This is a genomic window from Phenylobacterium sp. (assembly GCF_019636135.1).
In the GTDB taxonomy this organism is placed as follows: Bacteria; Pseudomonadota; Alphaproteobacteria; order Caulobacterales; family Caulobacteraceae; genus Phenylobacterium.
Window position 1 is genome coordinate 1 of sequence record NZ_JAHBYD010000019.1, and the last position, 55,578, is coordinate 55,578.

Below are 55,578 nucleotides of genomic sequence, written 5' to 3' on the forward strand. Positions count from 1 at the left end.
GCCCGGGCCGCGTCGTCGCTCAGCATCGCCTCGGCCTCGGCATAGGCCCGGTCGACGGGATCGTGCGGATCGTCGCGTTCAGACATGGGCCGACCTTTCCCCGGCGAGCGCCTGGCGCAGCTTGGCCCGGGCATAGCGCAGCCGGCTCTTGGCGGTCTCCATCGCCACCCCGGTCACCGCCGCGATCTCCTCCAGCGACAGGCCCCCGTCGGCGAACATCACGAACGTCCCGCGCTGTTCCAGCGGCAGCGCCTCCACGGCCTCGACGATCTCCTGCGCCAGTTCCCGCGACTGCACCGCCTCCAGCGGCGACGGCCCGGGATCGGCCACCCGCATCGCCGCCGCCTCCGCCCAGCCCCCGGCGCCGCCGGCCAGCACCGCCACCTTCTGCCGGCGGAAGTGGTCGAACGTCTTGTTGCGGGCGATGGTGAAGAGCCATGTGGCGAAGCTGGAGCGGGCCGCGTCGAAGCCGGCGGCGTTGCGCGAGACCGCGATCCAGGCCTCCTGGTGCAGGTCCTCGGCCGCCTCGCGTTGCGCCGGGCCCAGCAGCCTGCGGATGAAGTTGAACGAGACGGCGTCGTAGCGGTCGTAGAGCCGCGCGAACGCCTGCGCGTCGCCGGCCGCGTAGGCGCGCAGAAGGGCGTCGTCGTCCGGGGCGTCCGGCTCCATCGTCGCCAAGCCTAGTCGCGCCACGGCCGTTCGCGCAAAGCCTAGGCGCCCTCCGGCGGGCGGCGGGTCGCGGCCCGGTTCGTCATCGTCATGCGTGCGCCTCCCAAGGGGCCTGTCATGACGGGATACGCAGGCGACCCGCGGACGGGGTCGGACCCGCACGCTTTTTTTCAGGCGGCCCCCAGGGCGGTCACGTCCGCGGCCGCAGGCGGTGGATGAGCAGATAGGCCAGGGCGGCGACGACGGGCGACACGATCCCCAGCAGGGTGTTGACCGGATCCTCACCGAGCAGCGCGGCCAGGATCGCCAGGTTGATGGCGATGCCGAGCAGCGGGGGCAGCGGGAAGAGCGGCATGCGGTACGGCCGCGGCAGGTCGGGCTCGCTGCGCCGCAGGGCCAGCGCGGCGAGGTCCACGGCGATGTTGATCATGATGGCCAGCGTGGCGCCGATCGCCATCAGCGGGATGTAGGCCCCGGTCGAGGCGAGCGCCGCGCCGATCGCGACGCTGACCAGCAGCGCCGCGCGCGGCGTCCCGGACGGCGCCACGCGCGCCAGGACCCTCGGCAGGATGCCGCTGCGGGCCATGCCGAAGGCGATCCGCGCGACCGACATCACCACGAGGTTGGCGATCGCGGCGACCGAGATCATGGCGAAGGCCGTGGTGAGCAGCCCGCCCCGCGGGCCCAGCAGGGTGGCGACCGCGTCGGCGGCGGGCAGGTTGCTGGCGGCGATCTGGTCGACCGTCAGCGCGTGCAGCAGGCCCGCGTTCACCAGCAGATAGAGGCCGGTCACTACGGCGATGCCGGTGAAGGTGGCCCGGGCCAGGTTCTTCTCCGGCGCATGCACCTCTTCGCAGAAATAGGCGCAGGTGTTCCACCCGGAATAGGTGTTCAGGATCGCGCGCGCGGCGATGGCGACGCCGGCGATGGTCAGCGCGGGATGGCCGGCCGCCGCCGGCGCGACGGCGGCCGGGCCGGGCGCGGCGAAACACAGCGCCACGATCGCCAGCAGCGCCAGGGCCTTGAGCGCGCTGCCGATGTTCTGCGACAGGCCGCTGGCGCTGGTGCCGACCCGGTTGAGCAGCCAGCAGGCCGCGAGCACGGCGACCGCCAGGAGGCCGGTGGGCGCGGCCGGCAGCACGCCGAACCGCTGGCTGAACTCGGCGAACGCCACGGCGATGAAGGCCATGGCGAACAGGTTGTTGAGCCAGTCGCTCCAGCCGATGACCGCGCCGGGGACCCGGCCGAACGCCCGCTCGACGAAGACATAGGGTCCGCCGGCGCGCGGGATCGCGGACCCGAGCTCGACCAGGGCCAGCGCGTCGATCAGGGTGAAGAGGCCGACCGCGCCCCAGGCGACGAGAATCCAGACCGGATCGTGCAGGGCGCCCGCGACGATGCCGGGCGTGCGCAGGATGCCCTGGCCGACGACGCCGCCGACCACGACGGCGATGCCGAACCCGAGGCCCAGCACCCGCAGCAGCTCTCCCCGCGGCGCGTGCTCGCCGGCCTCCGACGCCACCGTCATCGCGCCCGCCCCCCCGAAAGCCGTCGCGTCCGCGACGCGTCAGGGCTTGTTTACGCCCCACGCCGCCGCGGCCGACATGGCCCGGGGCCGATGGTTTGCCGATGGATCGCCGATGATCGGCGCGCCTCCACGCCATCGACCGCGGCGGAGACTCCGGCCGGTGGTCCCGGCGCGAAGCGCCCTTGAGATTCGAGAAACCGCGGAAGACGCGGAAGGACCCTGTGCGGCGCGGCCGTCCGGGATCCCTTTCCGCGTCCTTCCGCGTATTCCGCGGTTCCGGGATGACGGCGCCTGCGGCCCGCTCAGAAGCGTGCGACGCCCGTTCGCCGCTGTCGTCTGGACAAAGCCCCACCCAACCCCTTTCCTGCGCAGCGTCAGGTCTGGGAGCGCTTTGATGCGGTTGGCTGTTCTGGTGGGCGCGGCGGTTCTGGCCGTGGCGGGTGGCGCGTATTCGCAGGTGGCCGAGGCGCCGTCGCGCACGTTCGGGCCACGCGACCTGTTCGGCCTGCAACAGGCCAGCGACCCGCAGGTCCGGCCCGACGGCCAGGCCATCGCCTACGTCCGCCTCGCCAACGACATCATGACCGACCGCACCGGCCGCTCGATCTGGCTGGTCGACGCGGCGAGCGGCCAGCAGACGCCGCTGGTCGTCGACGGGAACGCGAACTTCTCGCCGCGCTGGTCGCCCGACGGCTCGCGGCTGGCCTATGTCGCGGCCGGCCCCGACGGCGCGCAGCTCTACGTGCGCTGGGTGGCCTCGGGCCGCTCGGCCAGGGTCGCGACCCTGGAGCAGGCGCCGAACGACGTCGCCTGGTCGGCCGACGGCAGGACGCTGGCCTTCACCATGCTGACGCTGGACGAGGGCCGGCCGCTGGGCGCCCCGATCCGGAAGCCCGACGGCGCCAGGTGGGCCGAGCCCCTGCGGGTCATCGACCGGATGATCTACCGCGCCGACGGCGAAGGCCTGCTGAAGCCCGGCTACCGGCAATTGTTCGCGGTCTCGGCCGACGGCGGCCAGCCACGGCAGCTCACGTTCGGCAAGTTCGACGCCGGCGGCCCGATCGCCTTCAGCCGCGACGGCCGGCAGGTCTACTTCTCCACCAACCGCGCCGAGGCCTGGGAACGCGACCCGCAGGAGTCCGAGATCTATGCGGTGGGCGTCGCCGACGGCGCGCTCAGCCGCCTGACCAACCGCGTCGGCCCCGACGGCTCGCCCGCCGTCTCGCCCGACGGCTCGAAGATCGCCTACGTGGGCTACGACGACGCCCGCAAGCGCGGCTACGAGAACCAGCGCCTCTACGTCATGGACCGTGACGGCCGGAACAGCCGCGTGCTCACCGGCGGCCTCGACCGCAGCGTGGGCTCGCCCGAGTGGGCCGCCGACGGCAGGAGCGTCTATGTCCTGGTGGAAGACCAGGGCGCGACCCACGTGGCGCGCGTGGGCCTGGACGGCAAGGTCGAGACGGTGGTGGGCGGCCTGGGCGGCGGCGGCCTCGACCGCCCCTATACGGCCGGCGAGTTCTCGGTGGGGCGCGGCGGCGTCGTGGCCTTCACGCAAGGGGCGAGCGACCATCCGGCCGAGCTCGCGGTCTGGCGCGGCGGCAAGGCCACCCGGCTCACCGACCTCAACGCCGACCTGCTGGCCGGCCGCACGCTGGGCAAGGTCGAGCCCCTGGCGGTGACCTCCAGCTACGACAAGAAGCCGATCGGAGCCTGGATCGTCACGCCGCCCGACTTCGACCCGTCGAAGAAATATCCGCTGATCCTGGAGATCCACGGCGGCCCGTTCAGCGCCTACGGCCCGACCTTCGCCACCGACATGCAGCTCTATGCGGCCGCCGGCTACGTGGTGGTCTACGCCAACCCGCGCGGCTCCACGTCGTACGGCGACGAATTCGCCAACACCATCGACCGCAACTACCCCAGCCACGACTACGACGACCTGATGAGCGCGGTGGACGCCGCCGTCGCCAAGGGCTTCGTCGACCCGGACCGCCTCTACGTGACCGGCGGCTCGGGCGGCGGGGCGCTCACCGCCTGGATCGTCGGCAAGACCGACCGGTTCCGGGCGGCGGCCACTCAGAAGCCGGTGATCAACTGGACGAGCCAGGTGCTGACCACCGACGGCTACACCTTCATGGCCGACTACTGGTTCGGGAAGATGCCGTGGGAGGACCCGCAAGGGTACTGGGCGCGCTCGCCGCTCAGCCTCGTGGGCAATGTGAAGACCCCGACGCTGGTCGTGGTCGGCACGGACGACAACCGCACCCCGCCGTCCGAGGCCGAGCAGTATTTCACGGCGTTGAAGCTGCGCGGCGTGCCGACCTCGCTGGTGCGGGTGCCCGACGCCAGCCACGGCGGCATCGCGGCCCGGCCCTCGCAATCGGCGGCCAAGGCGCAGGCGATCGTCGCCTGGTTCGAGCGCTACAGATAGCGGCGGCGCAAAGGTGCCAACGCCGGGCGAACATGCTTAAGGTTCCGCGAAACGCTCTGTTGCTGGGACAGACCGCATGGTCCGGGGACCCACGCCCCACAGTTCGATCCGCGTGGCGGCGCGCCTCGCGAACGGCTTCGCGCTCGACCTCGTGAAGCTGGGCGGGTTCGGCCGCGACGTGATCGACGGGCTGCTGCTCTGCGCCATCGCCCAGACCAACGTCTCCCAGATTTCCCGCAACTCTGAGCTGCAACTCCGCTACGCCGCCCTGGACCAGCCGCCGCCGGACGACCTGCGCCGGCCCGTCAGCATCAGCGCGCTCGCCAATTCGCTGCGCGTCCCCTTCGAGACGGTGCGCCGGCGCGTCGCCGCCCTCGTCGAGGTGGGCGTCGTGAACAGCGTGCCGAAGGGCGTGATCGTGCCGACCGCGCCGCTCACCTCGCCGTTCTACCGGATGGCCGCCGAGGCCCAGTACAACCTGGTCCGCAACCTCTACTTCCGGCTGCGCGGCATCGGCCTGCTGGACGACCTGCCCGAACCCGACACACCGGGCTTCGATCCCGAGAAGCCGCCGGTGCGGCTGGTGATGCGGCTGTCGTCGGACTACCTGCTGCGGCTCGCCGATCCGATCACGCTCTACATCGGCGACCTGGTCACGGGCCTGGTGCTCATGGACATGATCCACGCCAATACCGAGCATCTGCCCGACACCGAGGGCGGCGAGGCCGACGCCGGCTGGTCGGTCGAGGGGTTCGTCCCCGACGAGGTCCGCAAGCCCGTGCGGCCCACCGCCCTCTCGGAGCGTCTCGGCATCCCGCCCGAGACCGTACGGCGTCACATCCAGCACCTGCTGGACGACGACCAATGCGAACGCTGGGAGAACGGATATCTGGTCCCGAGCCGCGTCCTGACCCGCGATCCCTTCGTCCGGTACATGGTGGACAATCAGTCGCACGTGCATCGGATGTACGCCGGACTGGCAGATTTCGGTGTTCTCGCCGCGTGGAACCGCGAAATCTTGTCCCTCAAGGGCGCAGCCTGACCGAAACGAGAACGCGGCAGACCCCCAAAATGGGTAGTCCCCGGTTTTCAATCGGCTTCCGCATGCCTCAACCTATCGGCGTACCTCGGGGGAGGTACAGGCGCGGGGGCCGCCCATCGGGGGGTGGCGCGGTCCCCGCATCACCAGGTCGGGGCAAATGACAAGACCTCTGGAACGCGAGATTCATGGCGCGCCCATGCTCGGGGCCGCCGATCGCGGGCGCGGGGACGGGCCGCACCCTGTCGATCGTCACGTCGGCCTGCGCATCCGCATGCGCCGCAAGGAAATGGGCGTCAGCCAGGAGCGCCTGGCCGAGTCGCTCGGCATCACCTTCCAGCAGGTGCAGAAGTACGAGCGCGGCGCCAACCGCGTGTCGGCCTCCAAGCTCTGGGAGATCGCCGCGGCCCTGAAGACGCCGGTCGCCTACTTCTACGACGGCCTGGGCGACCGGGCGGCCGCCGCCGCCCAGCGAGACGCCGCCCAGGAGTTCATGTGCTCCAGCGACGGCATCGAGCTGATGGCCGCCTTCCCGCGCATCGCCGAGCCGGCCATCCGCCGCAAGATCGTCGAACTGGTCCGCGTCGTCGCCGACGAGATCTGATCCTTCGGGGGAGCCGGCGACGCGCGTTTTCGGGTACACCGCGTCATCCCGGCCGGAGGGCCGTATTCGGCCCGTAGAGCCGAGACCCAGGGGCTTCAAGCTCCGAGGCTGGTGTTCCTGGGTCCCGGCCGCTGCGCCACGACCGGGATGACGATCTATATGATTGAATATATGTTGCTTTTACACCTCCGCAACTGAGGACGGACCCTAGCGGGCGGCGGTCTTGGCCACCACCGCCTCGTAGGCGGCCTGCAGTTCGGCGAGGACCGAGCGGCCGTCGCCAGGCGCGCCCAGGTGCAGGCGGCGGAGCTCGTCCATGAAGGCGTCCCACATGGCCGGGCCGCCCGCTTCCAGCAGCTCGGCGCGGATCGACAGCTCCTCGGTGACCGGCAGGTGCCTGCGGCCCCAGCCGCCGACCAGGGCCATGATCGGCACGAGCTGGATGGCCCGCTCGGTCAGGCTGTAGATGGCCTTCTGCTTGTGGGTCGGGTCGTCGGCGCGGGTGATCATCCCCTGCGCCATCAGCTTCTTGAGCCGGTCGGCCAGGATGTTGGAGGCGATCCCCTCCTCCGACCTGCCCAGCAGTTCGCGGAAGTGGCGGCGGTTGCCGAACATCAGGTCGCGCAGGACCAGCAGGCTCCAGCGGTCGCCGAGGATCTCGAGCGTGAGGTTGATCGGGCAACCGGAGCGGCGCGCGTGGGACTCGGCCATGACCGCTTGCATATTCGCACTGGTTGCTCGCGACGCAACGGTTCGTCGCGCCGGGCGACGGCGTCAGGAGAGCTTGCCCGTCGACGACGCGGGCTCGCCCTCGGCGACGAGGTCGGCGGCGGCGGCCAGCTTGCGCAGCGTCTCGGCGTGGCTGGCGCGGCTGATGCCGTAGCCCAGCAGGAGCGCCGTCGCCGTGCCGTAGAGCACGATCTGGGTGGGCACGTAGACGTGGCCCAGCGCCGAGATGACGGACGCATCGACCGTCCCCGGCTTCGCCCCCGTCGGGAAGCGGATCGCCGAGATGATCAGGCCCGAGGCGAAGATGCCGAAGCCGGTGGTCGACTTCGACGCGAACGCGATGGCGGCGAAGAACACGCCCTCCTGCCGCCGCCCGGTCTTGAGCTCGGAGTCCTCGACGACGTCGGCGATCATCGAGGAGAAGAGGATGTTGGCCACGATGCCCAGGCCCACGGCGAAGATGTTGGTGACGAAGATCGTCACGAACAGCGTCTGGGTCCCGTTCCCGGGCCACATGCCGATGAGGCGTAGGACGATCGGGCCGATGGCGAAGGCGAGGCCCAGGGGCAGCAGCACCATCGCCACCGTCCGCTTCTCGAAGCGGGCGGCCAGGCGCGGCGCCACCAGGAACGCGAGGATCGCGGCGGTCAGGCTGGAGAAGGTGAAGAGGCCGATCTGCTGGGCGCTGAACTCCCAGAAGTAGGTCGAGAAGTAGAGGTTGATCGCGAAGCCCAGGCCGATCCCCGCATAGAGGAAGAAGGCCGAGAGCAGGATGAAGGCGAAGTTCTTGTTGGCCAGCGTGCCCACGAACTCGCTGGCCAGCCGGCCCAGCGTCACCCGGTGCTGCGGCGGGTCGCGCAGATAGGGGATCTGACGGTGCGTCCCGATGGACGTGACCAGGATCGCGAAGAACATCAGCCCGCCCGCGAAGAGGCCGTAGTTGGCGTAGCCCTGCGGGTTGAGCTGGCCCACCGCATACTCGGGCGTCGGCTTCAGGAAGACGAAGAGCGCGAGGCCGTACATGGCCAGCCCGCCCACCCAGCCGAACAGGTAGCGGTAGGCCAGGATACGCGTGCGCTCGTCGTACTCGGTGGTGAGCTCCGCGGCGAGCGCGGCCGACGGGATCTCGTAGCAGCTTATGAAGCTGCGGATCAGCACCGCGGCGGCGAACAGGAAGATCAGGAGCTGGGCGTGCTCCATGCCGGCCGGCGGGTTCCAGAGCAGCGCGTAGGAGACCGCCACCGGGATCGCCGCGCCGTACATCCACGGGTGCCGGCGGCCCCACTTCGAGCGGGTGTTGTCCGAGAGCTGGCCCACGATCGGGTCGACGAAGGCGTCGAGGATCAGCGCCAGCATGATGGCGAAGCCCACCTCCCGGGCGGGCAGCCCCAGCACCTGGGCGAAGAAGAAGGCGAGGAAGTAGGAGAAGCCGTTGTCCTTGACCCCGAAGGCCACGCTGCCGAAGCCGTAGAAGATGCGGGTGGGCAGGCTGAGCCGGCGCGCGTGAGCGGGCGCCGCGGTGTCGGTCGGCAAGTGGCGGTCCTCCGGAGTTCGCGGCTTTCCACCGTCTGGTTGCTGGCGCACCGTGGACGGGGCTCCGGGCGGCGTCAATCGGCTTTGAATGTCCGGTACGACATGTGATTCATAGCTGGCTGCGATATCGGTTTGAGTATCTGGTATCGTCAATGAAACAACGAAGCGGGAGGCGAACGATGGCGCGTTTCAGCAAGTGGGCGACTCTGGGCGCGATCGCCGGCCTCGCCCTCGCATCGGCGGCCGCGGCGCAGCAGCCGACGGTCCCGGCGCGCAACCCCGCCGATCCGGCCACCTGGCCCACCGGCCGCGCGGCGCAGTACCAGGCGCCCGCCGACGTCGCGTTCAGGAGCGTGAGCATCCTGAGCGAAGGCGTGCGCCTGCACGGCGAGATGTTCACGCCCAAGGCCAAGGTGGGCCAGAAGCTGCCGACCATCGTGATGGCCCACGGCTGGGGCGGCACGGCCTCGGGCTTCCGCACCGATGCGGTTCAGTTGGCGCGGGCCGGCTACCAGGTGCTGACGTTCGACTACCGCGGCTGGGGCGAGAGCGACAGCCGCGTGATCCTGAAGACCCCCGAGCCCAACCCGCTGCCGCCGGGCCGCAAATTCACCGCCGAGGTCGAGGCCGTGCGCGGCTACGTCGACCCGTCCGAGCAGACGCAGGACTGGTTCAACGTGCTGGACTGGGCCGCCGCCGACCCCAGCGTGGACGCGAACCGCATCGGCATCCGCGGCTCCAGCTTCTCGGGCGGCATCGTGGTCTACGTGGCGGCGCGCGACGAGCGGGTGAAGGCGCTGGTCAGCCAGGTGGGCTCGGTCCCCTCCAGCCCGCCGCCGGGGACGCCGAACCCTGCGGCCGCGCCCGCCCGCGCCCAGGCCGCGAAGATGGCCCGCGGCGAGGTCGGCTATCCCGAGCCGGGCGCGCAGGTGGTGGGCGCCCTGATCGGCGCGCCCATCGGCGACAAGTTCCTGCGCTGGACCCCGGGCGACGACGCGCCGAACGTGCGCGCCGCCAGCCTCTTCATCGTCGCCGAGAACGAGGAGCTGTTCGACAACCGCCCCAACGCGATCCTGGCCAGCACGCGGGTGAAGGGGCCGGTGAAGCTGGTGACGCTCCCCGGCATCAAGCACTACGGCGTCTACGGCGAGAAGCGCGAGGAGGCGGTGAACCTCGCCATCCAGTGGTTCGACCAGCACCTGAAGTAGGGCGCTCCTCTTTCAGGAACGTCATCCCCGGCCCTGTGCCGGGGATCCAGAGACACCGCCGCTGCACGATGACGCGCAGCGTTGCCGCCTCAGGCCTGCTGGCGACGCCTGCGTGTCTGGATGGCCGGGACAGGCCCGGCCATGACGTTCGTGAGGTAGATTACGCCGCCGCCGGCGAGGCCAGGCCCTCGAACAGCGGCCGGACGTAGTGGGCCACCACGTCCTGCGGCGCCATGCCCGGCGTCCAGTAGTGGAGCTCGGCCGCGGCGTTGATCGCCGAGCTGATCACCTGCGAGGCGATGTTGACGTCGACCGGCGCGACCGAACCGTCGGCGATCCCGTCGCAGAGGATCGAGGCCAGCCGGTACGACAGCCGGTCGAACCGCTGCATCAGGCCGAGCCGGATGGGCTCGGGCACGGCCGTCAGCGCCGAGGTGCGCAGCAGCGGAGCCGCGCCGCTCATCTGGTGCTCGATCAGCGCCGAGACCGCCGAGACCAGCACCTCCAGGCCCGACCCCCCGGCCCGCTCGGCCGCATGGATCGCCCGCCACATCAGGTCGAAGGTGCGCTGGAAGCAGGCGACCACCAGCTCGTCCTTGGTCTCGTTGTGGTGGTAGAAGGCGCCCTTGCTGACGTTGAGCTTGGCCGAGATCCGCTCGACCGAGGCGCCGTGATAACCCTCGTCGTTGATCAGCCGGGTGGCGGCCCGCAGGAAGGGCTCGGACGACGAGGCCGCGGCCGGCGCGTCGGCGCGCGACAGGTCCAGCGGCTTCGGCTGCGGCCAGGCCGCGCCCTTCGCCATCAGGCCGCGGGTCAGGATCGCGGCCATGCGGTCGGCGGTGCGCGGGAAGTCGGCGCATTCGGCCTGGTGCTGCCAGGCGCAGATCCAGAACACCTGGCTCAGCAGCGCGTGCGCGCGGGCGTTGCGGTGCAGCCGGGGCAGCTCGTCCCGGCCGGCCAGCAGGCCGCGGAACGCGCGGTACATGCCGACATAGGCCTCGTTGACGGGCCCGCAGTTCAGCGCGCGCACGTCGTTGAACACCGGCATCCGGTCGGCCTCGCCCAAGTCGACGCGGCGGGCGTGGGCGAAGTAGCCGCGGATGAAGGCGAAGAGGCGCGCCTCGGGCGTCGGCTCCCCGGCCGCCGCGGCGATCAACTCGTCGTGCGCCTCGACGCCCTTCAGGAAGGCGGCGGCGGCCAGCTCCTCCTTGTTCCTGAAGTAGTAGATGACGCCGGTGGGCACGAGGTCGAGCCGGGCGGCCACGTCGCCCAAGGTCATGCCGCGCACGCCCTTGCGGTTCATCTCCTCGATGGCGGAGCGGACGATGGCGCCGCGCCTGGCCTCGTAGCGGCGCGTGGGCCGGCGCCTCGCCGGTTCGTCGCCGACGATCTCGTCCCCGTCATGGCCCGTCATGGACATCGTCACGCTTCTACCGAAAAAGCGGGACGGTCTCCATCACCTCTGCCGTTGGGTCATCCGCCGGCCCGGTGAGTTGTCGGCGGGGCCGGCGCGCGGTTAGGTGGCGCGTGCGTCGCGTCGGGAGGTTCGGATGCTGCTGGAAGGCCTGAAGGTCGTGGAGATGTCCACCTGGGTGGCCGGGCCGAGCTGTGCCGCCGTCCTGGCCGACTGGGGCGCCGAGGTGGTGAAGATCGAGAGCCCGATGGGCGACGTGACCCGCACCTTCTTCGCTAACCCCGAGAACGGCCAGAGCCCGATCTACGCCAACGAGAACCGCGGCAAGAAGGGCGTTGTCCTCGACACGACGAAGCCCGGGGGCCGCGCCGCCCTGAAGGCGCTGCTGAAGGACGCCGACGTCTTCGTCACCAACACGCGGCCGGGCTCGCTGAAGAAGATCGGCCTCGACTACGACAGCCTGAAAGGCGACTTCCCGAAGCTGATCTACGCCGCCGTCACCGGCTTCGGCCTGACCGGCCCCTGGGCCAACGAGGGCGGCTTCGACATCACCGCCTTCTGGGCGCGCAGCGGCGTCGCCCGCGCCACCATCCCGACTGACCAGGAGCCCTTCCCGTCGCGCCCGGGCTTCGGCGACCATGTGACGGCCATCACCACCGTGGCCGGGATCCTGGCGGCGCTGCACGAGCGGCATTCGACGGGCAAGGGCCGGCTCGTGGAGACCAGCCTGCTGCGCGCCGGGAGCTATGCGATCAGTTGGGACCTGGCGCTGCAGCTCTATTACGGCGAGGTGCAGACCAACGGGCCGCGCGACGACCGCCCCGTGGCGATCTCGGGCTTCTTCCGCACCAAGGACGACCGCCACCTGGTGATCGTGCCCAAGAACGTGAACTGCTTCACCAACGTGATGATCGCCATCGACCGCCCCGAGGTCGTGGCCGACCCGCGCTTCGAGATCCCGATGCTGGACATGGAGATCGTGCGCGAGGCGCGCGCCATCTGCGACGAAGGCTTCGCGAAGTTCACGCTGGAGGAGATCGGCGAGCGGCTGAACGAGCTCGACGTGGCGTGGGGGCCGCTGGGCACGCTGGCCGAGCACGCCGCCTCCCAGCGCGCCGAACTCGCCGGCTGCTTCGTGGAGCTGGAGGACGGCCTAGGCGGCAAGTTCCGCGGCGCCGCCACGCCCGTGCGTTTCCCGGAAGGCGCCCCCGCCGTCGGCCGCCACGCCCCGGCCCTGGGGGAGCACACCCGCGAGGTCCTGGAAGCCGCCGGCCTGACCCCGGACGAGATCGCCGCAGTGCTATAGGGCCACGAGGGACACGAAGGCGCCTCGACTTCGAAAGGCCGCGAAGCGGCGCCTCCCCATTTCAAGGAACCACGGAATACGCGGAAGGCGCCGGCGCCGATTCCGCGTTCTTCCGCGTATTCCGCGGTTCCTAATGAAGGCGCCTCCGCTGGCGCGGCGACTTCGGATGGAGGCCCGTCTCCATGGCGCCTTGCGTCTGCGAGCCGGCGAGCGTGAACATGGTTCGGCGGCAGGCGGGGGCGGGCATGGGCATTTCACGGCGGGCGTTCCTGGAGCGGGTCGGTCGCGCGGGCGGCTACGGCGCCCTCTTCGTCACGATGCAGGGCATCGGCTTGCTCGCCACGACGCCGGCCTACGCCGCGCCCCCGCCGCTTCCGGCCGGCTCGGGCAAGGGGATCAAGGTGGCGATCCTGGGCGCGGGCATCGGCGGGCTGGTGGCGGCCTACGAGCTGCGCAAGGCCGGCTACGAGGTCACCGTCCTGGAGGCCCGCGACCGGCCCGGCGGCCGCACCTGGAGCGTCCGCAAGGGCACGGTGATCCGGCAGAACGGCCGTCCCGACCAGACCGTCGACTGGGACGCGGGCGCGAACCATTACCTGAACGCGGGGCCGGCCCGGCTGCCGCAGAGCCACCACGCCATCCTCGGCTACTGCCGCGAGCTGAACGTCCCGCTGGAGGTGATGGTCAACTCCAACCGCCTCGCCAAGCTGGACTACGGCGGCAAGGTCGTGACCAACGGCCAGGCGGTGAACGACACCCGCGGCGCCTTCGCCGAACTGCTCGCCAAGGCCATCGACAAGGGCGCGCTGGAGCAGGAACTGACCGGCCTCGATAAGCGCCGGCTCATGGGCTACCTCGGCGCCTGGGGCGACCTGGACCCGAAGCGCGTCTATTCCGGCGGCAGCGGCCGCGCCGGCTTCACCGTCGATCCCGGCGGCTACGACACGCCCGGCAGGGCGGTGGACTCCTTCCGCCTGAAGGACCTGATGGCCGCCCAGTTCTGGGGCGTCTCCGGGTTCTTCGAGGAGTTGGTCGACATGCAGGCGACCATGCTGCAGCCGGTGGGCGGCATGGACCGCATCGCCTACGCCCTCTACGAGCCGGTGAAGCCGGCCGTGACCTTCGGCGCGGTGGTCAAGGAGATCCGCCGCGCGGGCAAGGGCGCGAAGATCGCCTACGAGGCCGCCGGCGCGGCGCGGACGCTGGAGGCCGACCACGTCGTCGTCACCATCCCCCTGCCCGTCCTGGCCAGGATTCCGTCCGACTTCTCGCCGGCGGTGAAGGCGGCCGTCGAGTCCGGCGGCAAGACCTACAGCCACGGCACCAAGGTCGGCTGGGAGACGCGCCGGTTCTGGGAGCAGGACGAGGACCAGTTCGGCGGCCTGGGCTGGACCGAGGAGGCCAACGAGCTGATCTGGTACCCCTCGGGCGGCCTGGGCGAGAAGACCGGCGTCATCGTCGGGGCCTATTCGATCGGCTTCTCCAACTTCCTGAACCCGCCGAAGTACGCGGCCATGTCGTTCGAGGAGCGGTTCGCCATATCGCGCCGCGTGATCGACAAGTTCCACCCCGGCCGCGGCCGGGAGCTGACCAAGCCCTTCACCGTCTCGTGGCGCGACACGCCCTTCAGCGAGGGCGTGTCGGTGAACTGGAGCGAGAGCCAGCGCAGGGGCGCCTACGCCGCGCTCTGCGCCGGCGACGGGCCCTTCGTCTTCGCGGGCGAGCACATGAGCTACGTCAACGCCTGGCAGGAGGGCGCGGCGCTGGCGAGCTTCGAAGCGATCAAGCTGATCCGCGCCAGGACGGCAGAGCGTTAGATCAACTCGCAACGTCATCCCGCGGCTTGTCCGCGGGACCCATACGCGCTGGCGCTCCCTCGGAGTTGTCGTGGCGGCGAAGCTGCGGGCCGCCACATTCACCTGTGTTCATGGGTCCCGCGGACAAGCCGCGGGATGACGTCGGCATAGAGAATGGGCCGCGCAGGGCAAGCCGCGCGGCCCAAGGTCGAGGAAGGAGAACGCCCCGAGAGGACTGGCCCATTTGCCGTGGCCGTCCCGGGACGGACAATGACGGGGGCGTCACCTAGTCGAACTTGCCGGGGAACGCCCAGGATGGCGGCAGGACCGTGCGGCGGCGCCCGGTTTTGCGGCTAACGCGTGCCGTACATGCGGTCCCCGGCGTCGCCGAGGCCGGGCAGGATGTAGCCATGATCGTTCAGCCGCTCGTCCACGGCGGCGGTCCAGACCTTCACCGCGGCGTGGTGGCCCTGGAACTTCGACAGCCCCTCGGGCGAGGCCAGCAGGCAGGCCATGCGGATATCCCTGGCGCCGGCCTCCAGCAGCCGGTCGACGGCGGCGATGGCGGTGTTGCCGGTGGCCAGCATCGGGTCGATCACGATGACGGTGCGGTCGGCGAGGTCGGCCGGGGCCTTGAAGTAGTATTCCACGCAATTGAGCGTCGCCGGGTCGCGGTAGAGGCCGACGTGGGCGACGCGCGCGGCCGGCACCAGGTCCAGCATGCCGTCCAGCATGCCCATGCCCGAGCGCAGGATCGGGGCGAACACCAGCTTCTTGCCCGCCAGCATCGGGGCCTGCATCGGCATCAAGGGCGTCTCGATCTCCACCTGTTCCAGCGGCAGGTCGCGGGTGACCTCGTAGGCCAGCAGCGAGCCGATCTCCTTGAGGAGCTGGCGGAAGCTCTTGGTCGAGGTGTCCCTCTTCCGCATCAGGGTCAGCTTGTGCTGCACCAGCGGGTGGTCGACGACGGTGACGCCCTTGATGGCCCGAGCCATGGCGAAGTCCCCCTAGAAAACCGTGCCGTCGGAGATGACGGCGATGGGCGGGCCCGCGTCGGCCCGCTTCTCCCGGGCGATCCGCCGGCCCGCGGCCCACGACCCGCCCTCCAGCACCCGCGCCAGCGGGAATGCCTCGGCGGTCACGCCCAGCCGTTCGCGAACGAGCGGCGCGAGCTTGTCGAGCAGCGCCACGGTCAGCGACCGCCAGCCCACGACCAGCGGCCCGTCGACCGGATGCGCGCGGTCCGCGTCCGCCGGATCGGCGAGGGTTAGGACGCCGGTGTCCACGAAGAGGCCGCCGTTGCGGTATTCGGCGAGGCCGGTGAGCCCGTCGACGTCGACCACCTCGATCCCGGCGGTTTCCAGGGGCTCGATCAGCGAATAGCTCATCCACTGGCTGAGCTTGTGCAGCGGCACGTAGCCGTCGATCGCCGGGTGGGTCCAGCAGTCGCCCAGCGGCACGCCGCCCAGGCTCAGCCGACCGGGCCAGATCGGCCCCAGCGCCTGCAGCAGCACCTCCAGGATCACCGGCGCGCGCAGGCGCCCGTCCTCGGCGTGCCTCGCCATGACGTCGAAGAGGGCGCCCGGCCGGCCCACGGCGTCGCCGAGGCGCCGCAGCAGTTCGGCGCGGCCTTCGAGGCCGACGAGCGGGTTGTCGTCGCTCACCTGGAAGGCCTGCGCGATCATCGCGGCGTCCACCTTCGCCAGCCCGTCCGCCCGCAGCGGATCGGCCGGGTCGGTGGACAGCGCGCCCGACTGAAAGAGCCTGAGCGACGCCACGCCCAGCCCCTCCGAGCGGCCCAGCACGGCGCCGGTGGCCGCGTCGCGGTAGCGCCACGCCGCGCCCGCGCCCGCGTCGAGCAGCACTGACGGGATCACGAGGTCGAACGCGGCGCGGCCGAGGTCTTTCGGGTCGGCGGGCTTCTCCGCCTCGGCCCAGAGGTCGCGGCCGTCCACGACGAAATGCCGCCAGCGCGCGTGGAACGGCACGTTCAGGTCCGGGTAGTTTGCCCGCACCGTCCCGGCCGTCAGGTCGGCCGCCGTCTCCAGCCGGTCGAGGTCCAGCCGCCACTCGGCGAGCTTCCCGCTCTCGGCCAACGCCAGCATCTCGTGCGCCCGCTCTCGCACGGCCGCCGCGGTGAGAAGAGATCGGGCGTTCTTCCCATCCCGCTCATCCCCGCGAATGCGGGGACCCAGGCTTTCGTTCGTTTCGGGGCACACGGGCGAGTTCCTAAAGCGCAGTCTGGGTCCCCGCATTCGCGGGGATGAGCGGCTCAGAATTCCTTGAGGTCGCGGCCGACGGTCTTCTTGAGGTCTTCCTCCGACGGCGCGCCCTCCGGGGTGAAGTAGCCGGCGGCCTTCTTGGCCTCCATCTCGACCGAGGCGTCGGGCGGGACCAACTCGTCGGGGATCGGCACGCGTTCGCCGATCTCGACGCCGCCGTTCACCAGCGCGTCGTACTTCATGTTGGACATCGACACGAACCGGTCGATCCGGCGGATGCCCAGCCAGTGGATCACGTCGGGTATCAGTTGCTGGAAGCGCGCGTCCTGCACGCCCGCCACGCACTCGGTCCGCTCGAAGTAGGTCGCCGCCTGGTCGCCGCCCGGCTGGCGCTTCCTGGCGTTGTAGACGAGGAACTTGGTCACCTCGCCCAGCGCCCGGCCTTCCTTGCGGTTGTAGGCGATGAGGCCCGTGCCGCCGGCCTGGGCCGAACGCGTCGCCTCCTCGATCCCGTGGGTCAGGTAGGGCCGGCAGGTGCAGATGTCGGAGCCGAAGACGTCGGAGCCGTTGCACTCGTCGTGGACACGGCAGGTGAGCGGCACGCGCGTGTCGCCGAGCTTGGTGGCGTCGCCGAAGATGTAGAGCGTGATGCCCCCGATCGGCGGCAGGAAGACCTGCATGTCGGGCCGGGTGACCAGCTCGGGATACATGCCGCCGGTCTGTTCGAAGAGAGTGCGGCGGAGCGTCTGCTCGTCCACGCCGAACCGCTGGGCGACGCCCGGCAGATGCCAGACCGGGTCGATGGCGGCCTTGGTCACGGCCACGTCGCCGTTGTCGTGCAGCACCTTGCCGTCCGGCTTCAGGCGGCCCTTGCGGATGGCGTCGTGGATCTCGGGCAGGTCGATGCGCGCCTTGGTCACGGCGATGGTCGGGCGGATGTCGACGCCCTCGGCGATCTCGGGCGCGAAGTCCTCGGCGATGCGCGCGCCCCAGGGGTCGATGGAGACGATCCGGCCCGGCTCGCTCCACTGCGGATGCGGCCCCAGCGCGACGACGGGATGGGTGTTGACCAGCTCGGGCCGGACCATCGGGTCCATGGCGCCCGAGGCCACCGCGAGCGCGCGATAGACGGAGTAGGCGCCGCCGTGCGCGCCGATGGCGTTGCGGTCCGAGCCGGCGTTGGCGGTGGCCACGACAGGGCCGCGCTCACGGGCGGTCGCGGCGTCCCAATGGATCGGAAAACGGCTCGCGGCCCCGGCGCCCGGGTGCGAGGTCAGGCGGATGTGGGATGTCCTGTTGCCGGACATGAGCGGACTAGGCCTCCAGAGTCGGAAAGGCCCTGCCCGGTTTTCGCCGGCGCAGGGCCTTTGAGAGCGAACAGTGATCCTAGCGCGCGGAATTGGCAACAAATCCTCTATGCGGTTGTCGGAACAAGCCTCGCCCCGGCGTCTTCAAAGGGGCGGTCGCAAACCGCACATTGCATCTGGAGGCTACGCCATGAGCTACATCGACGGCTTCGTTCTCGCGGTCCCGAAGGCCAACAAACAGGCCTATCTGGAGATGGCGCAGAAGGGCTGGCCGCTGTTCAAGGAGTTCGGCGCCATCCGCCACGTCGAATGCTGGGGCGACGACGTGCCCAAGGGCAAGGTCACCGACTTCCAGGGCGCCGTGAAGGCCAAGGACGACGAGATCGTGGTGTTCGCCTGGGTCGAGTACCCCTCGAAAGCCGTCCGCGACGCGGCGCAGAAGAAGATGATGGAAGATCCGCGGATGGAGGGCTGGAAGATGCCGTTCGACGGCGCCCGCATGATCTATGGCGGCTTCATCCCCATCCACGACGTCAGCGCCTGACGCTCGACGACGAGACGGCTCACCGGCAGGCCCTGCGCCTGCAGGGGCGGGAAGCCGCCCGGAGCCCGACGAGGTCGTCGCCTAAAAAACAGGCGCCGCGGATTGACCCTCGGCGGAGGGCGCGGCTTAGCTGGACACGCCGAACGACCACCCCAGGGTGTGCCGGTGATCCAGGGTCCCGCCTCTCTGCCGCAACTGCCCGTCCTCCAGCGCGCCCGCGGCGCGGGGCGGATCGTGGTGCGCGCCGAGGACGGCCGCACGCGGCTCTCGCGCCTCTACCAGGACGGTTGCGGCAAGATCCGGCTGCCCCGCGGCGGCGGGGTCGAGGCGGTGCTGATCAACAGCTCGGGCGGCCTGACCGGCGGCGACCGGATGGACTGGGCGGCTGAAGCCGGGGCCGGCGCGACGCTCACCCTGACCACCCAGGCCTGCGAGAAGGTCTACCGGGCCCGGGACGGCGTCGCCGAGGTGCGCACGGACCTGACCGTCGGCGAGGCCGCCGAACTCCACTGGCTGCCGCAGGAGACGATCCTGTTCGACGAGGGCGCGCTGTCGCGGCGCCTCGAAGCCGACCTCGCCGAGGGCGCGCGGCTGCTGGCCGTCGAGGCCGTGGTGCTGGGCCGCACGGCGATGGACGAGACGGTGCGCCGGGGCGTGCTGCACGACCGCTGGCGCATCCGCCGCGAGGGCCGGCTGGTCTTCGCCGACGACCTGCGGCTCGACGGCCCGATCGCCGAAGCGGCGGCCAAGGCGCCGGTGCTGGCCGGCATGCGGGCGTTCGCCTCGATCCTGCTGGTCGACGACGACGCCGGCCGGTTCGTCGCGCCGCTGCGCGCGGCGCTGGGGCCGCTCGGCGGCGCGAGCGCCTTCGACGGCAAGCTGTTCGCCCGCGTGGCCGCGCCCGACGGGTTCACGCTGCGCCGCGGCCTGCTGCCAGCGCTCGAGGCGCTGCGCGACGGCCGTCCCCTGCCCCGCGTGTGGAGGACGTGAGTTGAACCTGACTCCGCGCGAGAAGGACAAGCTGCTGGTCGCCATGGCCGCCGAGGTGGCGCGGAAGCGCCTGGCCCGCGGCGTGAAGCTGAACCACCCGGAAGCCGTCGCGCTGATCACCGAATTCGTGGTCGAAGGCGCCCGCGACGGCCGCCCGGTCGCCGAGCTGATGGAGGCCGGCGCCCACGTCGTCGGCCGCGCCCAGGTCATGGAGGGCGTCGCCGAAATGATCCACGACGTCCAGGTCGAAGCCACCTTTCCCGACGGCACGAAGCTCGTGACCGTCCACCACCCGATCCGCTGAAGGAGCAGACAGATGTCGCACAGGGTTCAGCAACGCGATCTCCCCTCCCCCTTGCGGGGAGGGGCTGGGGGTGGGGGTGCGATCCGGTCGCGCCGCGCTGACACCCCCACCCCAACCCCTCCCCGCAAGGGGGAGGGGCTCGCGTGGGCCGGCCTCGTCGCGTTCAGCCCGGGCCTCGCGGCCGCCCACGAGGGCCATCACGAGACGATGAGCCTGGCCGAGCAGGCGCGGCATCTGCTGACCCAGCCCGACCACCTGCTGGCGCTGGCCGGGCTGGTGGTCCTGGCGGTGGCGAGCGGCTGGGCGCTGCGGCGGCGCATGGCCGCGGCGCGCCGATGATCCCCGGCGAGGTGATCCCCGCCGCGGGCGAGATCGAGCTGAACGCCGGGGCGCCGGTGACCGTGCTGCGCGTCGCCAACACCGGCGACCGGCCGATCCAGGTGGGGAGCCACTACCACGTCTTCGAGGCCAACCCGGCGCTGCGGTTCGACCGCGCGGCCGCCCGCGGGCAGCGCCTCGACATCGCCGCCGGGACCGCCGTGCGCTTCGAACCGGGCCAGGAGCGGGAGGTCAGCCTCGTGCCGCTCGGCGGCGGGCGCACGGTGTACGGCTTCCGCCAGGACGTGATGGGCAAGCTCTGATGGCCGCCAGGATCAGCCGCGCCGCCTACGCCGACATGTTCGGCCCGACCACCGGCGACCGCGTGCGGCTGGCCGACACCGAACTCTTCGTCGAAGTCGAGCGCGACCTCACCACCTACGGAGAGGAGGTGAAGTTCGGCGGCGGCAAGGTGATCCGCGACGGCATGGGCCAGAGCCAGGCCGCCCGCGCGGCCGGCGCCGTCGACACCGTCATCACCAACGCCCTGATCGTCGACCACTGGGGGATCGTGAAGGCCGACGTCGGCCTCAAGGACGGCCGCATCGCCGCCATCGGCAAGGCCGGCAACCCCGACACCCAGCCCGGCGTCGACATCGTCATCGGCCCCGGAACCGAGGTGATCGCCGGCGAAGGCAAGATCCTGACCGCCGGGGCGATGGACGCCCACATCCACTTCATCTGCCCGCAGCAGATCGAAGAAGCGCTGATGAGCGGCGTCACCACCATGCTGGGCGGCGGCACCGGCCCCGCGACCGGCACCAACGCCACCACCTGCACGCCCGGCCCCTGGCACCTCGCGCGGATGATCGAGGCGGCCGAGGCGTTCCCGATGAACCTCGCCTTCGCCGGCAAGGGCAACGCCAGCCTGCCCGAGGCGCTGGTGGAGCAGATCGCCGGCGGCGCCTGCGCCCTGAAGCTGCATGAGGACTGGGGCACGACGCCCGCCGCCATCGACTGCTGCCTGTCGGTCTGCGACGACCACGACGTCCAGGCGATGATCCACACCGACACCCTGAACGAGAGCGGCTTCGTCGAGGACACCATCGCCGCCTTCAAGGGCCGCACGATCCACGCCTTCCACACCGAGGGCGCCGGCGGCGGCCACGCGCCGGACATCCTGAAGGTGGCCGGCCTGGCCAACGTGATCCCGTCGTCGACCAACCCGACGCGGCCCTACACGCGGAACACGCTCGCCGAGCACCTCGACATGCTCATGGTCTGCCACCACCTCGACCCGTCGATCCCCGAGGACGTGGCCTTCGCCGAGAGCCGCATCCGCAGGGAGACCATCGCGGCCGAGGACATCCTGCACGACCTGGGCGCGCTCTCGATCGTCTCGTCGGACAGCCAGGCCATGGGCCGGGTGGGCGAGGTGCTGATCCGCACCTGGCAGACCGCCGACAAGATGAAGCGCCAGCGCGGCGCCCTGCCCGGCGACGGCCCGGCCGACAACGTCCGGGTCAAACGCTACATCGCCAAGGTCACCATCAACCCGGCCATCGCGCAGGGCCTGTCGAAGCACATCGGCTCCGTCGAGGTCGGTAAGCGCGCCGACCTGGTGCTCTGGAGCCCCGCCTTCTTCGGCGTGAAGCCCGATCTCGTGCTGCTGGGCGGCTCCATCGCCGCCGCGCCGATGGGCGACCCGAACGCCTCGATCCCGACGCCGCAGCCGGTCCACTACCGCCCGATGTTCGCCGCCTATGGGCGCAGCGTCGCCCGCTCGTCGGTGGTGTTCACGTCCAAGCTCGCGATCGAGCGCGGCCTGCCCGAGCGGCTGGGCCTCTGGAAGGAGATGGTCCCGGTCGAGAACGTCCGCGGCGGCCTCTCCAAGGCCTCCATGATCCACAATTCCGCGACCCCGGTCATCGAGGTCGACCCCGAAACCTACGAAGTGCGCGCCGACGGCGAACTGCTCACCTGCGAGCCCGCCGACGTGCTGCCCATGGCCCAGAGGTACTTCCTGTTCTGATGCGCGATCCCGCCCCCATCACCCGCGTCGCGCCCGCCGGCGGCTGGGCCGGCCTCGCCGCCGACATGGTGGTGCTGGACTACGACGGCCGCCACCGCCGCCGCATCGTACTGACCGGCGTCTCCGGCGCGACCTACCTGCTGGACCTCGCCGAGGCGACGCACCTGAAGGACGGCGACGGCCTGATGCTCGCCGAGGGCGGCGTGGTGCAGGTGATCGCCAAGGCCGAGCCGCTGCTGGAGATCACGGCGCACTCGACGGAGGGGCTGATCCGGCTGGCCTGGCACATCGGCAACCGGCACCTGGCCGCCCAGGTGTTCGCCGACCGCATCCTGATCCGCCGCGACCACGTCATCGCCCACATGCTCGAGCACCAGGGCGCCCACATCCGCGAGATCGAGGCGCCGTTCGATCCCGAGGGCGGCGCGTACCATGAGCACGGCCATGCCCACTGAAGCCCGCCTGCTCCGCCTGCTGACCTGGCTCTCGCCGGCCTTCCCGACCGGCGCGTTCGGCTTCTCGCACGGCCTGGAGACCGCCATCCGCGAGGGCGCGGTCGGCGATGTGCGCACGCTCACCGGCTGGCTCGCCGGCCTCATCGAGCACGGCTCGGCCTGGAGCGACGCGGTGCTGGTCAAGGCCGCCTGGACCGCGGTGACGGCCGAGGACCACGCCGCCCTCGACGACATCGCCGAACTGGCCGAGGCGATGGCGCCCTCCCTGGAGCGCCGCCGCGAGACGATGGCGCAGGGCGAGGCCTTCCTGAAGGCCGTCGCCGCCTGGAACCCGCCGCCGATCCTGAGCGCGCCCTACGCCGTGGCGCTGGGCGCCGCGGCCGGCGCGGCGGGCCTGCCGCTGGAGCCGGCGCTGACGGCGTGGCTGCACGCCTTCGCCTCGAACCTCGTCAGCGTCGCCGTCCGCGCCGTGCCGCTCGGCCAGTCCGACGCGCTCACGGTGATCGCCGCCCTGGAGCCGGTGATCGTGCGCACCGCGGGCCGCGCGGCCGCCTCGACGCTGGACGACCTCGGCTCGGCCTCCATCCTCTCCGACATCGCCTCGATGCGGCACGAGACCCTGGACGGAAGGCTCTTCGGCTCATGAGCGCCCTCTCCAGCAACGGGCCCCTGCGCGTCGGCATCGGCGGCCCGGTCGGCTCGGGCAAGACCACGCTCACCGAGAAGCTCTGCAAGGCGATGCGCGACCGCTGGTCGATCGCGGTGGTGACCAACGACATCTACACCCAGGAGGACGCCCTGATCCTCGCCCGCCTCCAGGCCCTGCCCGAGGATCGCATCCTGGGCGTGGAGACCGGCGGCTGCCCGCACACCGCCATCCGCGAGGACGCCTCGCTGAACCTCGCCGCCATCGCCGAGATGAACCGCCGCCACCCCGGGCTGGACGTGATCTTCATCGAGAGCGGCGGCGACAACCTGGCGGCCACCTTCAGCCCCGACCTCGCCGACCTGACCCTCTACGTCGTCAGCGTCTGCCAGGGCGAGAAGATCCCCCGCAAGGGCGGGCCGGCCATCACCCGCTCCGACCTCCTCATCGTCAACAAGACCGACCTCGCGCCCCACGTCGGCGCGGACCTCGCCGTCATGGACCGCGACGCCCGCGCCCAGCGCGGCGACCGCCCCTACGTCTTCACCGACCTGACGCGGCTGGAAGGGCTTGACGCGGTGATCGCATTCCTGGTGGAGGCGGGTGGGCTACCAGCCCGGATTGCCGCTTAGAGCGGTCGACGAGCGCCGTGGCGGATGGTGACGATCTCGATCCGATCAGCCCGCACGCGATATCGGATCAGATACGGCCGTACGATGGTCAAGTGTCGCGTCCCGCGACTGGCCGGCACGCCTCGCTCGGGAAACTCCACCAAACCGTTCGCAGCGGAAATCAACCGATCGGCCAGGGCTCGCGCCGCAAGAGGATTGAAACTCGCGACGTAACCCTCAATGGCGGCAAGATCGACCAACGCACGCGGCGACCAGACTACTCCCCGCACTTTGGAGGTGGCAGCTTGTCGGGTGTTCCCCACGAGCGGAGCCAGTGCACGACCGCCTCATGGCTCACATACCGGCCGGCATCCAACTGCGCTTCGCCCTCGAGGGCGGCGAGTTCATCCGCCTCGTCATCGGCGATATCGAACACACTTGGCTCTTCTTCCATTCCCGGCGGCTTCGTCATGCCCGCCATGATGCCGCGCCCGGAACATAAAGGCAACTACCGCACGACCGTTCCCATCAGCCGCAGCCGCGAGACGCCGCCGTCGGGGTAGATGTTGAGGCGGACGAAGCGGACGGGGCCGAGGTCGGCGAGGTCGTCGCGGAAGGTGTGGACGTGGTCGGCCTGGAGCTTCACCTCGGGCAGCAGGACCGGCCAGGTCTCGGCCTGGGCAGCGATCTCTTCGGGCGTCCCGTGGGCGCGGCGCGTCGCCTGGATCGAGCAGCGGTCGGGGTAGTTGCCCTTGAAGTGGGCGGTGTCGACGACGGCCTCTTCGATCCGGCCGAACGCGCCCAGTTCCAGGATCGCCCAGTCGTGGCCGGGCTCGCGCCGCCGCCGCGTCTCCCAGCCGTCGCCCATGTTCACGCCGCGGCCCGGCGCGGTGAGGTTGCCGACGGCGCCGTAATGCTCGTCGTTGGCGATGATCCCCCGGCCGCCCGCCGCCACGGCCAGCAGGTCGATCACCTCGCCGTCGGCGACCTTGGTCCAGTCGGGATCGACCCGGCCCCAGACGCGCAGCCGCGCGACGCCGCCGTCGGGATAGATGTGCAGCCGCACGTGGGTGATCGGGTCGGCGTGCTCGACCGGCACGTAGATGCGGTCGTCGCCCTTCAGGCCCAGGCGCGGCGTCACCTTCACCCAGCCGGCCTCGGGATTCGCCTCGTCGGACCGCGTCACCTCGATCTCCGCGCCCGGCGGGTAGTTGCCGGTGAAGTGGCGGGTGTCGATCTCGAAGCCGGCCACGCGGCCCGCGACGCCCAGCCGGATCACGCACCAGTCATGGCCCGGGACACGCTTCCTGCGGCTCTCCCAGCCGTCCATCCACTTGCCGTTGTCGTCGTACTTGCCGACGATGAACACCGGCGGCTCGGGCGAGATCAGCCGGCTCTTGTCGGCGAAGAAGTCGTCGGTGGCGAACACCACCTCCGAGCCCAGGCGCGGCTGGGCGAGATCCACGTACTGGCGGCGCAGGTCGTCGAACATCGGCGCAGCCTACATCAGGTCGGCGAGGCGGAAGCCGGCGATCCGGTGGATCTGGGCGATAGCCGTCGCGAACTCGGTCTCGGGGTCGTTTTCGAGGCGCGCCTCGAAGGCGGCCAGGATCTCGGCGCGGGTCGCGCCCCTCACAGCGTAGATGAAGGGAAAGCCGAAGCGGGCGTCGTAGGCGGCGTTCAGGCGCTGGAAGGCGGCGAACTCTTCCGCGCTGCACTGGTCGAGGCCGACGCCCGCCTGCTCCTTCACCGACGCCTCGGCCATCTTCGTGCGGCTGGCCAGTTCCGGGTGCGCGCGGATCAGCGCCAGCTTCTTCCCGCGCGGCGCCGCGTCGACCACCGCGGCCATGGCGGCCGCGAGGGCCTCGCGGCCGGCGGGCGGATCGGGCCAGACGCCCTCGGCGACCCAGGGCGAGGCCTCGTAGACCGGGCCGAAGCGGGCGATGAACCCGGCCCGCGTCACGCGAACGCCCTCTGCAGGAAGGCGACGAGGTTGGCCCGGGCCGCCGCGGCGGCCTGCGGATGGAACTCGAACAGCACCGGGCCGCCCTTGCCCTTGTGGGCGTAGGGATCGGTGATGACCTTCGCCGGCAGGTCGCGGTCGAAGGCGTGAGTGGCGCCCTCGTGGACGACGAGTTCGACGTGCGCCCGGTCGGCCGGCGCGAGGGAGTCGAGGAAGCCCGCGCAGACCTCGGGGTCGTCGTAGGCGTCGGCGCCGCCCGCCTGCACGAGCACGGGCGCCCCCGTCAGGTCGCGGAAGTCGTGGCCGGGCGCGCGGTTGTAGCTCCAGAGCGCCGGATAGAAGGCGGCGTGGGCGCGGAACGCCGTCCCCGGTTCGGCCCATCGGTCGGCGTAGGCGCGGGTCGCCGAGAGCAGGCTGACGACGCCGCCCCACGAGAAGCCGGCGATGGCGATGCGGTCGGGGTCGATCTCCGGCTGCGTGCGCAGGAACGACATCGCGCCGTAGGCGTCGGGCAGGGTCTGCGGCACCGAGGCGGGCCGCCCGGCCGCCCCGCGCACCGTGGTTCGCGCGGCCCACATGTCGACCTCCAGCGTCGCGATGCCCGCCGCGTTCAGGGCCGCGATGTGGAACGCACCGCGGCCGTCGACGCCGTCCGAGCCGTGGCAGACCACCACCGCCGGGACCTTCGCCGGCGCTTCGCCGGGCTCCGTCAGCGGCACGCGCAACTGCCCGGCCACCGTCAGCGGCGGGTCCGCCCGCGTGGGGAACGCCACGTACGACGTCCGGAAGGCCATCGGCTCAGCCATGGGGATGCACCTCGCGCCAGTGGCGGGCGATCTCGACGCGCCGGGCGAACCAGACGTCCTTGTGCTCCAGCGCGTAGCGGATGAACCGCTCCAGCCCCGCCATCTTCCCGGGCCGCCCGACGATGCGGCAATGCAGGCCCACGCTCATCATCTTCGGCCGCTCGGCGCCCTCTTCGTAGAGCACGTCGAAGGCGTCCTTCAGGTAGCTGAAGAACTGCTCGCCCGTGTTCAGGCCCGTGCCCGAGAAGCGCATGTCGTTGGCTTCCAGGGTGTAGGGCACGATGAGGTGCGGCCGTCGTGCGACCTGCGTCCAGAAGGGAAGATCGTCGGAGTAGTCGTCGGCGTCGTAGAGGAAGCCGCCGTCGTCGGCGATCAGCTTGCGCGTGTTGGGGCTGGTGCGGCCGGTGTACCAGCCCAGCGGGTGCGCGCCCGTCAGGCGCTTGTGGATCTCGATGGCGCGATGCAGGTGCTCGCGCTCCACGCGCTCGGGCACGTCCTGGTAGTTGATCCAGCGCCAGCCGTGGCTCGCGATCTCGTGGCCGCCCTCCAGCATCGCCTCGACGACGGCGGGGTTGCGCTCCATCGCCATCGCGACGCCGAACACCGTCACCGGCGTCCTGTAGCGCTCGAACAGTCGCAGCAGCCGCCACACGCCCGCGCGGCTGCCGTATTCGTAGATCTGCTCCATCGACATGTGCCGCGCGCCCACGACGGGCGCCGGGTTGATCATGTCCGACAGGAAGGTCTCGGCGCCGGGGTCGCCATGCAGGACGGAGTTCTCGCCGCCCTCCTCGTAGTTCAGCACCATCTGGATCGCGATGCGCGCCCCGCCGGGCCACTGCGCGTGCGGCGGATCCCGGCCGTAGCCGATCAGGTCGCGCGGATAGGACGTCTCGGGCATGGATCGACCGCTTAGCAGGCTTTGGGCGGCATGCAGCGTCGCAATCCTGCGCGACGGTTGCAATTCGCGGCCCGAGCGCGGAATCTGGACGGCCGACTGTTGGACTTCGAATGAGCGGCCTCACCACCCACGTCCTCGACACCATGCACGGCCGCCCCGCCGCGGGCATGTCGCTGCGCCTGCTGCGCGGGACCGAGACCCTGGTGGCGACGGTGACCAACCTCGATGGCCGCGTGGACAAGCCGCTGCTCACCGGCGCGGCGCTGAAGGCGGGCGGCTACCGGCTGGAGTTCGACGTCGGCGAGTACTTCCGCGACATGGGCGTGCCGCTGCCGGAGCCGTCGTTCCTGGAGACGGTGATCGTCGACTTCAGCGTCGCCGAGCCCGACAGCCACTATCACGTGCCGCTGCTGGTGAGCCCGTTCGCCTACTCCACCTACCGGGGGAGCTGACGATGGCCCGCCCGATCCGCTTCCTGCTCGACGGCGAGGTCCGCGAGCTGGCGGCCGACATCGACCCGACGCTGACGGTGCTGAACCTGCTCCGCTACCATCTGCGCCGGACGGGCACGAAGGAGGGCTGCGCCGAAGGCGACTGCGGCGCCTGCACCGTGGTCCTGGGCGAGCTGGCGGGGGAGCGCGTGCGGTTCCGGGCGGTGAACGCCTGCATCCTGTTCGCCCCGATGCTGGACGGGCGCGCGCTCTACACCGTCGAGAGCCTGGGGCGCGAGGGCGCGCTGCACCCGGTGCAGCAGGCGATGGTCGACCTGCACGGCAGCCAGTGCGGCTTCTGCACGCCCGGCTTCGTCATGAGCCTCTATGCGCACCAGCGCGAGGGCGCGCCGACCGACGCCCAGAGCCTGAAGGACGCGCTGGCCGGCAACCTCTGCCGCTGCACCGGCTACGGCCCGATCCTGGCGGCGGGCCAGGCGATGGGGCGGACGCCGGAACCGGACATCGCCGAGGCGCTGGGGGCGATCCAGCCCGCCGAGGGCCTGGTGATCCAGCACAGGGGCCGCCGCTTCTTCGCGCCGCGTTCGGCCGCCGAGCTCGCCGCGATCCTGGAGGCGAACCCGGACGCGACGGTGCTGGCCGGCGGGACGGACGTCGGCCTCTGGGTGACCAAGCAGCAGCGGGTGCTGGAGACGGTCGTCTCGCTGAACGACTGCGCGGACCTGAAGGCCGTCGAGGACCTCGGCGGCGCGATCCGGATCGGCGCGGCCGTCCGCTACGCCGACGCCCACGCGGCGCTGGCCGCGCTGCACCCCGAATTCGGCGAACTGCTGCGCCGGCTGGGCGGGCTTCAGGTGCGCAACCTCGGCACGATCTGCGGCAACATCGCCAACGGCTCGCCCATCGGCGACATGCCGCCGGCGCTGATCGCGACCGGCGCGACGCTGGTCCTGCGCAAGGGCGGCGCGCGGCGCGAGCTGCCGCTGGAGGCCTACTTCCTGGCCTATGGGAGGCAGGACCGCGCGCCCGGCGAGTTCGTCGAGGCGGTGATCGCGCCGAAGCCGGCGGCGGGCCGCGTCTTCCGGATCGCCAAGCTCTCGAAGCGCTTCGACCAGGACATCTCGGCGGTGTGCCTGGGCCTGTCGGTCGGCGTTGAAGGGGGCCGCGTCACCGACGCCCGCATCGCCTTCGGCGGCATGGCGGCGACGCCCAAGCGCGCCGCGGCCTGCGAGGCCGCCCTCGCCGGCCGGCCGTGGACCCGGGAGACCGTCGAGGCCGCCGTCGCCGCGCTGGCCGGCGACTTCGCGCCGATCACCGACATGCGCGCCTCCGCGGCATACCGGCTCGAAGCCGCGCGGAACCTCGTGCGCCGCGCCTTCCTCGAAAGCCAGGACGCGGCGCCGCGCGTGCTGGACGCCGAGGCGGTGGCCTATGGCTGACTCCGGCGCCGCCCGCGTCCTGCCCGTCCTGCACGCGCCGATCGGCCACGACAGCGCCCCGCGCCACGTCTCGGGCGAGGCGCTCTACATCGACGACATCCCCGAGCCGCCGGGCCTGCTGCACCTCTGCGCCGGGCTGAGCGAACGGGCGCACGCCCGGGTGACCAGGCTCGACCTCTCCGCGGTCCGCGCCGCGCCCGGCGTGGTCGCCGTCCTCACGCCCGCGGACGTCTCCGGCCGGAACGACATCAGCCCCTTCGCCGGCGACGACCCGCTGTTCGCCGAGGGCGAGGTGATGTTCCTGGGCCAGCCGCTGTTCTGCGTCGCCGCCGAGACCCTGCCGAAGGCGCGCGCCGCGGCTGCGCTGGCCGCGGTCGAATACGAAGACCTGCCGCTGCTGCTGACCGCCGAGGCCGCGCTGGCCGCCGGCTCGTTCATCGAGCCCAGCCAGACGATGATCCTGGGCGACGCCCGGGCCGCGATCGCCGCCGCGCCGCACACGGTCTCCGGCCACCTGCAGGTCGGCGGCCAGGAGCACTTCTACCTCGAAGGCCAGGTCGCCCTGGCGATCCCCGGCGAAGGCGCCGACCTGCACGTCTGGACCTCGACGCAGCACCCGACCGAGACGCAACACATCCTGGCCCGCGTGCTGGGCTGCGCCGACGCGGCCGTCACCGTCGAGGTGCGCCGGATGGGCGGCGGCTTCGGCGGCAAGGAGACCCAGTCGGTCCAGTGGGCGGCGATGGCGGCGCTCGCTGCGCGCATGACCCGCCGTCCCGCCAAGATCCGCCTCGACCGCGACGACGACATGGCCGCGACCGGCAAGCGGCACGACTTCGAGATCAACTGGACGCTGGGCCTCGACGCCGACGGCCGGCTGCGCGGCGCGCGGTTCGAGTTCGCCTCCCGCTGCGGCTTCTCGGCCGACCTCAGCCACGCGATCAACGACCGGGCGATGTTCCACGCCGACAACGCCTATGCGCTCCAGGCCGCCGAGATCGTCTCGCACCGCACCCGCACCCACACCGTCTCCAACACCGCCTTCCGCGGCTTCGGCGGGCCGCAGGGGATGATGGCGATCGAGCGCGCGCTGGACGCCGCGGCGCTGGCGCTGGGCAGGGACCCGCTCGACGTGCGCCTCGCCAACCTCTACGGCGTCGCGGGCGACACCACGCCCTACGGCCAGACGGTCGAAGACGCGGTGATCCGCGAGATCATGGAGGCGCTGGCGGCCGGCTGCGACTACCGCGCCCGGCGCACCGCCGTGCAGGCCTGGAACGCCGACAACGACCACCTGAAGCGCGGGCTGGCGCTGACGCCCGTGAAGTTCGGGATCTCGTTCACCACCACTTACCTGAACCAGGCCGGCGCCCTGGTTCACGTCTACACCGACGGCTCGATCCACCTGAACCACGGCGGAACCGAGATGGGCCAAGGGCTCAACATCAAGGTCGCCCAGGTGGTCGCCGACGCCTTCCAGGTTCCGCTGGCCGCCGTCCGCATCACCTCCACGCGCACCGACAAGGTGCCGAACACCTCGGCCACCGCGGCCTCCTCGGGCAGCGACCTGAACGGCATGGCCGCGCTCGACGCCTGCGAGCAGATCAAGGCGCGGCTCGCCGACTGGGCCCAGGCGAACTACGGCCACGCGCCGCGCTTCACCGCCGACGGCGTGCAGGTGGGCGCCGAGTTCTTCTCGTTCCGCGACTTCGTGAACCAGGCCTACCTGGCCCGCGTCTCGCTCTCGGCGGCGGGGTTCTACAAGACGCCCGACATCCACTACGACCGCACCACCCACAAGGGCCGGCCCTTCTACTACTTCGCCTACGGCGCGGCGTGCTCGGAGGTGGCGATCGACACCCTGACCGGCGAGAACAAGGTCACCCGCGTCGACATCCTCCACGACGTCGGCCGCTCGCTGAACCCGGCCATCGACCTGGGCCAGATCGAAGGCGGCTTCATCCAGGGCATGGGCTGGCTCACCACCGAGGAGCTGGTGTTCGACGCCACGGGCCGCCTGCGCACGCATGCGCCGTCCACCTACAAGATCCCCACCGCCGGCGACCGGCCCGACGCCTTCAACATCGCCATCTGGTCCGGCGGCGAGAACCGCGAGCCCACCATCCACCGCTCGAAGGCGGTGGGCGAGCCGCCGCTGATGCTGGCGATCTCCGTCTTCTCGGCGCTGACCGATGCGGTGGCGAGCGTGGGCGGCCACAAGGCGATGCCGAACCTCGACGCGCCGGCTACGCCGGAGCGCATCCTGGCGGCCGTCAACGACGTGCGGAGGCGGGCCGGTGAGTAGGCTTCCTTCAAAAGCCCTCCTCCTCGACGGAGGAGGGTTGGGTGGTGGTGCGGCCGCCGACGCGACCCGGATCGCGCATTTGGCCCGGACGCCGAATGCGCTCGACCTCGATCGACGTGCGAGCACCACCATCCCCGGCCCTTCCTCCGTCGAGGAGGAAGGGGGAACGTCTACCGGCTGGCTCCGCGAAGCCCTCGCCTCGATCCGCGGCGGCGAGGCGCTGGCGATGGTGACGGTCGTCGGCGCGCGGGGATCGACGCCGCGGGAGGCCGGGGCGCGGATGCTGGTGTGGCCGGACCGGCTCAGCGGCACCATCGGCGGCGGCGCGCTGGAGAAGCAGGCGTTGGACCAGGCGCGGCGGCTGCTGGCGCAGGACGCGCGCCATCACGCGCTGCAGGACTATCCGCTGGGGCCGCTGCTGCAGCAGTGTTGCGGCGGCCACGTGCGCCTCCTGCTGGAGCGCCTGGACGCCCGGAGCCTGGGCTGGCTGGAGCCGGCGGCCGAGGCGCGAGCGCCCTTCGCCTTGACCGCGAGGTTCCGGGAGGGCCGCATGCTGCGGTCGCTGGACGGGCCGGGGCCGCACGGCTCGGACGGCCCGACGACGCCGATCGCGGAGGTGCGCTGCTTGTCCGAGACGATCCGCCCCGCCCTGCCGCGCGTGGTCATCTTCGGCGCCGGCCACGTGGGCCAGGCCGTGGCGCGGGCCTTCGCGCCCCTGCCCTTCCATCTCGACTGGCTGGCCAGCCGCGAGGACCTGCGTCCCGAGGCCAGCGGCACGCGGGCGACGATCCTCTCCGAAGGCGAACTGATCGAGGCCGTCGAGGCCGCCCCGGCCGGCGCCCTCGTGGCGATCTTCACCCACAGCCACGACCTCGACTACCGGCTGACCCACGCGGCGCTGCAGCGCGACGACCTCGCCTACGTCGGCCTGATCGGCTCGCGCACCAAGCGGGCGCGGTTCGACCGGCGGCTGCGCGACGACGGCGTGACCGAGGCCGAGCTCGCCCGCCTCACCTGCCCCATCGGCATCGCCGACCTGAAGTCGAAGGAGCCCGCGGTGATCGCCGTGGCGCTCGCCGCCCAGTTGCTGAAGCTGACCGAGACCGCCGCCGCGGACGCGGACGCCTGATGGTCGCCGCACTCGAGATCTGGGCCAACCTGGCGATCCGCTGGCTGCACCTGATCGCGGGCATCGCCTGGATCGGGTCGTCCTTCTACTTCATGTGGCTGGACAGCCACCTCAGGAAGCCCGACGACGCCCCAGACGGTATCGCCGGCGAGCTCTGGAGCGTCCACTCCGGCGGCTTCTACCGGCAGATGAAGTTCATGGTGGCGCCGGCCGGGATGCCGCAGGAGCTGCACTGGTTCAAGTGGGAGGCCTACACTACCTGGATCTCGGGCTTCCTGCTGCTCGGCCTGATCTTCTACGTCGGGGCCGACCTCAACCTGATCGACAGGACCAAGGCCGATCTCGCGACCTGGCAGGCCATCGGGCTGGGGCTCGGCAGCCTGGTGGCGGGCTGGGCGATCTACGACGGCCTCTGCCGCTCGCCCATCGGGCAGAACATGAAGCTGTTCGCCGCCGTCTGGTTCGGCGTGCTCGTGGCGGCCGGCTACGGCCTCACGCGCATCTTCTCCGACCTCGGCGCCTTCATGCACGTGGGCGCGATCATCGGCACGGTGATGGCCGCCAACGTCTTCATGATCATCATCCCGAACCAGCGGAAGGTGGTGGCCCAGGTGCTGGCGGGCGAGACGCCCGACCCGGCGCTCGGCAAGCAGGCCAAGCAGCGGTCGGTCCACAACAACTACATGACGCTCCCGGTGCTGTTCATCATGATCAGCAACCACTACCCGATGATCTTCGCCGCCCCGCTGAACTGGCTGTGGCTGGCGGGGCTGGGGATCGCGGGCTGGACGATCCGCCACTTCTTCAACCTCAGGAACGCCGGGCGCATGGAGCCTCAGGTGCTGGTGTTCGGCGCGCTGGCGTTCCTCACCGTGGCGGTGCTGAACGAGAGCGCGCGGCCGAAGCCCGCCGCCGTCACCGAGGTCCCGGCCTATGCCGAGGTCCGCGCCATCGTCGACAGGCACTGCGTGACCTGCCACGCCCGGCATCCGACGCACCGGGGCATCCCGGTCGCGCCGAACGGGGCGATGTTCGACACCGCCGAGGGCCTCCAGAAGCACGCCCAGCGCATCTACGAGCGCGCCGTCGCCACCACCTCCATGCCCCAGGGCAACCAGACCGGCATGACACCCGACGAACGCGCCAAACTCGGCGCCTGGATCAAGGCCGGAGCCAGGCTCTCGGCGATCTCCCCTCCCCCTTGCGGGGAGGGGTCGGGGGTGCGATTCCCGAGACCCGGCGGCGACACCCCCACCCCCTGCCCCCTCCCCGCAAGGGGGAGGGGTTAGGATGCGTAGGATCGTTCCCGAGCCGCTGACGGCCGACGCGTTCGCGCCGTTCGGCGAGGTGATCGAGGCGAGCGACGACGCCGAGGTCATCCCGATCAACTACGGCTGGACGACGCGTTTCAACGCGCTCGCCGACGTGGCGGTGGGCGACGGGCGCGCCATCCTCAGCATCTTCCGCTCCAGGCCGCTGACGCCGCCGGTGCTGAAGGTCTTCGAGCGCCATCCGCTGGGCAGCCAGGCCTTCGTGCCGCTGAACGGCCGCCCGTTCCTGGTGGCCGTGGCTCCGTCCGGAGACTTCGACCCGGCCGCCGTGCGCGTCTTCCGCGCCGCCGCGACCCAGGGCGTGAACTACGCCCGGGGGACATGGCACCACTTCCTGCTGGCGCTCGAGGCCGAGAGCGACTTCCTGGTGGTCGACCGCGAAGGCCCCGGCGAGAACCTCGACGAGGTCGAGCTGGCCGAAGCCGACTGGATCGCCGTCGAACCATGAGCCGCCAGGCCTACCGCGCCGCCCTGCTCCACATGCTGGAGGACCCGACCCGCGCGCCGGCGGCGGAGGCCTGCGCCTACCATCCCGACGGCCTGCTGGTGGTCGAGGACGGCCACGTGGCGGCCTTCGGCGCCCATGCCGACCTCGCGCCGACGCTGGGCGCCGACGTCGCCGTCACGGAACTGCCCGGCCGCCTGATCACCCCCGGCTTCGTCGACGCCCACGTCCACTACCCGCAGGTCGACGTGATCGCCGCCTGGGGCGCGCAGCTCCTCGACTGGCTCGTCACCCACACCTTCCCCGCCGAGCAGGCCTTCGCCGACCGCGCTCACGCCGACGCGGTGGCGGAGGTCTTCCTCGACCAGTTGCTCGCCAACGGCACGACCTCGGCGCTCGCCTTCTGCACGGTCCACAAGGCCTCGGCCGACGCCCTCTTCGAGGTGGCGCTGAAGCGCAACATGCGCCTGATCGCGGGCAAGGTGCTGATGGACCGGGGCGCCCCCGCCGGCCTCACCGACACCGTCGAGACCGGCCGCGCCGACACCGAGGCCCTGATCCGCGCGTGGCGGGGCCGCGGACGCCTGGGCTACGCGGTCACCCCCCGTTTCGCCGTGACCTCCAGCGACGCGCAGCTCGCCATGGCCGGCGAGATCGCGGCCGCGCACCCCGACGTGCTGGTCCACACCCACATGTCGGAGAACCCGGACGAGATCGCCCGCGTGGCCGAGCTCTTCCCGCAGGCGCGCGACTACCTCGACGTCTACGACCGCTTCGGCCTCGTGGGCCCGCGCTCGGTCTTCGCCCACTGCGTCCACTCGGGCGAGGACGCGTTGCGCCGCCTTGCCGGGGCCGGCGCCTCCGCCGCCTTCTGCCCCTCCTCGAACCTGCTGCTGGGCAGCGGGCTCTTCAACCTGAAGCAGGCCTGCCGCTGCGGCGTGAACACCGCGCTCGGCACCGACGTCGGGGGCGGCGGCTCGTTCTCGCTCATCCACATGATGGGCGAGGCCTACAAGGTCGGCCAGTTGCGCGGCGACAACCTCGACCCGCTGCACGCCTTCTACCTGGCGACGCTGGCCGGCGCCCGCGCGCTGCACATCGACGACAGGGTGGGCAACCTCGCGCCCGGCAAGGAAGCCGACTTCGTCGTCCTCGACCTCGCCGCCACGCCGCTGCTGGCCCGCCGGACCAGGGGCGCCAGGACGCTGGCCGAGACCCTCTTCGTGCTCGCGATCCTGGCCGACGACCGCGCGGTGGAACGCACCTACCTCATGGGCGAGCTGACGCACGCCCGCGACGCCCCCTGAGCCCTCGCCATGCGTGCGCCCGCCCCCGCCATGGGGCGGTCGATTCGGGGCGCAGGCCGCCAGCGAACCTCCCCCGCTGCGCAGGGGAGGTTCGTCAGAACCGCGCTGCCTCGAAGGCGCGCAGCAGCCGCTCGTGGCGCCACTGCTCGCGGGCCTTGTCGCTGCGGGCGACGAGGTCGGCGCAGGCGCCCCTGGGCTCGGCGTTCCCGATCTGGCCGGCGCAGGCGGCGACGGGCTTCCTGTAGACGTTCGGGTCGGCCCAGAGGCCGTCGCCCGCCAGGAAGCTGAAGGCGAGGGCGTTGCGCGCGGCGGTCTTCAGGGCGGCGTAGGTCGCGCCGTTCCTCACCGCCGCGGCGTAGTCGCCGGAGAGCTCGGACCGCGTGATGCCGGCGTCGTCGGTCGAGAGCGCCACCGGCACGCCCTTCCTGCGGAACCAGGCGTAGGGGTGGTCCTTCGGGTCGACCTCCAGGATCGCCTGGTTCGACAGCATGTTGACCTCGATCAGCACGCCGGTCTTCGCCATCTCCTCGGCCGTCTCGTCGGCGCCCACCTCTTCCGGCAGGGCCACGCCATGGCCGACGCGCCGGGCGCCGGCCACGCGGACGGCGTCGCGGACGTGGTGGCTGAGCGTCTTCGGGCTCACGAGCTTGAGGGTGAGCTCGCCGGCGTGGAGGGCGATCGGCGTCGCGCGGCCGTGGTCGGTCAGCACATCCACGATCTGCATGTGCAGGTCGTAGTAGCGGGTGGAGTCGAAGCCGTCCTCGGGCGCCACGAGCTGCAGGCCCACCCAGCGCTTGTCGGCCGCCACCACCGCGACGCCCATCTGGAGCTGCGCCATCGTCTGCTCGGGCGGGCCCTCGCGCGTCGCCTGCACGAGGAAGCGGAAGGTCACCTGGCAGCCGGGCCGCGCGGTCGGCGCGCCGCACTGCAGGACCTCACGGGCGCGCCCGACGATGCGGTCGGTGTCGGCGCTGACCGCCGGGACCAGCTTGTCGATCCCGGCCCCGGCGAGCGCGGCCTTCGTGGCCGCCGGCGTCCCCTTCCAGCCCACCCGCGCGCCCAGGCCGCGGGCCTGGCCGAACTGCGGCGTCACCATCAGTTCGGCGTAGAAGGTGTTCTGGCGCGCGAGGCCGTCCAGCGTCTCGGCCAGCGCGTCGCCGCTCCGCTTCGGCGTGGTCCCGCGGCGGCTGAAGGCGGTGAAGAACTGGTCGTGGCCCGAGCGGTCACGGAAGCCGGGATGGCGCGTCGTCAGGCTGTCGATCAGGGCCGAGCGCAGCGGCTCGCTGGCCTGGACCTCGGCGGCCGGCTTCATGTTGTCGCCGTTGCAGTTGAAGCTGATCGCGAGCGCCACGGTGTCGACGCACAGCTTGTCCTCGGCCGCCCAGGCCAGGATGTCCTCGGCCGGCGCGCCGCCGCCCAGGTGGTTGTGCAGTTCTCCGCCCTTCGGGAACGCCTTGAGGAAGGCCGCGAGCTCGGCCGCGCCCATCTTCGACAGATCCGGCGGCGCGGCGGCGGCAGGGGCGGCCAGAGCAAGGGCGGCGGCGAGGCCGGCGAGGAGTCTTCCCATGGCCGCCAACCCGCCAAAGCTCGCCCGCCCGGTCAAGCTCCGGCTGACGGCGCGGCCCGTTCGATTTGAACCACGAACGAACACGAATGCGCCTGCCCTCCACAAAGGAACGTCATGGCCGGGCCTGTCCCGGCCATCCAGACACGCCGACGCGTGGAGGCGGCCCGCGGCGGGCGCCGCTGCGAGCCTGCCGGGATCGGTGTTCATGGGTGGCCGGCACAAGGCCGGCCATGACGTTCGGGGGGGAGAAGGGCGCGCCTGCGGCTAGCCGCCCAGCTTGCCTTCGAAGGCGAAGGTGGCGATGGCGTTGCGGCCGCTGGGGACCTCGCGGGCGCGCAGGGCCTCGTCCAGCACCTCGGGATCGGCGATCCGCCCTACGGCGATCGCGGCGTGGACCTCGTGCTGGTCGGCGTCGACGCCCAGCGCATCGTACGACCGCGCCAGGTCGAAGCCCGCCATGCCATGCGCCGCCCAGCCGATCCGGCTCGCCTCCAGCGCCAGGTAGGCCCAGGCGGCGCCGGCGTCGAACGCGTGGCTGCGCACCGGCGCCGGATCGCGGCCCTCCACGCGGCGGAAGCGGTCCGAGAGGATGAACATGAGGACCGAGGCGTTCTTCACCCAGCTCTGGTTGTAGGGGATCAGAAGGTCGAACAGCACGCCCCACGCCGGCGTGTCGCGGTGCGCGTAGACGAACCGCCAGGGCTGGCCGTTGAACGCCGAGGGGGCCCAGTGCGCGGCCTCGAACAGGCGCAGCAGGTCCTCGTGCGGCATCGCCTCGCCGGTGAAGGCGCGCGGCGACCAGCGCTGCAGGAAGATCGGATCGACCTCGTACTCGGCCGTGCGGCCGTTCAGCGTCTGCGTCATCCTACTTCTTCCCGATGTGGGCGATGGAGGCGATTTCGACCAGGAAGTCCGGCCGCACGAGCCCGCAGACGATGCAGAACCGCGCCGGCTTCTCGCCCGGGAAGTACTCGGCATAGACCTTGTTCATGGCCGCGTAGTCGGCCCAGTCCTTCAGGAAGATGTGGTTCATGGTGACGTCTTCCATGGTTCCGCCCGCGGTCTCCACGACCGACTTGATGGTCTCCAGCACCTGCCGCGTCTGCGCCTCGGCGTCGCCGACGTGGGCGACCCCGTTGTCCTTGTCGAAGGCCAGCGTGCCGGAGACGTAGACCACGCCGTCGGCCAGCGTGCCCGGCGAGAACGGCGCGATGGGCGTCTGCGTGCCCGGCGGGGTGATGACGGTCTTGGGCATGTCGGTCCTCGGTGTCCTTCTTCAACCCACCCATACTCGTCATGGCCCGGCTTGTCCGGGCCACCCATTGGGCTGTGAGCCCGATTGTTGGGGCGCCGCGCCCAGCCAACCCTGCAAACTCGCAGCCCAATGGGTCCCCCGGACAAGCCGGGGGATGACGGGCGAGGGAATTCAGTCGGGCGGCGCCTGGCTGACGGCGCCGCAGAAGTCGGCGGTGTTCGAGACCCAGCCGAAGAACCGCTCGACGTTGAAGACGGTGGCCTCCTGCAGGAAGGCGGGGCCCGCCTGGTGCGTGGCGTCCTCGATCAGCACGCCGAAATACTCGCGGTGGAAGCCGTCGCGCAGGGTGCTCTCGACGCAGACGTTGGTGGCGATGCCGCAGAAGGCGAGGTTCCTGATCCCGCGCGCCCGCAGCATCGAGTCCAGCGCGGTGTTGTAGAAGGCCGAGTAGCGCGGCTTCTCGATGACGATGTCGCCCTTCCGCGGCTTCAGCCGGTCGACCAGCGCATGGTCCCAGGTGCCCTTGGCCAGCAGCGTGCCGTCGAGTTCGGGCCTGTCGCGCATGGTCTTGAGCGCGTTCGACTTCCACCAGTTGGGCGAGCCCTCGCCGCCGGCCTCGACATAGTCGGGGTCCCAGCCGTTCTGGAAGAACACGATCTGCACGCCCGCCCGCCGCGAGGCCTCGACCAGCACCGCGATCTTCTCGATCACCGCCGCCGCGCCGCCGATGTCGAAGCCGGCGATGTCGAGGTAGCCGCCGGGCGAGGCGTAGGCGTTCTGCATGTCGACGACGATCAGCGCGGTCGCCTTCGGGTCGATCGGCAGGTTCTCGGGCCGCGCCGGCAGGGTCACCGCGCCGGCGATGGGGACGGTGGGCCTATCCATGACACACCTCGCCTCTTCCACCCTCACCTCCCCCGCGCAGCAGCGGGAGGGGGACCGACCGCCGAGGCCAAAGGCCGTAGAGCGGTTGGTGGAGGAGGCGAGCCTCATCCGCTGAGCCAGGGGCGTCCGGTCGATGCGCAGAGCTTGCGGCTCGCCCCCTCCACCATCGGCTCTCCGCTGCGCTCGGCCGACGGTCCCCCTCCCGCCGCTGCGCGGGGGAGGTGAGGTCAAGCGCGGACATGCCGGCGGCTCTTCATCAGCGGCTGGATCTTCGCGCCGAAGTCTTCGACCCCCTGCACGAAGTCGTCGAAGGTCAGCAGGACGCCGGCGGTCTCGGGGACGCCCGCCACCTCGTCCAGCATGCGCGCGATGCTCTCGTAGCTCCCGACCAGGGCGCCCATGTTGAGGTTCACCGCCGACTCCGGCGCGGCGAGCTGGGTGGTGTTGGTGTTCGAGGTGCCGCCCTGGGCGTTCGGCGCGGCCTGGTTGGTCAGCCAGGCCAGCGCGTCCTGGTCGGCGCCGTCGCGGTAGAGCCGCCACTTGGCCTGCGCCTTCTCGTCGGTCTCGTCGGCGATGATCATGAAGAGGATGTAGGCGGCCACGTCGCGGCCGGTCCGGGCCTTGGCGGCGGCGAGGCGGCTGTTCACGCCCGCGAAGGCGGTCGGCGTGTTGGTCCCCTTCCCCAGCGCGAACGAGTAGTCGGCGTACTGCGCGGTGAAGGCCAGGCCCTCGTCGGACGAGCCCGCGCAGATGATCTTCACGCCCGGCGTCGGCTTCGGCGAGACCCGGCAGTCGTTCATCGTCAGGTACTTGCCCTTGAAGTCGGAGACGCCGGTCTCCATCAGGCCCTTCAGCACCGTCGCGTACTCGGCGAGGTAGTTGTAGCGGTCGGAATAGTGGCTCTCGCCCGGCCACAGGCCCATCTGGTCGTACTCGGCCTTCTGCCAGCCGGTGACCAGGTTGATGCCGAAGCGGCCCGGCGCGATCGAGTCGATGGTGGACGCCATGCGCGCCACGATGGCCGGCGGGATGGTCAGCGTCGCCACGGTGGCGAACAGCTTGATCTGCGAGGTCACGGCCGCCAGGCCCGCCATCAGGGTGAAGCTCTCGAGGTTGTGCTCCCAGAACTCGCTCTTCCCGCCGAAGCCGCGCAGCTTGATCATCGAAAGCGCGAAGTCGAGCCCGTAGCGCTCGGCCTTCTGGACGATCGCCTTGTTGAGCTCGAAGCTCGGCATGTACTGCGGCGAGGTGGTCGAGATGAGCCAGCCGTTGTTGCCGATCGGGATGAAGACGCCGATTTCCATGTGAGCTCCGAAGCTGCGGCCCGGCAGTTGGCGCCGCAGCGCCGCGATGCGCAAGCCGCTCGGGGCCAAGTTCAGGGCCAAGGTCAGGGGTCGTGCGGGTTCGGATCCCAATCCGGTTGCCGATAGGGCTTCAGGCCGCCATCCAGCAGGCACTGCCAGACCTCCTCGGCGGTCTCGGCGAAGCGGAAGAGGCCGAGGTCGGCCTCGGCGATCATGCCCCGGGCGATCAGCGCCTCGAAGTTGATGATGGAGCGCCAGTAGGCCTGGTCGAACAGGACGATGGGGATCGGCTGGCTCTTGTCGGTCTGGCGCAGGGTCAGGATCTCGAACAGCTCGTCCAGCGTGCCGAAGCCGCCCGGGAACACCACGAGCGCCGTGGCCCGCATCGCCAGGTGCATCTTGCGGACCGCGAAGTAGTGGAAGCGGAAGGTCAGCTCGGGCGTCGAGTAGCTGTTCGGGTACTGCTCGTGCGGCAGGGTGATGTTGAGGCCGATGGAGGGCGCGCCCACGTCGGTCGCGCCGCGGTTGGCGGCCTCCATGATCCCCGGGCCGCCGCCGGTACAGATCACGTTGTGGCGCTCCTGGGTGGGCGACAGCAGCGCCCCGCCCTCGCGCGAGGCGATCTCGCCGAACCTGCGCGCCGCGGCGTACCAGCGGCGGTGATCGTCCGAGCCGTCCTCGCGGATGCGCGCCGAGCCGAACACGACGATGGTGGAGCGCACGCTCCAGGCGCGCAGGGCCTCGTCGCACTTGGAGAATTCCAGCATCAGGCGCACGCCGCGCTGGCTGTGCTGCAGGATGAAGTCGGGGTCCAGCGAGGCCAGCCGGTACGTCGGCGAGGCCATCTGCTTGGCGGAAGGGTGGTCGTCTTCGCTCATCCCGCCGTTCTTAAGCCGCTGCTCGCCTTACTGGAACACCGCCGCGGCCCCCTACGCCTTCAGCGCGCGCGCCATCACCCGGGCGAACGCCGCCGCCACGGGGGGAACCAGCGCCGGCTCGACGCAGCGCAGGTCGTCGTTGCGCGCATGGTGGTAGCGGTGGCTGCCGAAGATGCCCATCACCGGCTCGTATCCGGCGGTCATGATGCTCGCGAGTTCGCCCGCCGCATGCTGCGGATCGGTCGGATAGACCTGCTCCAGGCCGGGCTGGCCCTTGAACGCCGCCTGCGACGCCTCGAGCAGCGGCGGGCTCACCAGCAGGAAGCGCTGCGGGTCGGCGCTGGGCAGCGGCGACAGCAACGGGCCCCGCTCGTGCCAGTCGCGCGCGGCGACGTTGGCCCCCAGGTGCGCCCAGAGCGCGGTCTCCCCGGGCTTCGGCGCGAGCGCGTGGATGAAGGCCTCGCCGCCGGCGTACTCGTACTCGTGGCCGGTGGTGGCGATGACGGCGACGTTCACCGGAAGCTTCGCCGTCGCGGCCCATTTCGCCAGCATCAGCCAGGCCGCCACCCCCGTGCCGCGCTCGCCCGCGCAGGTGAACCACCCGGAGCGCGGCGTCGAGATCACCAGCCACTTCGCCGCCTTGCGGTCCAGCCGGCCCGTGACGTTGAACGCCGGGCGGCGATAGGACCGGCCCGGGATCGCGATCGTCGCCGTCTCGCCACGCGCCGCCGCCTGCACGAACGGCTCCGCGGCCTTGGGCGCCAGCACCGCGACCGGGCGGTCGAACAGCGGGGCGTCCACCGGCGCGTTGAGCGCCAGCGCCTCGCCGGTCGGCCCGGTGGTCACGATCACCACGGCCTGGGCGCCCTTGGCGAAGCATGCGTTCACGCGCCGCGCGACCTCGCCCTTGGCCGTGGACCAGCGCGCATAGGGCAGCACCAGGAGCGAGATGCCCGCCCCCTCCAGGCTGAGCGGCGCGGTGACGCCCGGCGTCGTCCGCACGTGGGCCTGCGGGATCAGGTCGGCCTTCGCCGCGCCGCAGGTCAGGGTCGCCTCGCCGTCGTAGGCGGGAGTCTCGATGACGTGGCGGGCGGTGACGTAGCCCAGCGCCTTCAGTTCGCCCTCGAGCCACTCGCCGGCGGCGGTGTCGCCCGGCCCGCCCGAGGCCTTCACGCCGTAGCCGTAGTAGCGCTCAAGGATGCGCCTGGCCTCCGCCTCGTCGGCGGCGGCGACCGGCGCGGCGGCCGCGGCGGTGACGGCCCCGGCGGCCAGAAGAGGGGCGCCCAGCACGGCGCGGCGGGAAGCTCGGACCTGTTCGCTCATGTCCCCGAGGCTACCGCAGGCCCTCGACGGTTTCGATGGGGGTCGGCGGTCCGCACCGCATAGCCTTGGTGTATGCGGTCCCGGCCCCGGCGATCCGCTTCGGCAGGTCGCACTCGGCGGCCAGCGCCGCCTTCTCGCCCTTGAGGTAGGCGTCCCAGAACCGCACCGTCTCGGCCTTCACGATCTCCATCTGCGGCGGGTCGATGGGCTTCAGTTGCCCGGTCTGCGCGCGACGTCCGCCGAACAGCGCATGGTCGGCGCCGTCGAGGATGATCAGGAACTGGTCGACGCCCTGGATCGCCTGGAACGGCGTCGTCCGCTCGAAGGGCGTCTTCTCGCGGTCGAAGGGGGTCACGTCGGCCGTGCCGGTGAAGTGCAGCATCGGCGTCCTGATCCGCGCGTCGGCCGCCCGCGGATCGTCGCCGAGCGGCTTGTTGGGGCTGTAGGCGATGGCGGCCTTGATCCGGGGCTCCTGGAAGCTGGTGTCGTTCGGCAGCGCCGGGATGCGCTGGCCCACCGCGGTCAGGGTCGACAGCGCGCCGTACGAATGGCCCGACATGCCGATGCGGCCCATGTCGACCTTGCCCTTCAGCGCCGGGTCCGCGGCGATCCGGTCCAGCGCGAACGGGATGTCGCCATAGCGGCCGCGCGCGGCGTCGGCCGTCATGCCCGCACGGCCGGCCGCCACCACGCCCGCCTCGTCGCCCGGCCGCACGCCGCCCATCATGAGCCCGCTGTCCGAGCCCGCATGCTGCACGGCCGCCACCACATAGCCGGCCTCGGCCACCGCCGTCAGGATGTAGGTCGAGGCCTCGCGGCTGCCGCCCAGGCCGTGGCTGTGGATCACCAGCGGGAACGGCCCCGTCCCCGCCGGCAGGTAGAGCTTGTAGGGCACCTTGCGCCCGCCGCGGGCCGGATCGACCCACTCGCCGTAGCGGACCTCCACCGCGGTTCGCGCGGCCGCCCCGGCGGTTGCGGTGGCCGGGGCGGCCCTCGACGACGCCGCCGTCACGCAGACGGCGGCGAGCGCGGCGACGACCAGCGCAGCAGGTTTCATGCCCGCTACCAGGTGAAGCGGAGCTGAGCGCCCCAGGTGCGCGGCAGGTTGTACCGGCGCACGTCGCCGGTCGCCGACGGCGCATGGAACACCAGGTAGTTCTCCTGGCCCGCGTTGTTCACGAAGGCGGTCAGGTCGTAGTGGCTCCAGCTCACGCCCGTGCGCACGTTGAACAACACGTAGTCGTGCAGGAGCGTGGTCTGGTTGGCCTCCTGCACGCCGCCCTGGCGGGCGTTGCCGTTGATGTTCACGTAGCCGCTGACGCCGTCGGTGATGTCGTGGCGGTAGTTGACGGTGAAGGTCTGGGTCCACTTGGGCTGCTGCGGCTGCTTGTAGCCGGCGAAGCGGCCGCCCTTCACGTGGCCGCCCTGGCGCGAGCCGCCGACGGTGACCCGCAGGTTCCCGCCCGCCACCGCGGCGCGCATCGTCGCCTCGGCCTCGATGCCCCAGAGCGTCGCCGGACCGGCGTTGAAGGCGTAGGACGTCGCCTGCACGGGGCAGGCCGGGTTGTTGGCGCGGCACCCGTTGTCGCCCTGGATCACCAGGTTCTTGTAGTGGTTGGAGTAGCCGGCGGCCGTGACGTAGATGTTGCTCGCCAGGTTGCCCTTGAAGCCGACCTCGTAGGCGGTGACCGTCTCGTTGTCGAACTCGGTCGGCGGCGCGAGCGCCGGATCCTGGCGGGGGTCGCCCAGGTTGCCGTTGAAGCCGCCGGCCCGGTAGGCCGAGCCGATCTTGGCGTACACCATCATCAGCGACGTGGGCTTGTAGGCGACCGTCGCCGTGTACGAGATGTTGTCCTGCTTCCGCGCGCCGTTCGGGTTGACGTTCGCGCCGCCGTTCGGCGTGTCGGTCACGAACAGGAACTGCCGCGCGAAGAACGTGCGGTCGTCGTGCGTGTAGCGCAGGTCGCCCGAGAGCTTCAGTTGCTCGGTCAGGTTATAGTCCGCCGAGCCGTAGACCGCGTAGGACGAGTAGCGCGACCGGCCGCGGGTGATCGTCCCGAAGTTGTTGCTGGCCGCCGTCGGCGTCTTGCCGAGGATGTTGGAGGTGGTGTCGTTGAGCAGATACCATTCGCCCCCGAGCACCCAGTTGACGCCGCTCGTGTCGCCGACGAGGTGGGCGTCGTAGTAGCTGAGGCGGGCGTGGTCGATCTGGGCGCCGCCCTGGTTGTAGTCGTTGGTGCGGATGGCGTTGAGGCCGGAGGCCGAAACCCGGCCCGGGATCGCCGCCAGCTCGTCGAAGAACTGACGGGAGAGCGCGTCGCGGTCGTACTGGTTCTGGCCGCGGCGGTCGCGCAGGTTGACGATCGTCGACAGCGTCGCCCAGCCGAGGTCGGTCTCGGTGGTGAACTCGAGGTTGCTGAGCCGCTGCTTGCCGGTGGAGTCGGTGTTCCACGGCGACTCGTACTTGTCGGTGAAATAGCCCTGCGGGAAGTTCGCGTTGGCGAGCGTCACCACCTGGTAGATCAGGCCGGGCGTGTTCTCGTTCGCGCGCTCCAGCATCAGGTTCGCGGTGAACGGCCCGTTGTTGTAGCGGACCTGCCCGCGGAAGAACTGGCGGGTGGTGGCGTCTGCATACCGGTCGATCGTGTAGAGGTGGTAGAAGCCCTTTTCCTGCTCGCCCAGCGCCATGCTGAAGCGCGTGGACCAGTTGTCGGTGATGGGCAGGTTCACCGCCATCTCGACTTCGTGCTTCTGGTTCGAGCCGACCGTGCCGAGGACGTAGCCTTCCACCTTGTCGGTCGGCCGGGCCGTGACGACGTTGATCGTGCCGCCCGAGGCGTTGCGGCCGCCGAGGCCGCCCTGCACGCCGCGCAGGACCTCCACGCGCTGGATGTCGAAGAGGTCGATGCCGCTGAACGTGCGGCCCGCGACGTTGCCGCCACCGATGAACGCGCCGTTGCGGAAGAGGCCGACGCCGGCCTCGGCATTGGTGGCGCGCGAGGTGCCCGAGCCACGGATCGAGACGTCCGAGGTCAGCGCGTTCGACGTGTTCGCGAAGTTCACGCCGGGCGAGTTGCCCAGCAGTTGCTGGGCGTTGGCGAGGCCGCCCTGGTCGCGGATGTCCTCCACGCCGAGCGCGGTGGCGGCCACCGGAACGTCGCGCAGCTTCTCTTCGCGCTTGCGCGCCGTGACCGTCAGCTCCTCCACCTGGGTTTCGTCGCCGCCCGTCTGGGCGAACGCGGGCGCCGCGACGGCGCAGCAGAGCGCCGCGACCGACACCCGCAGCAGCAAGGTCCGTTGATTCATCTGGGTATCCCCTCTCGCGTGCCGGCCCCTCGAACCGGAGGCCTTGGCTAGGTTTTTATTCTAGGAATAATGTCGTGTCGCCCACAGGATTTCTGAATGACGCGGCCGGTGCGGAACGCCGTTACCCGCGGGTGACAGTCCACGCTGACGCTAGCGACGCGGAACGGCGATTTCCAATGCCCGCAAGGCTTGGGACCATAGCCGGACGGGACTCTTGACGCGCGCGAAGCAGCGGCGGGAAGGTCGGGCATGATGGCGATGAACCGCAGGTGCTGGATCGTCGGCGCCGGTGCGGCGCTGGCAGCCCCGGGGGCCGCCCCGGCCGCCCGGGCGGCGGAGGGCAAGGCCGTGTACGACTACATCTTCCTCGACCTCGAGGCGCCGAAGGGGACGCCCCCGACGCGCCCCTACGCCGAGAGGGTGAAGGCGCGACTGCCGGCGATCGAAGCGGCGGGCGGCGAGGTGCTCGGCCTCTTCACGCCGCAGATCGGCTGGACCGCGCGGCAGGCCGCGCTCCTCGTGCGCTGGCCCGAGAACGCCCGGCCCCGGGAATCGGAGATCCAGGCGCTGAGCGCCGGAAGCGGCGTGCGCGCCGCCCAGCGCAGCCGCCTCACGCCCACCCTGCGGCCGAACGACGCGGCCCGGCCCGAGCCGGGCGGGATCCACGTGCATCGCTGGTTCGTCGTGGAGACCGGCGACGTCCCCGAATTCCTTCAGCTTTCCGGCCAGGGCTGGACCGACTTCGAGCGCAAGTTCGATGCGAGGATCTTCGGCCTGTTCGCCGCGGAGCGGTCGGCCGCGGACACCCGCGAGGGCGTCCAGCGCATCCTGCTGATCACCCGCTATGGCGACCACGGCGTCTGGGAGAAATCGCGCGACCCGTCGACCGAGGCCATGGCCGCCTTCCGCCGCCGCTCCGAGATCACCCGCGACACCTGGAACGACAGCACGCTCCTGGTCCCGATCGGGACCTGACCGAAAGGCCGCGCCATGCGCTCCACAGCCCTCGCCGCCTCCGCGGCGCTTCTCGTCGCCGCCGGCGCGGCGACGGCGCAGACGGTCACGCAGATCACGCCGGGCTCGCATTTCCACGGGGTTCACGGGATCCGCTTCGCGCCCGGCGGCGAACTCTACGCCGGAAGCGTGATCGGCCAGACGCTCTATGCCGTGGACGTCGAGACCGGCGCGGTGCGGGTCGTCGAGGGGCCTCCGAAGGGCATGGCCGACGACATCGCCTTCGGTCCCGGCGGCCAGGTGGTGTGGACCGCGATCAGCCAGGGGATCGTCTACACCCGCCGCGGAGATGGCCCCGTCGAAGTGCTGGCGAAGGACATGCCGGGCGCGAACTCGGTCGCGTTCAGCCGGGACGGCAGGCATCTCTATCTCGGCCAGGTCTTCGCCGGCGACGGCGTCTGGGAGCTGGACGCATCGGGCAAGGCGCCGCCGCGCAGGATCACCGGCCCCGTGGGCGGCTTCAACAGCTTCGCCGTCGGGCCGGACGGCGCGCTCTACGGCCCGCTCTGGTTCAAGGGCCAGGTCGCGCGGATCGATCCGCAGACCGGCGACCTGAAGGTGATCGCCGAGGGGCTGCAGACTCCGGCCGCCGTCAAGTTCGACTCGAAGGACAACCTCTACGCCATCGACACCAAGGTGGGCGTCCTCTACCGGATCGACATCGCGACCGGGGCCAAGACCAAGGTGGCCCAGCTCAAGCCGTCGCTGGACAACATGGAGTTCGGCAAGGGGGACCGCCTCTTCATCTCCAACATGGTCGACAACGGCATCGAGGAGGTCGACGTCCGGACGGGCGGGCTGCGGCAGGTGCTGAAGCGGACAGGCCTCTCCAACGCCGCCGACATCGCCGTCCTCAGCGAGGGCGGGAAGGACACGCTCTACGTCGCCGACTCGTTCGCCATGCGGATGGTCGATGGCGCCACGGGCGAGATCCGCGACATCGCCCGCTCCTACTCCGACGACATCGGCAACCCCCAGTCGGTCGGCGCGCAGGGTGACCGCGTCTACTTCGTCGGCGGCCCCCGGATCGACGTCCGCGACCGGGCGGGCCGGCGCGTGGGGCTGATCGAGAACCTGGGCGGAGCCGCCGCCGATGTCGCCGGGGCGCCCAACGGCGACGTGCTGATCCTGCTGGCCGACGGCGACCTGGTCCGCGCATCCGGCGACGCGCGCATCAAGGTGGCGAGCGGCCTGAAGACCGCCGTGAGCCTCGCGGCCGGGCCGGACGACACCGCCTTCGTCGTCGAGCGGGACGCCGGACGCGTCGTGCGGATCGACCTCAGGTCCGGCGCCGTCACCGAGGCCGCGGCGGGATTCGCAAAGCCGCGCGCCGTCGCCGTGCGCCCCGACGGGAGCCTGATCGTCCTCGACTCCGGCGCGAAGTCGGTGATCGAGGTGGCGGCCGACGGCAAGCGCACGGTTCTCGCCAGGGACCTGCCGCTGGGCCATGTCGCCGCCGCGCCCTGGGGCGGCGTCGCCATCGGCGGTTCGGGCGCGGTCTACGTCGCCGCGGACGGCGACAACTCGATCTGGCGGATCACGCGCTAGGCCCGATCCGCATGTGAAGGGTTGCGCGAACCTGTCGACGTCTGGGGCGCGTCAGCGCCGTGTAGATTCAACCACGAAGATCACGAAGAACACGAAGGCGACGCGGATGAGGCGAGCGCAGCGCTTCTCGGACCCTTGGTGTCCTTCGTGTCCTTCGGGGTTGAAATAGCGCGCCTGCGGCGCATGCCGCGCCGAAAGGCTGTGCGCCCTCAGCTCAGGGGGCGAAGGACGAGCGGCCCTGGATGCCCCAGCGGCCGTCCAGCCGCGTCACGATATAGATGGAATCGAAGCCGCCGATCAGGCTGTTGTCCTTGCGGTAGCGGCTGAAGCGCGTGTCGATGTGAACCTTGTCGGCGCCGGCGTGGATCACGTCGCGGCGGTCCCAGGCCGAGTGGTCCCAGTCGGTCAGCGCGCCGCGGCCGAACATCTCGGGCTTGTGGTAGCCGGGGTTGATGATCGTCACCGTCCCGGACGCGAAGCGCACGTGCGGGAAGTTGAAGGTGGCCTCGAAGGCCTGCAGGTCGCGGGCGTTGAAGGCCTTCATGAAGGCGTCGAGCCTGTCCTGCGCGGCCGCGATCTCGGCGGCGAACTTCGCGTGCTTCTGCGGCACGGGCGGAGCGGCGATCGACTGCCCCAGCGCGGGCGTGGCGGCCGCGGCGGCGGCGCCCGCGGCCAGGATGGCGTCTCGGCGGTTGACCATCGGTGTCTTCCTCATGCTCACGGCAACAAACCCTCGGTGTCGAACGGCCACTCCTGCTCAGGCGAATCCAGGTTCAGGAGTTCGGCGGCGTTGTGGCGCCAGGCGCGGATCATCTGGCCGTGCCCGTGCAGGAACTGCTCGTCCTTGTCGGGATCGCCGCGCTCGACCCAGTAGGCCAGGCAGTCGTTGCAGTAGGAGATCATCGGCTCAAGCGACACGTCCAGCATGGCCGGACGCTCGGATCGCGGCGGCGGGCGTTCCGGATACCAGAGCAGGCCCCGCAGGCGCCCGGCCACGCGGCTGCGCACCGCCTCATAGGCCGCCCGGTAGGCGGGGTGCTGGTTGCCGTGCCGGACCAGCAGGATGTAGCCGTCCTCGAACGAGCGGGCCGCCTCGAGGGACTTGCGCATGCCGCCGCCGTAGCCCGTCCACGGCTTGTCGTCCTGCGCCTTCAGCCGCCGCACGGTCTCGGCGAAGATCGCCTGGATCAGGGCGTCCTTCGAGGGGAAGCGGCGATAGAGCACCACCTTGGTCACGCCCGCCGCCGCGGCGACCTGCTCCATCGTGGCGCGGCCCAGGCCGTGCCGGCGGAAGACCGCGGCGGCCACGCGCATGAAGTGCTCGCGGCGTTCGGCCTCGCGCTCGGTGCGCGGTCCTGCGATCTCGTCGTTGGCGGCGATGTATGGCTTCTGCATCCACGGGAACCCTCGCACAGAGCGCGCCGGCCCGCCACGCCATCCCCGGATAGCCGCAAGCTATGCTGGCATCGCCGCGCCGGGAGCCCGCGCCAGGTCCCGCGGCCAGGCCGCGGGACGACGGGAGGACGCGCGCCTCAGTCGTAGATCTTCAGCAGTTGCCCGTCCTGGCGGCGCACCGACTGGCGCATGCTGGTCCACTGCGGCGCGACGTTGGCCTTGTCCCAGGCGGCGAGCTTGGCCTTCAGGCGCGCCACCACCTGCGGATTCGCCGCGGCGACGTTGGTCAGCTCGCGCGGGTCCTTCGCCAGGTCGTAGAGCATCACGTGCTGGCCGTGCGGCGAGATCACCGCGTGCGTGCCGTCGGGCGTGACGCCGGCCTCCTGGCTCGCGTCCTCGGACGGGTCGGCGATGTTGGCGACCCACATCTTCCAGTCGCCGTCGCGGATCGCGAAGTTGGGGCCCGCGCGCCAGTAGACCGTGGGGTTCGGGATCCTGCCGTCCGCGTCCTTGAGGTACGGCATCAGGCTCACCCCGTCCGTGCCCTTGGGCAGCTTCGCCCCCGCGAGCGCCGCGGCCGTGGGGACCAGGTCGAGGGTCGAGACCATGCGGTTGTCGACGCGGCCGCCCGCGATGGCGCCCGGCCAGGTCACGATGTAGGGCACCCGCACGCCGCCCTCCAGGTGCGTGCCCTTGAAGCCGCTCAGCGGCGCGTTGGAGCAGGCGCCCTGGATGTAGCTCGCGCAGCCGTTGTCGGAGAGGAAGACGATCAGCGTGTTGCGGTCGATACCCTCGGCCTTCAGCTTGGCGCGGACCGCGCCCACGCCGTCGTCCACGGCCGAGACCATGGCCGCGTAGACGCGCTGGCCCTTGTCGGGCACGTCCCTGTAGCGGTCGACGTACTTCTTCGTGGCCTGCAGCGGCGTGTGCGGGGCGTTGTAGGCGAGGTACAGGAAGAACGGCTTGTCCTTGTTGGCGCCGATGAAGCGGACGGCTTCGTCCGTGAAGGCGTCGGTGAGGTATTCCTTGACCTGGACGACGTCGCGGCCGCGCTGGATCGGCGCCTTTTCGCGGACGAAGGCCATGCGCTGGTCCTCGGTGGCGCCGGGGCCCAGCGGGTCCTGGACCGTCGTGCGGTACGAGCCTTCCGAGCCCTTCGGCGTGTGGCTCTCGTCGCCGGGCTGCATCTCGGTCATGAAGGCGGTGGCGCCGGCGGTCGTGCCGAAGAACTCGTCGAAGCCGCGGTCCAGGGGCTGGTAGCCGTCCGCCGCGCCCAGGTGCCACTTGCCGACCATGCCGGTGCGGTAGCCCGCCGACTTCATGATCTGGCCGATGAACGCCTCGCCGCGCGAGACGCCGCCCGTGCGGTCGCGGCCCACCGGATTGAACTCCCAGCCGAAGCGCTGCTGGTAGCGGCCGGTCAGGATCGCCGCCCGCGACGGGGAGCAGACCGGGTGGGTCACGTAGCCCTGGGTGAAGCGCACGCCGTCGGCCGCCAGCGCGTCGATGTTCGGCGTCTTCACGATCTTCGAGCCGTAGACGGCGGTGTCGCCGTAGCCGAGGTCGTCGGCCAGGATCACGATGACGTTCGGCTTCGGGGCCGGCGCGGCCGCCGCGGCGTGCGGGGCGAGGCCGACCGTGGCGGCGGCGAGCGTGATCAGGGCGGCGCGCTTCATGGGGAACTCCTCACTGTCGGCGCCGACGCTAGCGGCAAGCGGCGCAATCATCTGCACAGGCGGCAGGCACAGTGCTATAGCCGCGGGGCATGGAGCTGCGTCACCTCGAACAGATTCTCGAAATCTGCCGCGCCGGCGGGTTTTCCGGAGCCGCGCGCAAGCTGCAGATCTCGCAGCCGACGCTGTCGAAGAGCATCGCGCGGCTGGAGGCGCAGCTCTCGCTGAAGCTGTTCGAGCGCTCGAACGGCGCGGCGCGGCCCACCGCCTACGGCGCCTTCGTCGCCCAGCGGGCCGAGGCCCTGCTGCAGGGCGTCTCCGCCCTCTCCCGCGACCTGGAGCAGCTTGCGCGCGGCGAGGAAGGCAAGATCCGCATCGCCGTCGGCCCCGCCTCGCGCCTGAAGCCGCTGCCAGAACTCCTGCGCCGCATCGCCGTGCGCTTCCCGAAGCTGCACGTGGAGACGATCCAGGAGACCGGGCCGGGCGTGATGACCACCCTGCAGGACGGTCGCGTCGACATCGCGTTCGGCTACTCCGAGCACGCCGCCCGCTACGGCGACCTGATCCGCAAGAAGATGTTCGAGGACCAGGTCATCATGGTGGCGCGGCCGGGCCACCCGGCGCTGGCGCTCCGGGACGGGGGTCCGCGGGACGTCCTGCGCCACCCCTGCGCCATTCCGAACGTGCTGCCCGGGATCGTGCAGTGGGGCGGCGAGCTCTCGAGGGAGGAGGCCGAGAACCTGCGCGCCTTCTCCAGCGACGACTACGCCCTGATCATCCAGCGCGCCCTCGACACCGACACCATCGCGATCGGCGCGGCGTTCCTGTTCGACCGTGAGATCGCCGCCGGCCGCCTGCAGCGGATCTCCTGCACGCTCGACATGCCCTACGCCTGCTGGATGCTGACCACGGCCGAACGGTGGCGCTCGCCGCTGGTGAAGGCCATGGCCGAGCTCTCCAAGGCCGCTGTCACCGAAAGGCCGGCGACGGCCGCCGCCTGATAGCTGGCGGCTATGATGTAGACATGGCGCCCGAAACTAGTGACACTGTTCATGTCACTTTATCGAGGACCCGCCATGCTCCGCCTGTTCGCCGCCCTTCTGGCCCTCGCCCTCGCCCTGCCCGCCGCCGCGCAGGCGCAGGCTTTCGACGGCCTCAGGGTGATCTTCTGCGGCACGTCGGGACCGCTGCCGATCCGCGACCGCGCCAAGCCCTGCACGGCGGTCCAGGCCGGCGGCGCGCTCTATCTCGTCGACGTCGGGCCGGAGTCCACCGAGAACCTGATGACCTGGCGCGTGCCGCTGGCCACGGTGAAGGCGGTGTTCATCACCCACCTGCACTCCGACCACATCGGCGACCTGGGCGAGATGAACATGCAGAGCTGGGTGGCGGGTCGCGCGCAGGCGCTGCCGCTCATCGGCCCCAGCGGGGTCGACAAGCTCGCCAAGGGCTTCAACCTCGCCTACGAGAACGACCACGTCTTCCGCCGCGACCACCACGAGCGGGGCGAGTTCAGGTTCCCGATCGCGGCGGGCCTGCTGGCGCCGAAGGTGATCTCGATCCCGAAGCCGGACGGCGTGGCCGTCGCCTGGAAGGACGGCGACCTGACCGTCACCGCCATCCGCGTCGCGCACGATCCGGTCACTCCGGCCTTCGCCTACCGCTTCGACTACAAGGGCCGCTCGGTGGTCATCAGCGGCGACACCCGCAAGTGGCCGCCGCTGGCCGAGGCCGCGAAGGGCGCCGACGTGCTGATCCACGAGGCCCAGAGCAACGCGCTCATGCAGACGCTGTCGAAGGCGCTGACCGGCATGGGCAACGCACGCCAGGGCTCGATGATGGCCGACACCACGACCTATCACACCGAGCCGGTGGAGGCCGCCGACCTCGCCCGCGCGGCGGGCGTGAAGGCGCTGGTGCTGACCCACCTCACCCAGGCGGGCCTGCCGCTGTTCAACGCCGAGGCCTTCACGCGCGGGATGGACGACGGCGGCAAGCTGGACTGGCGGCTGGCCAAGGACGGCATGACCATCGAGCTGCCGGCGGGCGGCGACGCGGTGACGTTCGGCTCGTACTGATCGCGCGATTGTGGCGGCGCCGACATTGCGCCGCCGCTTTGGCCGTGGAAGCTGGGGCCCTTGGTCGTCGGGGACTTCGGCATGAGCGTCGCGCGCAGCATCGGCATCGCAGGCCTCGCCCTGCTGCTCACCGCCTGCATGGGCGGAGGCGGCGGCGGGCCGCCGGGACGCCATGGCGGGCCGCCGCCGGGCTTCGGCGACGACGACGAGGACGCCGGGCCGCCGCGACCCCGCGCCCAGCTCTTCCTCAGCCCCTCCGGCCAGCCGTTCCGCGCCGCGCCGGGCCAGCCCTATCCGTCCGCGGCCTGGTTCGCCGCCGCCGACGCCGACCACGACGGCAAGCTCACCCGCGCCGAGTTCCGCGCCGACGCCGACGCCTGGTTCAAGGTCCTGGACGCCGACAACGACGGCGTCGTCGGCATGCCCGAGGTCACCCGCTGGGAAGAGGAGCTCGTGCCGGAGATCGCGCGCATCGCCTCGGGCGGCGGGACGGGCATGCGCGGGGGCCGGGGCATGGGCCGCGGCGGCATGCCCGGCATGGGCGGCGCGCTGGGCCGCAACGAGCTGAACAGCCGGGCCCTGGGCGCGGCCGCCTTCAGCCTCATCAACGAGCCGCACCCGATCCGCGGTGCGGACACCGACCTGGACTACCGGGTCACCCGCGCCGAGTGGCGCGCCGCCGCCGACCGCCGCTTCGCGATCCTCGACCCCGACGGCGACGGCGTGGTCCTGGCCACGGACCTGAAGCGCACGCCGGTGCAGTTCGCCCAGGAGCAGGGCGGCCCGCGCTCCGGGCTCCGCCGCGAGTCGGTGGGCCCGGGCCAGCGTCGCTAGGCCGGCGCGCGCCGCACGGTCCCCGCGGAACCTTTGGCGGCGTCCCGCGTAGCTGCGATGAAGCCGCTCGCGTCATGCCGCGGCGAAGCCGCCAGGGAGCGAGCATGTCTGTTCGATCGGTCACGCAGGCCGCGCCGAAAGGCGCGCGGGACGCCAAGGCGGGCGCCATCGCCAAGGCGAAGGCGGTCGCGCCCGACCTGCCCGCGCGGATCGGCAGCACGCCGAAGACCACGTTCCGCGGCGACGCCGACGTGTTCGGCCGGCTGGTCGAGGACCACGACCGGCATCGCGCCCTGCTGGCGATGATCGAGGAGACGCACGGCAGGTCGGACGACCGCGTGCGGCTGTTCGAGGAGCTGACCTACGAGCTGAAGGGCCATGCGGCGGCCGAGGAGCAGGCGCTGTGGTCGACCGTCCTGCGCGACCCCGAGACGACGGACGACGCGCGCCATGCCGTGGCCGAGCACAAGCAGATCGACGAGATGCTGGCCGACCTGGCCGCGCGCGACATGGCCTCGCCCGGCTGGCTGCGCCGGTTCGCGGGCCTCAAGGAGAAGTACCTGCACCACATCCGCGAGGAGGAGCAGGAGCAGTTCGTGGCCGCCGCCAAACGCCTGACCGACGCCGACCTGCGCCACATGCGCCGCGTCTTCGAGGGCCGCAAGAAGGCCGAGAAGGCGGCGGCGACGGTCGAGAAGAAGATCCGGCTGAAGCACTAGGCGGCGGCGGGCGCGCACGCCCTTCACCTCCC

54 protein-coding genes are annotated in these 55,578 nt (G+C 71.3%); 28 read left to right on the forward strand and 26 right to left on the reverse strand.

What is annotated here, in order from left to right; translation table 11 throughout:
- Positions 1–78 precede the first annotated feature (78 nt).
- Together KF737_RS14025 and KF737_RS14030 are read right to left on the reverse strand one after the other, a co-directional pair.
- Positions 79–669 carry a sigma-70 family RNA polymerase sigma factor gene (locus KF737_RS14025; protein WP_296455817.1) on the reverse strand — a complete coding sequence of 197 codons (591 nt, stop codon included), beginning with the start codon at positions 667–669 and terminating at the stop codon, positions 79–81.
- Between the two features lie 190 nt (positions 670–859).
- On the reverse strand, positions 860–2,197 hold the full coding sequence (locus KF737_RS14030; protein WP_296455820.1) for an APC family permease: 1,338 nt from the start codon (positions 2,195–2,197) through the stop codon (positions 860–862).
- Positions 2,198–2,591: 394 nt separating this feature from the next.
- Between KF737_RS14030 and KF737_RS14035 the strand changes: the two genes are divergently transcribed.
- The 3 genes from KF737_RS14035 to KF737_RS14045 all read left to right on the forward strand — a co-directional run bounded on the left by KF737_RS14035 (position 2,592) and on the right by KF737_RS14045 (position 6,274).
- Positions 2,592–4,631, forward strand: coding sequence for a S9 family peptidase (locus KF737_RS14035; protein WP_296455822.1), 2,040 nt, complete (start codon positions 2,592–2,594; stop codon positions 4,629–4,631).
- 76 nt (positions 4,632–4,707) lie between these two features.
- A complete protein-coding gene (locus tag KF737_RS14040; protein WP_296455826.1) occupies positions 4,708–5,673 on the forward strand; it encodes a hypothetical protein in 966 nt (321 codons plus the stop codon).
- A 196-nt stretch (positions 5,674–5,869) separates the two neighbouring features.
- Positions 5,870–6,274 (forward strand): helix-turn-helix transcriptional regulator, encoded by a 405-nt coding sequence (locus KF737_RS14045; RefSeq protein ID WP_296455829.1) that lies wholly within the window; start codon positions 5,870–5,872, stop codon positions 6,272–6,274.
- A gap of 207 nt (positions 6,275–6,481) precedes the next feature.
- Here the strand turns inward: KF737_RS14045 and KF737_RS14050 are convergent, their stop codons facing one another.
- Complete coding sequence (locus KF737_RS14050; RefSeq protein WP_296455832.1) at positions 6,482–6,985, reverse strand: helix-turn-helix domain-containing protein; 504 nt, start codon at positions 6,983–6,985, stop codon at positions 6,482–6,484.
- A 63-nt stretch (positions 6,986–7,048) separates the two neighbouring features.
- Complete coding sequence (locus tag KF737_RS14055; protein WP_296455835.1) at positions 7,049–8,536, reverse strand: MFS transporter; 1,488 nt, start codon at positions 8,534–8,536, stop codon at positions 7,049–7,051.
- A gap of 179 nt (positions 8,537–8,715) precedes the next feature.
- Here KF737_RS14055 and KF737_RS14060 point away from each other — a divergent pair, with 179 nt between their 5' ends.
- Positions 8,716–9,744: an alpha/beta fold hydrolase gene (locus KF737_RS14060; RefSeq protein WP_296455836.1), complete on the forward strand. Its 1,029-nt coding sequence runs from the start codon at positions 8,716–8,718 to the stop codon at positions 9,742–9,744.
- A 160-nt stretch (positions 9,745–9,904) separates the two neighbouring features.
- Here KF737_RS14060 and KF737_RS14065 read toward each other — a convergent pair whose 3' ends face one another.
- Positions 9,905–11,164, reverse strand: a complete 1,260-nt coding sequence (locus KF737_RS14065) for a TetR/AcrR family transcriptional regulator (RefSeq protein WP_296455839.1) — start codon at positions 11,162–11,164, stop codon at positions 9,905–9,907.
- A gap of 130 nt (positions 11,165–11,294) precedes the next feature.
- Here KF737_RS14065 and KF737_RS14070 point away from each other — a divergent pair, with 130 nt between their 5' ends.
- Positions 11,295–12,464 (forward strand): CaiB/BaiF CoA-transferase family protein, encoded by a 1,170-nt coding sequence (locus tag KF737_RS14070; RefSeq protein WP_296455842.1) that lies wholly within the window; start codon positions 11,295–11,297, stop codon positions 12,462–12,464.
- 245 nt (positions 12,465–12,709) lie between these two features.
- A complete protein-coding gene (locus tag KF737_RS14075) occupies positions 12,710–14,281 on the forward strand; it encodes an FAD-dependent oxidoreductase (RefSeq protein ID WP_296455844.1) in 1,572 nt (523 codons plus the stop codon).
- A 332-nt stretch (positions 14,282–14,613) separates the two neighbouring features.
- Here the strand turns inward: KF737_RS14075 and upp are convergent, their stop codons facing one another.
- Genes upp through KF737_RS14090 form a run of 3 tightly spaced genes read right to left on the reverse strand, consistent with a single transcriptional unit; the run spans position 14,614 to position 17,789 of the window.
- Positions 14,614–15,243, reverse strand: coding sequence for a uracil phosphoribosyltransferase (gene upp, locus KF737_RS14080; protein WP_296456080.1), 630 nt, complete (start codon positions 15,241–15,243; stop codon positions 14,614–14,616).
- A gap of 24 nt (positions 15,244–15,267) precedes the next feature.
- Entirely contained in the window at positions 15,268–16,515 is a 1,248-nt protein-coding gene (locus tag KF737_RS14085; protein WP_296455847.1) for a URC4/urg3 family protein, read from the reverse strand.
- A gap of 17 nt (positions 16,516–16,532) precedes the next feature.
- Positions 16,533–17,789 (reverse strand): GTP cyclohydrolase II, encoded by a 1,257-nt coding sequence (locus tag KF737_RS14090; RefSeq protein ID WP_296455849.1) that lies wholly within the window; start codon positions 17,787–17,789, stop codon positions 16,533–16,535.
- A gap of 190 nt (positions 17,790–17,979) precedes the next feature.
- Between KF737_RS14090 and KF737_RS14095 the strand changes: the two genes are divergently transcribed.
- From KF737_RS14095 to ureG, 9 genes are all read left to right on the forward strand, one after another.
- Positions 17,980–18,333 carry a DUF1428 domain-containing protein gene (locus tag KF737_RS14095; protein ID WP_296455851.1) on the forward strand — a complete coding sequence of 118 codons (354 nt, stop codon included), beginning with the start codon at positions 17,980–17,982 and terminating at the stop codon, positions 18,331–18,333.
- Positions 18,334–18,498: 165 nt separating this feature from the next.
- Positions 18,499–19,323, forward strand: coding sequence for an urease accessory protein UreD (locus KF737_RS14100; RefSeq protein WP_296455854.1), 825 nt, complete (start codon positions 18,499–18,501; stop codon positions 19,321–19,323).
- Between the two features lies 1 nt (position 19,324).
- Positions 19,325–19,627: an urease subunit gamma gene (locus KF737_RS14105; protein ID WP_296455856.1), complete on the forward strand. Its 303-nt coding sequence runs from the start codon at positions 19,325–19,327 to the stop codon at positions 19,625–19,627.
- Positions 19,628–19,834: 207 nt separating this feature from the next.
- Positions 19,835–19,966: an LPXTG cell wall anchor domain-containing protein gene (locus tag KF737_RS14110; RefSeq protein ID WP_296455859.1), complete on the forward strand. Its 132-nt coding sequence runs from the start codon at positions 19,835–19,837 to the stop codon at positions 19,964–19,966.
- On the forward strand, positions 19,963–20,268 hold the full coding sequence (locus tag KF737_RS14115; protein WP_367273237.1) for an urease subunit beta: 306 nt from the start codon (positions 19,963–19,965) through the stop codon (positions 20,266–20,268). Before KF737_RS14110 ends, KF737_RS14115 begins: the two co-directional genes overlap by 4 nt.
- Positions 20,268–21,977 carry an urease subunit alpha gene (gene ureC / locus KF737_RS14120; protein ID WP_296455860.1) on the forward strand — a complete coding sequence of 570 codons (1,710 nt, stop codon included), beginning with the start codon at positions 20,268–20,270 and terminating at the stop codon, positions 21,975–21,977. The genes KF737_RS14115 and ureC overlap by 1 nt, the downstream gene beginning before the upstream one ends.
- Positions 21,977–22,432: an urease accessory protein UreE gene (locus KF737_RS14125; protein WP_296455862.1), complete on the forward strand. Its 456-nt coding sequence runs from the start codon at positions 21,977–21,979 to the stop codon at positions 22,430–22,432. Before ureC ends, KF737_RS14125 begins: the two co-directional genes overlap by 1 nt.
- Positions 22,422–23,078: an urease accessory protein UreF gene (locus KF737_RS14130; protein ID WP_296455865.1), complete on the forward strand. Its 657-nt coding sequence runs from the start codon at positions 22,422–22,424 to the stop codon at positions 23,076–23,078. The genes KF737_RS14125 and KF737_RS14130 overlap by 11 nt, the downstream gene beginning before the upstream one ends.
- Complete coding sequence (ureG, locus tag KF737_RS14135; protein WP_296455869.1) at positions 23,075–23,710, forward strand: urease accessory protein UreG; 636 nt, start codon at positions 23,075–23,077, stop codon at positions 23,708–23,710. The genes KF737_RS14130 and ureG overlap by 4 nt, the downstream gene beginning before the upstream one ends.
- Here the strand turns inward: ureG and KF737_RS14140 are convergent.
- The 6 genes from KF737_RS14140 to puuE are packed head-to-tail and all read right to left on the reverse strand — an operon-like array spanning position 23,707 to position 27,359.
- A complete protein-coding gene (locus tag KF737_RS14140; RefSeq protein WP_367273238.1) occupies positions 23,707–24,012 on the reverse strand; it encodes a type II toxin-antitoxin system RelE/ParE family toxin in 306 nt (101 codons plus the stop codon). The genes ureG and KF737_RS14140 overlap by 4 nt on opposite strands.
- On the reverse strand, positions 23,967–24,161 hold the full coding sequence (locus tag KF737_RS14145; protein ID WP_296455876.1) for a CopG family transcriptional regulator: 195 nt from the start codon (positions 24,159–24,161) through the stop codon (positions 23,967–23,969). Before KF737_RS14145 ends, KF737_RS14140 begins: the two co-directional genes overlap by 46 nt.
- Before the next feature lie 36 nt (positions 24,162–24,197).
- Positions 24,198–25,181 carry an allantoicase gene (alc, locus tag KF737_RS14150; protein ID WP_296455879.1) on the reverse strand — a complete coding sequence of 328 codons (984 nt, stop codon included), beginning with the start codon at positions 25,179–25,181 and terminating at the stop codon, positions 24,198–24,200.
- A 9-nt stretch (positions 25,182–25,190) separates the two neighbouring features.
- Positions 25,191–25,652 (reverse strand): 2-oxo-4-hydroxy-4-carboxy-5-ureidoimidazoline decarboxylase, encoded by a 462-nt coding sequence (gene uraD, locus KF737_RS14155; protein WP_296455883.1) that lies wholly within the window; start codon positions 25,650–25,652, stop codon positions 25,191–25,193.
- A complete protein-coding gene (locus tag KF737_RS14160; RefSeq protein WP_296455886.1) occupies positions 25,649–26,458 on the reverse strand; it encodes a dienelactone hydrolase family protein in 810 nt (269 codons plus the stop codon). The genes uraD and KF737_RS14160 overlap by 4 nt, the downstream gene beginning before the upstream one ends.
- Positions 26,451–27,359: an allantoinase PuuE gene (puuE, locus tag KF737_RS14165; protein ID WP_296455890.1), complete on the reverse strand. Its 909-nt coding sequence runs from the start codon at positions 27,357–27,359 to the stop codon at positions 26,451–26,453. The genes KF737_RS14160 and puuE overlap by 8 nt, the downstream gene beginning before the upstream one ends.
- Before the next feature lie 110 nt (positions 27,360–27,469).
- Between puuE and uraH the strand changes: the two genes are divergently transcribed.
- The 7 genes from uraH to guaD all read left to right on the forward strand — a co-directional run bounded on the left by uraH (position 27,470) and on the right by guaD (position 35,767).
- A complete protein-coding gene (uraH, locus tag KF737_RS14170) occupies positions 27,470–27,811 on the forward strand; it encodes a hydroxyisourate hydrolase (protein WP_296455895.1) in 342 nt (113 codons plus the stop codon).
- 2 nt (positions 27,812–27,813) lie between these two features.
- Complete coding sequence (gene xdhA / locus KF737_RS14175) at positions 27,814–29,250, forward strand: xanthine dehydrogenase small subunit (protein ID WP_296455897.1); 1,437 nt, start codon at positions 27,814–27,816, stop codon at positions 29,248–29,250.
- Positions 29,243–31,555, forward strand: coding sequence for a xanthine dehydrogenase molybdopterin binding subunit (gene xdhB / locus KF737_RS14180; RefSeq protein WP_296455901.1), 2,313 nt, complete (start codon positions 29,243–29,245; stop codon positions 31,553–31,555). Before xdhA ends, xdhB begins: the two co-directional genes overlap by 8 nt.
- 79 nt (positions 31,556–31,634) lie before the next feature.
- Entirely contained in the window at positions 31,635–32,684 is a 1,050-nt protein-coding gene (xdhC, locus tag KF737_RS14185; RefSeq protein ID WP_296455905.1) for a xanthine dehydrogenase accessory protein XdhC, read from the forward strand.
- Entirely contained in the window at positions 32,684–33,973 is a 1,290-nt protein-coding gene (locus KF737_RS14190; protein ID WP_296455909.1) for a urate hydroxylase PuuD, read from the forward strand. The genes xdhC and KF737_RS14190 overlap by 1 nt, the downstream gene beginning before the upstream one ends.
- Position 33,974: 1 nt before the next feature.
- Positions 33,975–34,463 (forward strand): ureidoglycolate lyase, encoded by a 489-nt coding sequence (locus KF737_RS14195; protein ID WP_296455911.1) that lies wholly within the window; start codon positions 33,975–33,977, stop codon positions 34,461–34,463.
- A complete protein-coding gene (gene guaD, locus KF737_RS14200; RefSeq protein WP_296455913.1) occupies positions 34,460–35,767 on the forward strand; it encodes a guanine deaminase in 1,308 nt (435 codons plus the stop codon). Before KF737_RS14195 ends, guaD begins: the two co-directional genes overlap by 4 nt.
- 94 nt (positions 35,768–35,861) lie before the next feature.
- On the opposite strand, the gene KF737_RS14205 is transcribed toward guaD, so the two are convergent.
- The 9 genes from KF737_RS14205 to KF737_RS14245 form a co-directional block, all read right to left on the reverse strand.
- Positions 35,862–37,334 carry an adenosine deaminase gene (locus KF737_RS14205; RefSeq protein ID WP_296455916.1) on the reverse strand — a complete coding sequence of 491 codons (1,473 nt, stop codon included), beginning with the start codon at positions 37,332–37,334 and terminating at the stop codon, positions 35,862–35,864.
- Positions 37,335–37,598: 264 nt separating this feature from the next.
- On the reverse strand, positions 37,599–38,198 hold the full coding sequence (locus KF737_RS14210; protein ID WP_296455919.1) for a nitroreductase family protein: 600 nt from the start codon (positions 38,196–38,198) through the stop codon (positions 37,599–37,601).
- Between the two features lies 1 nt (position 38,199).
- Entirely contained in the window at positions 38,200–38,589 is a 390-nt protein-coding gene (gene rutC, locus KF737_RS14215; protein ID WP_296455922.1) for a pyrimidine utilization protein C, read from the reverse strand.
- A gap of 171 nt (positions 38,590–38,760) precedes the next feature.
- On the reverse strand, positions 38,761–39,474 hold the full coding sequence (gene rutB / locus KF737_RS14220; RefSeq protein ID WP_296455924.1) for a pyrimidine utilization protein B: 714 nt from the start codon (positions 39,472–39,474) through the stop codon (positions 38,761–38,763).
- A 227-nt stretch (positions 39,475–39,701) separates the two neighbouring features.
- Positions 39,702–40,778 carry a pyrimidine utilization protein A gene (gene rutA / locus KF737_RS14225; protein ID WP_296455929.1) on the reverse strand — a complete coding sequence of 359 codons (1,077 nt, stop codon included), beginning with the start codon at positions 40,776–40,778 and terminating at the stop codon, positions 39,702–39,704.
- Positions 40,779–40,861: 83 nt separating this feature from the next.
- Positions 40,862–41,656, reverse strand: coding sequence for a TIGR00730 family Rossman fold protein (locus KF737_RS14230; RefSeq protein WP_296455932.1), 795 nt, complete (start codon positions 41,654–41,656; stop codon positions 40,862–40,864).
- Between the two features lie 51 nt (positions 41,657–41,707).
- Positions 41,708–42,979, reverse strand: coding sequence for a hypothetical protein (locus tag KF737_RS14235; RefSeq protein WP_296455935.1), 1,272 nt, complete (start codon positions 42,977–42,979; stop codon positions 41,708–41,710).
- 10 nt (positions 42,980–42,989) lie between these two features.
- Positions 42,990–44,036, reverse strand: a complete 1,047-nt coding sequence (locus KF737_RS14240) for a hypothetical protein (protein ID WP_296455937.1) — start codon at positions 44,034–44,036, stop codon at positions 42,990–42,992.
- Between the two features lie 5 nt (positions 44,037–44,041).
- Complete coding sequence (locus KF737_RS14245; protein WP_296455941.1) at positions 44,042–46,285, reverse strand: TonB-dependent receptor; 2,244 nt, start codon at positions 46,283–46,285, stop codon at positions 44,042–44,044.
- A gap of 249 nt (positions 46,286–46,534) precedes the next feature.
- Here KF737_RS14245 and KF737_RS14250 point away from each other — a divergent pair, with 249 nt between their 5' ends.
- Positions 46,535–47,260: a hypothetical protein gene (locus KF737_RS14250; RefSeq protein ID WP_296455943.1), complete on the forward strand. Its 726-nt coding sequence runs from the start codon at positions 46,535–46,537 to the stop codon at positions 47,258–47,260.
- Between the two features lie 15 nt (positions 47,261–47,275).
- Complete coding sequence (locus KF737_RS14255; RefSeq protein WP_296455946.1) at positions 47,276–48,847, forward strand: SMP-30/gluconolactonase/LRE family protein; 1,572 nt, start codon at positions 47,276–47,278, stop codon at positions 48,845–48,847.
- Between the two features lie 214 nt (positions 48,848–49,061).
- Here KF737_RS14255 and KF737_RS14260 read toward each other — a convergent pair whose 3' ends face one another.
- The 3 genes from KF737_RS14260 to KF737_RS14270 all read right to left on the reverse strand — a co-directional run bounded on the left by KF737_RS14260 (position 49,062) and on the right by KF737_RS14270 (position 51,918).
- Positions 49,062–49,547, reverse strand: a complete 486-nt coding sequence (locus KF737_RS14260) for a hypothetical protein (RefSeq protein WP_296455948.1) — start codon at positions 49,545–49,547, stop codon at positions 49,062–49,064.
- Positions 49,548–49,564: 17 nt separating this feature from the next.
- Positions 49,565–50,242 carry a TetR/AcrR family transcriptional regulator gene (locus tag KF737_RS14265; protein WP_296455951.1) on the reverse strand — a complete coding sequence of 226 codons (678 nt, stop codon included), beginning with the start codon at positions 50,240–50,242 and terminating at the stop codon, positions 49,565–49,567.
- Positions 50,243–50,379: 137 nt separating this feature from the next.
- Positions 50,380–51,918 carry a sulfatase gene (locus KF737_RS14270; protein ID WP_296455953.1) on the reverse strand — a complete coding sequence of 513 codons (1,539 nt, stop codon included), beginning with the start codon at positions 51,916–51,918 and terminating at the stop codon, positions 50,380–50,382.
- 89 nt (positions 51,919–52,007) lie between these two features.
- On the opposite strand from KF737_RS14270, the gene KF737_RS14275 reads away from it, so the two are divergent.
- The 4 genes from KF737_RS14275 to KF737_RS14290 all read left to right on the forward strand — a co-directional run bounded on the left by KF737_RS14275 (position 52,008) and on the right by KF737_RS14290 (position 55,546).
- Positions 52,008–52,916 carry a LysR family transcriptional regulator gene (locus KF737_RS14275; protein WP_296455957.1) on the forward strand — a complete coding sequence of 303 codons (909 nt, stop codon included), beginning with the start codon at positions 52,008–52,010 and terminating at the stop codon, positions 52,914–52,916.
- A gap of 75 nt (positions 52,917–52,991) precedes the next feature.
- Positions 52,992–53,993: an MBL fold metallo-hydrolase gene (locus tag KF737_RS14280; protein WP_296455960.1), complete on the forward strand. Its 1,002-nt coding sequence runs from the start codon at positions 52,992–52,994 to the stop codon at positions 53,991–53,993.
- A gap of 81 nt (positions 53,994–54,074) precedes the next feature.
- Complete coding sequence (locus KF737_RS14285) at positions 54,075–54,827, forward strand: hypothetical protein (RefSeq protein ID WP_296455962.1); 753 nt, start codon at positions 54,075–54,077, stop codon at positions 54,825–54,827.
- Positions 54,828–54,931: 104 nt separating this feature from the next.
- Positions 54,932–55,546, forward strand: a complete 615-nt coding sequence (locus tag KF737_RS14290; protein WP_296455963.1) for a hemerythrin domain-containing protein — start codon at positions 54,932–54,934, stop codon at positions 55,544–55,546.
- The last annotated feature ends 32 nt before the right edge of the window (positions 55,547–55,578 follow it).

Excerpts from the sequence above, each read along its gene's own strand:
- KF737_RS14025 (WP_296455817.1), bottom strand. The coding sequence starts at position 669 with ATGGAGCCGGACGCCCCGGACGACGACGCCCTTCTGCGCGCCTACGCG.
- KF737_RS14030 (WP_296455820.1), bottom strand. The coding sequence starts at position 2,197 with ATGACGGTGGCGTCGGAGGCCGGCGAGCACGCGCCGCGGGGAGAGCTG.
- KF737_RS14035 (WP_296455822.1), top strand. The coding sequence starts at position 2,592 with ATGCGGTTGGCTGTTCTGGTGGGCGCGGCGGTTCTGGCCGTGGCGGGT.
- KF737_RS14040 (WP_296455826.1), top strand. The coding sequence starts at position 4,708 with ATGGTCCGGGGACCCACGCCCCACAGTTCGATCCGCGTGGCGGCGCGC.
- KF737_RS14045 (WP_296455829.1), top strand. The coding sequence starts at position 5,870 with ATGCTCGGGGCCGCCGATCGCGGGCGCGGGGACGGGCCGCACCCTGTC.
- KF737_RS14050 (WP_296455832.1), bottom strand. The coding sequence starts at position 6,985 with ATGGCCGAGTCCCACGCGCGCCGCTCCGGTTGCCCGATCAACCTCACG.
- KF737_RS14060 (WP_296455836.1), top strand. The coding sequence starts at position 8,716 with ATGGCGCGTTTCAGCAAGTGGGCGACTCTGGGCGCGATCGCCGGCCTC.
- KF737_RS14065 (WP_296455839.1), bottom strand. The coding sequence starts at position 11,164 with ATGTCCATGACGGGCCATGACGGGGACGAGATCGTCGGCGACGAACCG.
- KF737_RS14070 (WP_296455842.1), top strand. The coding sequence starts at position 11,295 with ATGCTGCTGGAAGGCCTGAAGGTCGTGGAGATGTCCACCTGGGTGGCC.
- KF737_RS14075 (WP_296455844.1), top strand. The coding sequence starts at position 12,710 with ATGGGCATTTCACGGCGGGCGTTCCTGGAGCGGGTCGGTCGCGCGGGC.
- KF737_RS14085 (WP_296455847.1), bottom strand. The coding sequence starts at position 16,515 with ATGCGGGGACCCAGACTGCGCTTTAGGAACTCGCCCGTGTGCCCCGAA.
- KF737_RS14090 (WP_296455849.1), bottom strand. The coding sequence starts at position 17,789 with ATGTCCGGCAACAGGACATCCCACATCCGCCTGACCTCGCACCCGGGC.
- KF737_RS14095 (WP_296455851.1), top strand. The coding sequence starts at position 17,980 with ATGAGCTACATCGACGGCTTCGTTCTCGCGGTCCCGAAGGCCAACAAA.
- KF737_RS14110 (WP_296455859.1), top strand. The coding sequence starts at position 19,835 with ATGAGCCTGGCCGAGCAGGCGCGGCATCTGCTGACCCAGCCCGACCAC.
- KF737_RS14115 (WP_367273237.1), top strand. The coding sequence starts at position 19,963 with ATGATCCCCGGCGAGGTGATCCCCGCCGCGGGCGAGATCGAGCTGAAC.
- ureC (WP_296455860.1), top strand. The coding sequence starts at position 20,268 with ATGGCCGCCAGGATCAGCCGCGCCGCCTACGCCGACATGTTCGGCCCG.
- KF737_RS14125 (WP_296455862.1), top strand. The coding sequence starts at position 21,977 with ATGCGCGATCCCGCCCCCATCACCCGCGTCGCGCCCGCCGGCGGCTGG.
- KF737_RS14130 (WP_296455865.1), top strand. The coding sequence starts at position 22,422 with ATGCCCACTGAAGCCCGCCTGCTCCGCCTGCTGACCTGGCTCTCGCCG.
- ureG (WP_296455869.1), top strand. The coding sequence starts at position 23,075 with ATGAGCGCCCTCTCCAGCAACGGGCCCCTGCGCGTCGGCATCGGCGGC.
- KF737_RS14145 (WP_296455876.1), bottom strand. The coding sequence starts at position 24,161 with ATGACGAAGCCGCCGGGAATGGAAGAAGAGCCAAGTGTGTTCGATATC.
- alc (WP_296455879.1), bottom strand. The coding sequence starts at position 25,181 with ATGTTCGACGACCTGCGCCGCCAGTACGTGGATCTCGCCCAGCCGCGC.
- KF737_RS14160 (WP_296455886.1), bottom strand. The coding sequence starts at position 26,458 with ATGGCTGAGCCGATGGCCTTCCGGACGTCGTACGTGGCGTTCCCCACG.
- puuE (WP_296455890.1), bottom strand. The coding sequence starts at position 27,359 with ATGCCCGAGACGTCCTATCCGCGCGACCTGATCGGCTACGGCCGGGAT.
- uraH (WP_296455895.1), top strand. The coding sequence starts at position 27,470 with ATGAGCGGCCTCACCACCCACGTCCTCGACACCATGCACGGCCGCCCC.
- xdhA (WP_296455897.1), top strand. The coding sequence starts at position 27,814 with ATGGCCCGCCCGATCCGCTTCCTGCTCGACGGCGAGGTCCGCGAGCTG.
- xdhB (WP_296455901.1), top strand. The coding sequence starts at position 29,243 with ATGGCTGACTCCGGCGCCGCCCGCGTCCTGCCCGTCCTGCACGCGCCG.
- KF737_RS14190 (WP_296455909.1), top strand. The coding sequence starts at position 32,684 with ATGGTCGCCGCACTCGAGATCTGGGCCAACCTGGCGATCCGCTGGCTG.
- KF737_RS14195 (WP_296455911.1), top strand. The coding sequence starts at position 33,975 with ATGCGTAGGATCGTTCCCGAGCCGCTGACGGCCGACGCGTTCGCGCCG.
- guaD (WP_296455913.1), top strand. The coding sequence starts at position 34,460 with ATGAGCCGCCAGGCCTACCGCGCCGCCCTGCTCCACATGCTGGAGGAC.
- KF737_RS14205 (WP_296455916.1), bottom strand. The coding sequence starts at position 37,334 with ATGGGAAGACTCCTCGCCGGCCTCGCCGCCGCCCTTGCTCTGGCCGCC.
- KF737_RS14210 (WP_296455919.1), bottom strand. The coding sequence starts at position 38,198 with ATGACGCAGACGCTGAACGGCCGCACGGCCGAGTACGAGGTCGATCCG.
- rutC (WP_296455922.1), bottom strand. The coding sequence starts at position 38,589 with ATGCCCAAGACCGTCATCACCCCGCCGGGCACGCAGACGCCCATCGCG.
- rutB (WP_296455924.1), bottom strand. The coding sequence starts at position 39,474 with ATGGATAGGCCCACCGTCCCCATCGCCGGCGCGGTGACCCTGCCGGCG.
- rutA (WP_296455929.1), bottom strand. The coding sequence starts at position 40,778 with ATGGAAATCGGCGTCTTCATCCCGATCGGCAACAACGGCTGGCTCATC.
- KF737_RS14230 (WP_296455932.1), bottom strand. The coding sequence starts at position 41,656 with ATGAGCGAAGACGACCACCCTTCCGCCAAGCAGATGGCCTCGCCGACG.
- KF737_RS14235 (WP_296455935.1), bottom strand. The coding sequence starts at position 42,979 with ATGAGCGAACAGGTCCGAGCTTCCCGCCGCGCCGTGCTGGGCGCCCCT.
- KF737_RS14240 (WP_296455937.1), bottom strand. The coding sequence starts at position 44,036 with ATGAAACCTGCTGCGCTGGTCGTCGCCGCGCTCGCCGCCGTCTGCGTG.
- KF737_RS14245 (WP_296455941.1), bottom strand. The coding sequence starts at position 46,285 with ATGAATCAACGGACCTTGCTGCTGCGGGTGTCGGTCGCGGCGCTCTGC.
- KF737_RS14250 (WP_296455943.1), top strand. The coding sequence starts at position 46,535 with ATGATGGCGATGAACCGCAGGTGCTGGATCGTCGGCGCCGGTGCGGCG.
- KF737_RS14255 (WP_296455946.1), top strand. The coding sequence starts at position 47,276 with ATGCGCTCCACAGCCCTCGCCGCCTCCGCGGCGCTTCTCGTCGCCGCC.
- KF737_RS14260 (WP_296455948.1), bottom strand. The coding sequence starts at position 49,547 with ATGGTCAACCGCCGAGACGCCATCCTGGCCGCGGGCGCCGCCGCCGCG.
- KF737_RS14265 (WP_296455951.1), bottom strand. The coding sequence starts at position 50,242 with ATGCAGAAGCCATACATCGCCGCCAACGACGAGATCGCAGGACCGCGC.
- KF737_RS14270 (WP_296455953.1), bottom strand. The coding sequence starts at position 51,918 with ATGAAGCGCGCCGCCCTGATCACGCTCGCCGCCGCCACGGTCGGCCTC.
- KF737_RS14275 (WP_296455957.1), top strand. The coding sequence starts at position 52,008 with ATGGAGCTGCGTCACCTCGAACAGATTCTCGAAATCTGCCGCGCCGGC.
- KF737_RS14280 (WP_296455960.1), top strand. The coding sequence starts at position 52,992 with ATGCTCCGCCTGTTCGCCGCCCTTCTGGCCCTCGCCCTCGCCCTGCCC.
- KF737_RS14285 (WP_296455962.1), top strand. The coding sequence starts at position 54,075 with ATGAGCGTCGCGCGCAGCATCGGCATCGCAGGCCTCGCCCTGCTGCTC.
- KF737_RS14290 (WP_296455963.1), top strand. The coding sequence starts at position 54,932 with ATGTCTGTTCGATCGGTCACGCAGGCCGCGCCGAAAGGCGCGCGGGAC.